At 66.4% G+C, this 57,151-nt stretch carries 53 protein-coding genes and 2 pseudogenes (1 of these 55 cut by a window edge); 22 read left to right on the forward strand and 33 right to left on the reverse strand.

What is annotated here, in order from left to right; all coding sequences use genetic code 11:
• Positions 1–115, reverse strand: partial view of a NifU family protein gene (locus K6T50_RS17595; protein ID WP_222609535.1) — the start only. It extends 212 nt beyond the left edge of the window; 115 of the gene's 327 nt are visible here — the first part of the coding sequence; the start codon lies at positions 113–115; its stop codon lies off the left edge, out of view.
• Positions 116–414: 299 nt separating this feature from the next.
• Here K6T50_RS17595 and K6T50_RS17600 point away from each other — a divergent pair, with 299 nt between their 5' ends.
• The 3 genes from K6T50_RS17600 (at position 415) to K6T50_RS17610 (ending at position 3,061) form a co-directional block, all read left to right on the forward strand.
• Positions 415–882 (forward strand): metal-dependent transcriptional regulator, encoded by a 468-nt coding sequence (locus tag K6T50_RS17600; protein ID WP_222609536.1) that lies wholly within the window; start codon positions 415–417, stop codon positions 880–882.
• Between the two features lie 114 nt (positions 883–996).
• Positions 997–2,154: an ABC transporter substrate-binding protein gene (locus tag K6T50_RS17605; RefSeq protein ID WP_222609537.1), complete on the forward strand. Its 1,158-nt coding sequence runs from the start codon at positions 997–999 to the stop codon at positions 2,152–2,154.
• Positions 2,147–3,061 (forward strand): NAD(P)/FAD-dependent oxidoreductase, encoded by a 915-nt coding sequence (locus K6T50_RS17610; RefSeq protein WP_222609538.1) that lies wholly within the window; start codon positions 2,147–2,149, stop codon positions 3,059–3,061. The genes K6T50_RS17605 and K6T50_RS17610 overlap by 8 nt, the downstream gene beginning before the upstream one ends.
• A gap of 34 nt (positions 3,062–3,095) precedes the next feature.
• Here K6T50_RS17610 and K6T50_RS17615 read toward each other — a convergent pair whose 3' ends face one another.
• The 4 genes from K6T50_RS17615 to K6T50_RS17630 form a co-directional block, all read right to left on the reverse strand.
• Positions 3,096–3,818, reverse strand: a complete 723-nt coding sequence (locus K6T50_RS17615) for a G protein-coupled receptor family protein (protein WP_222609539.1) — start codon at positions 3,816–3,818, stop codon at positions 3,096–3,098.
• A complete protein-coding gene (locus tag K6T50_RS17620; protein ID WP_222609540.1) occupies positions 3,815–5,401 on the reverse strand; it encodes a methyl-accepting chemotaxis protein in 1,587 nt (528 codons plus the stop codon). Before K6T50_RS17620 ends, K6T50_RS17615 begins: the two co-directional genes overlap by 4 nt.
• Positions 5,402–5,662: 261 nt before the next feature.
• Positions 5,663–6,727, reverse strand: coding sequence for a phosphotransacetylase family protein (locus K6T50_RS17625; RefSeq protein WP_222609541.1), 1,065 nt, complete (start codon positions 6,725–6,727; stop codon positions 5,663–5,665).
• Entirely contained in the window at positions 6,724–8,910 is a 2,187-nt protein-coding gene (locus K6T50_RS17630; protein WP_222609542.1) for an acetate--CoA ligase family protein, read from the reverse strand. Before K6T50_RS17630 ends, K6T50_RS17625 begins: the two co-directional genes overlap by 4 nt.
• A 393-nt stretch (positions 8,911–9,303) precedes the next feature.
• Here K6T50_RS17630 and K6T50_RS17635 point away from each other — a divergent pair, with 393 nt between their 5' ends.
• Together K6T50_RS17635 and K6T50_RS17640 are read left to right on the forward strand one after the other, a co-directional pair.
• Positions 9,304–10,410, forward strand: coding sequence for a sulfite exporter TauE/SafE family protein (locus K6T50_RS17635; RefSeq protein ID WP_222609543.1), 1,107 nt, complete (start codon positions 9,304–9,306; stop codon positions 10,408–10,410).
• 91 nt (positions 10,411–10,501) lie between these two features.
• Entirely contained in the window at positions 10,502–10,960 is a 459-nt protein-coding gene (locus K6T50_RS17640) for a universal stress protein (RefSeq protein ID WP_222609544.1), read from the forward strand.
• A gap of 30 nt (positions 10,961–10,990) precedes the next feature.
• On the opposite strand, the gene K6T50_RS17645 is transcribed toward K6T50_RS17640, so the two are convergent.
• The 4 genes from K6T50_RS17645 to K6T50_RS17660 form a co-directional block, all read right to left on the reverse strand.
• The gene (locus tag K6T50_RS17645; RefSeq protein WP_222609545.1) at positions 10,991–11,695 is read right to left on the reverse strand and encodes an endonuclease III domain-containing protein; all 705 of its coding nucleotides are present in this window, start codon (positions 11,693–11,695) and stop codon (positions 10,991–10,993) included.
• 156 nt (positions 11,696–11,851) lie between these two features.
• A complete protein-coding gene (locus K6T50_RS17650; protein WP_222609546.1) occupies positions 11,852–12,442 on the reverse strand; it encodes a COG1361 family protein in 591 nt (196 codons plus the stop codon).
• A gap of 64 nt (positions 12,443–12,506) precedes the next feature.
• Complete coding sequence (locus K6T50_RS17655; protein ID WP_222609547.1) at positions 12,507–13,511, reverse strand: CARDB domain-containing protein; 1,005 nt, start codon at positions 13,509–13,511, stop codon at positions 12,507–12,509.
• A gap of 3 nt (positions 13,512–13,514) precedes the next feature.
• Positions 13,515–16,331, reverse strand: coding sequence for a PKD domain-containing protein (locus K6T50_RS17660; protein ID WP_222609548.1), 2,817 nt, complete (start codon positions 16,329–16,331; stop codon positions 13,515–13,517).
• A gap of 193 nt (positions 16,332–16,524) precedes the next feature.
• On the opposite strand from K6T50_RS17660, the gene K6T50_RS17665 reads away from it, so the two are divergent.
• The gene (locus tag K6T50_RS17665; RefSeq protein ID WP_222609164.1) at positions 16,525–17,559 is read left to right on the forward strand and encodes a two-component system sensor histidine kinase NtrB; all 1,035 of its coding nucleotides are present in this window, start codon (positions 16,525–16,527) and stop codon (positions 17,557–17,559) included.
• A 56-nt stretch (positions 17,560–17,615) separates the two neighbouring features.
• Here the strand turns inward: K6T50_RS17665 and K6T50_RS17670 are convergent, their stop codons facing one another.
• The 5 genes and pseudogenes from K6T50_RS17670 to K6T50_RS17690 form a co-directional block, all read right to left on the reverse strand.
• Complete coding sequence (locus K6T50_RS17670) at positions 17,616–19,967, reverse strand: receiver/sensor box histidine kinase (protein ID WP_222609165.1); 2,352 nt, start codon at positions 19,965–19,967, stop codon at positions 17,616–17,618.
• 454 nt (positions 19,968–20,421) lie between these two features.
• Complete coding sequence (locus K6T50_RS17675; protein WP_222609166.1) at positions 20,422–20,922, reverse strand: hypothetical protein; 501 nt, start codon at positions 20,920–20,922, stop codon at positions 20,422–20,424.
• Between the two features lie 115 nt (positions 20,923–21,037).
• Positions 21,038–21,868: pseudogene (locus K6T50_RS17680) on the reverse strand (sensor histidine kinase).
• Entirely contained in the window at positions 21,858–22,100 is a 243-nt protein-coding gene (locus K6T50_RS17685; protein ID WP_222609168.1) for a HalOD1 output domain-containing protein, read from the reverse strand. The pseudogene K6T50_RS17680 and the gene K6T50_RS17685 overlap by 11 nt, the downstream one beginning before the upstream one ends.
• Before the next feature lie 73 nt (positions 22,101–22,173).
• A complete protein-coding gene (locus tag K6T50_RS17690) occupies positions 22,174–23,628 on the reverse strand; it encodes a bacterio-opsin activator domain-containing protein (protein WP_222609169.1) in 1,455 nt (484 codons plus the stop codon).
• A gap of 388 nt (positions 23,629–24,016) precedes the next feature.
• Between K6T50_RS17690 and K6T50_RS17695 the strand changes: the two genes are divergently transcribed.
• Together K6T50_RS17695 and K6T50_RS17700 are read left to right on the forward strand one after the other, a co-directional pair.
• Complete coding sequence (locus K6T50_RS17695) at positions 24,017–24,448, forward strand: hypothetical protein (RefSeq protein WP_222609170.1); 432 nt, start codon at positions 24,017–24,019, stop codon at positions 24,446–24,448.
• A 98-nt stretch (positions 24,449–24,546) separates the two neighbouring features.
• Positions 24,547–24,819: a MoaD/ThiS family protein gene (locus K6T50_RS17700; RefSeq protein ID WP_222609171.1), complete on the forward strand. Its 273-nt coding sequence runs from the start codon at positions 24,547–24,549 to the stop codon at positions 24,817–24,819.
• Position 24,820: 1 nt separating this feature from the next.
• Here K6T50_RS17700 and K6T50_RS17705 read toward each other — a convergent pair whose 3' ends face one another.
• Both K6T50_RS17705 and K6T50_RS17710 read right to left on the reverse strand, forming a co-directional pair.
• Complete coding sequence (locus tag K6T50_RS17705; RefSeq protein WP_222609172.1) at positions 24,821–26,125, reverse strand: acetamidase/formamidase family protein; 1,305 nt, start codon at positions 26,123–26,125, stop codon at positions 24,821–24,823.
• Between the two features lie 61 nt (positions 26,126–26,186).
• The gene (locus K6T50_RS17710) at positions 26,187–27,059 is read right to left on the reverse strand and encodes a DUF2270 domain-containing protein (RefSeq protein ID WP_225935456.1); all 873 of its coding nucleotides are present in this window, start codon (positions 27,057–27,059) and stop codon (positions 26,187–26,189) included.
• Between the two features lie 297 nt (positions 27,060–27,356).
• Here K6T50_RS17710 and K6T50_RS17715 point away from each other — a divergent pair, with 297 nt between their 5' ends.
• The 3 genes from K6T50_RS17715 (at position 27,357) to katG (ending at position 31,767) form a co-directional block, all read left to right on the forward strand.
• The gene (locus K6T50_RS17715) at positions 27,357–27,755 is read left to right on the forward strand and encodes a helix-turn-helix domain-containing protein (protein WP_222609173.1); all 399 of its coding nucleotides are present in this window, start codon (positions 27,357–27,359) and stop codon (positions 27,753–27,755) included.
• Between the two features lie 223 nt (positions 27,756–27,978).
• Positions 27,979–29,424 (forward strand): dihydrolipoyl dehydrogenase, encoded by a 1,446-nt coding sequence (locus K6T50_RS17720; RefSeq protein WP_222609174.1) that lies wholly within the window; start codon positions 27,979–27,981, stop codon positions 29,422–29,424.
• A 195-nt stretch (positions 29,425–29,619) separates the two neighbouring features.
• Complete coding sequence (katG, locus tag K6T50_RS17725) at positions 29,620–31,767, forward strand: catalase/peroxidase HPI (RefSeq protein WP_222609175.1); 2,148 nt, start codon at positions 29,620–29,622, stop codon at positions 31,765–31,767.
• Positions 31,768–31,891: 124 nt separating this feature from the next.
• Here katG and K6T50_RS17730 read toward each other — a convergent pair whose 3' ends face one another.
• Positions 31,892–32,179: a DUF7526 family protein gene (locus tag K6T50_RS17730; protein WP_222609176.1), complete on the reverse strand. Its 288-nt coding sequence runs from the start codon at positions 32,177–32,179 to the stop codon at positions 31,892–31,894.
• A 140-nt stretch (positions 32,180–32,319) separates the two neighbouring features.
• Between K6T50_RS17730 and K6T50_RS17735 the strand changes: the two genes are divergently transcribed.
• Positions 32,320–33,066 carry a hypothetical protein gene (locus K6T50_RS17735; protein WP_222609177.1) on the forward strand — a complete coding sequence of 249 codons (747 nt, stop codon included), beginning with the start codon at positions 32,320–32,322 and terminating at the stop codon, positions 33,064–33,066.
• A 25-nt stretch (positions 33,067–33,091) separates the two neighbouring features.
• Here the strand turns inward: K6T50_RS17735 and K6T50_RS17740 are convergent, their stop codons facing one another.
• Positions 33,092–34,891 (reverse strand): acyl-CoA dehydrogenase family protein, encoded by a 1,800-nt coding sequence (locus tag K6T50_RS17740; RefSeq protein WP_222609178.1) that lies wholly within the window; start codon positions 34,889–34,891, stop codon positions 33,092–33,094.
• 83 nt (positions 34,892–34,974) lie between these two features.
• Positions 34,975–35,844 (reverse strand): universal stress protein, encoded by an 870-nt coding sequence (locus K6T50_RS17745; RefSeq protein WP_222609179.1) that lies wholly within the window; start codon positions 35,842–35,844, stop codon positions 34,975–34,977.
• Between the two features lie 139 nt (positions 35,845–35,983).
• Between K6T50_RS17745 and K6T50_RS17750 the strand changes: the two genes are divergently transcribed.
• On the forward strand, positions 35,984–36,286 hold the full coding sequence (locus K6T50_RS17750) for a hypothetical protein (RefSeq protein WP_222609180.1): 303 nt from the start codon (positions 35,984–35,986) through the stop codon (positions 36,284–36,286).
• Positions 36,287–36,455: 169 nt separating this feature from the next.
• Positions 36,456–37,892, forward strand: coding sequence for a glycerate kinase type-2 family protein (locus K6T50_RS17755; RefSeq protein ID WP_222609181.1), 1,437 nt, complete (start codon positions 36,456–36,458; stop codon positions 37,890–37,892).
• A 33-nt stretch (positions 37,893–37,925) separates the two neighbouring features.
• Here K6T50_RS17755 and K6T50_RS17760 read toward each other — a convergent pair whose 3' ends face one another.
• The 4 genes from K6T50_RS17760 to K6T50_RS17775 form a co-directional block, all read right to left on the reverse strand.
• Entirely contained in the window at positions 37,926–39,359 is a 1,434-nt protein-coding gene (locus K6T50_RS17760; protein ID WP_222609182.1) for an FAD-dependent oxidoreductase, read from the reverse strand.
• A 106-nt stretch (positions 39,360–39,465) separates the two neighbouring features.
• Complete coding sequence (locus tag K6T50_RS17765) at positions 39,466–40,620, reverse strand: cobalamin-independent methionine synthase II family protein (protein WP_222609183.1); 1,155 nt, start codon at positions 40,618–40,620, stop codon at positions 39,466–39,468.
• A 197-nt stretch (positions 40,621–40,817) separates the two neighbouring features.
• Positions 40,818–41,129 carry a HalOD1 output domain-containing protein gene (locus tag K6T50_RS17770; protein ID WP_222609184.1) on the reverse strand — a complete coding sequence of 104 codons (312 nt, stop codon included), beginning with the start codon at positions 41,127–41,129 and terminating at the stop codon, positions 40,818–40,820.
• A gap of 56 nt (positions 41,130–41,185) precedes the next feature.
• Positions 41,186–41,986, reverse strand: coding sequence for a TrmB family transcriptional regulator (locus K6T50_RS17775; RefSeq protein WP_222609185.1), 801 nt, complete (start codon positions 41,984–41,986; stop codon positions 41,186–41,188).
• 386 nt (positions 41,987–42,372) lie between these two features.
• Between K6T50_RS17775 and K6T50_RS17780 the strand changes: the two are divergent.
• Positions 42,373–43,178, forward strand: a pseudogene (locus tag K6T50_RS17780) (TrmB family transcriptional regulator).
• Between the two features lie 108 nt (positions 43,179–43,286).
• Here K6T50_RS17780 and K6T50_RS19350 read toward each other — a convergent pair.
• Entirely contained in the window at positions 43,287–43,619 is a 333-nt protein-coding gene (locus K6T50_RS19350) for a DUF7344 domain-containing protein (protein WP_425601416.1), read from the reverse strand.
• Positions 43,620–43,845: 226 nt separating this feature from the next.
• Between K6T50_RS19350 and K6T50_RS17790 the strand changes: the two genes are divergently transcribed.
• Both K6T50_RS17790 and K6T50_RS17795 read left to right on the forward strand, forming a co-directional pair.
• Entirely contained in the window at positions 43,846–44,538 is a 693-nt protein-coding gene (locus K6T50_RS17790) for a metal-dependent hydrolase (RefSeq protein WP_225935457.1), read from the forward strand.
• A gap of 2 nt (positions 44,539–44,540) precedes the next feature.
• A complete protein-coding gene (locus K6T50_RS17795; RefSeq protein ID WP_225935458.1) occupies positions 44,541–45,248 on the forward strand; it encodes a DUF2238 domain-containing protein in 708 nt (235 codons plus the stop codon).
• Positions 45,249–45,262: 14 nt separating this feature from the next.
• Here the strand turns inward: K6T50_RS17795 and K6T50_RS17800 are convergent, their stop codons facing one another.
• The 4 genes from K6T50_RS17800 to K6T50_RS17815 form a co-directional block, all read right to left on the reverse strand.
• Positions 45,263–45,712 carry a toxin-antitoxin system TumE family protein gene (locus K6T50_RS17800; protein WP_225935459.1) on the reverse strand — a complete coding sequence of 150 codons (450 nt, stop codon included), beginning with the start codon at positions 45,710–45,712 and terminating at the stop codon, positions 45,263–45,265.
• Positions 45,696–46,232 carry a DUF7342 family protein gene (locus K6T50_RS17805; protein WP_222609187.1) on the reverse strand — a complete coding sequence of 179 codons (537 nt, stop codon included), beginning with the start codon at positions 46,230–46,232 and terminating at the stop codon, positions 45,696–45,698. The genes K6T50_RS17800 and K6T50_RS17805 overlap by 17 nt, the downstream gene beginning before the upstream one ends.
• A gap of 125 nt (positions 46,233–46,357) precedes the next feature.
• Positions 46,358–47,134: a sugar phosphate isomerase/epimerase family protein gene (locus tag K6T50_RS17810; RefSeq protein WP_222609188.1), complete on the reverse strand. Its 777-nt coding sequence runs from the start codon at positions 47,132–47,134 to the stop codon at positions 46,358–46,360.
• Entirely contained in the window at positions 47,131–48,192 is a 1,062-nt protein-coding gene (locus K6T50_RS17815) for an acetamidase/formamidase family protein (protein WP_222609189.1), read from the reverse strand. The genes K6T50_RS17810 and K6T50_RS17815 overlap by 4 nt, the downstream gene beginning before the upstream one ends.
• A 136-nt stretch (positions 48,193–48,328) precedes the next feature.
• On the opposite strand from K6T50_RS17815, the gene K6T50_RS17820 reads away from it, so the two are divergent.
• The 5 genes from K6T50_RS17820 to K6T50_RS17840 all read left to right on the forward strand — a co-directional run bounded on the left by K6T50_RS17820 (position 48,329) and on the right by K6T50_RS17840 (position 51,868).
• Positions 48,329–49,264 carry a DMT family transporter gene (locus K6T50_RS17820; protein WP_222609190.1) on the forward strand — a complete coding sequence of 312 codons (936 nt, stop codon included), beginning with the start codon at positions 48,329–48,331 and terminating at the stop codon, positions 49,262–49,264.
• A 63-nt stretch (positions 49,265–49,327) separates the two neighbouring features.
• A complete protein-coding gene (gene gfo6, locus K6T50_RS17825; protein ID WP_222609191.1) occupies positions 49,328–50,419 on the forward strand; it encodes a D-xylose 1-dehydrogenase Gfo6 in 1,092 nt (363 codons plus the stop codon).
• Positions 50,420–50,561: 142 nt separating this feature from the next.
• On the forward strand, positions 50,562–50,765 hold the full coding sequence (locus K6T50_RS17830) for a type II toxin-antitoxin system HicB family antitoxin (protein WP_222609192.1): 204 nt from the start codon (positions 50,562–50,564) through the stop codon (positions 50,763–50,765).
• 191 nt (positions 50,766–50,956) lie between these two features.
• Positions 50,957–51,214 (forward strand): DUF7386 family protein, encoded by a 258-nt coding sequence (locus tag K6T50_RS17835; protein WP_222609193.1) that lies wholly within the window; start codon positions 50,957–50,959, stop codon positions 51,212–51,214.
• A 42-nt stretch (positions 51,215–51,256) separates the two neighbouring features.
• On the forward strand, positions 51,257–51,868 hold the full coding sequence (locus K6T50_RS17840; RefSeq protein WP_222609194.1) for a hypothetical protein: 612 nt from the start codon (positions 51,257–51,259) through the stop codon (positions 51,866–51,868).
• 7 nt (positions 51,869–51,875) lie between these two features.
• Here the strand turns inward: K6T50_RS17840 and K6T50_RS17845 are convergent, their stop codons facing one another.
• From K6T50_RS17845 to K6T50_RS17865, 5 genes are all read right to left on the reverse strand, one after another.
• Positions 51,876–52,157: a DUF8053 family protein gene (locus K6T50_RS17845; protein ID WP_222609195.1), complete on the reverse strand. Its 282-nt coding sequence runs from the start codon at positions 52,155–52,157 to the stop codon at positions 51,876–51,878.
• A gap of 24 nt (positions 52,158–52,181) precedes the next feature.
• Positions 52,182–52,613, reverse strand: coding sequence for a CBS domain-containing protein (locus K6T50_RS17850; protein WP_222609196.1), 432 nt, complete (start codon positions 52,611–52,613; stop codon positions 52,182–52,184).
• Between the two features lie 69 nt (positions 52,614–52,682).
• Positions 52,683–53,438, reverse strand: a complete 756-nt coding sequence (locus tag K6T50_RS17855) for a glucose 1-dehydrogenase (RefSeq protein WP_222609197.1) — start codon at positions 53,436–53,438, stop codon at positions 52,683–52,685.
• Positions 53,439–53,651: 213 nt separating this feature from the next.
• The gene (locus K6T50_RS17860) at positions 53,652–55,772 is read right to left on the reverse strand and encodes a TRAP transporter permease (RefSeq protein ID WP_222609198.1); all 2,121 of its coding nucleotides are present in this window, start codon (positions 55,770–55,772) and stop codon (positions 53,652–53,654) included.
• Positions 55,773–55,897: 125 nt separating this feature from the next.
• Positions 55,898–56,998 (reverse strand): TAXI family TRAP transporter solute-binding subunit, encoded by a 1,101-nt coding sequence (locus tag K6T50_RS17865; RefSeq protein WP_222609568.1) that lies wholly within the window; start codon positions 56,996–56,998, stop codon positions 55,898–55,900.
• Positions 56,999–57,151 lie beyond the last annotated feature (153 nt).

Raw genomic sequence — 57,151 nt, forward strand, 5'->3', positions numbered from 1 at the left:
CTCCGGTCTCGTCGTCGACGTCCTCGATCTCGAAGTGGCCGCCGTGCTGCTGGATCTGCGGGACGTTGTTGCTCAGGTAGTTCGCTGTTCGCCGTTCGAGGCCGTTCGCGCTCATACACCCACCAGTTGGACCGGCGGGAGTATAGTTGTATCCAGTTTGGAGTCCCTAAAACGAACATGAATGTATTTGGAACGCCGAAAACTCCGAGAATATTCAATTATTTCTCACACCGTTACCCGATCGCTCTCCTCGGTACGGTCAGGTCGTCGAGGGGTGAGGGACCGGTACACCGACAGAATTTTTATTTTTTAGGTAGACCGAAAAAGCATGCGCAACGGATTCGGGTCGGGGCCCGCGGACGGAGGGCTCGCGACTCCGGAGGGGAGCCGCGAACTGCCGGAGGGAAGGGGCTGATGAGCAGTTCGGCGCAGTACCTACTCGCGCTGTTCATCTGTGAACACCGACAGGACCCGCCGATACGGACCGGAACGGTCGCCGAGCGGCTCGACCGGACGCCGGCGTCGGCGACGGAGATGATGAAGGACCTCGCAGAGGAGGGATACGTGGAGTACGAGCCGTACGAGGGGGCGACCCTGACCGAGGCGGGTCGCGGGCGCGCCGAGGAGCTACACGAGACGTACGCCGCGCTGTCGTGGTTCTTCCGGGGCGTCCTCGAGTTGGACGACCACGAGCGACAGGCCCTCGAGATCGCCGGAACGCTCGGTCCCGATGTGGCCGAGCGACTCGCCGACTCGTTGCTCTCCTCGGATCCGGACGAGCTGCCGGATAGATTCCCCGAACCGGCCGCCGGCGATGAGCCATCCGCCGCCGACTCGGAATCTGAATCGGAGAACGGTCACTCACGGCCTGACGGCGGATGAATCGGACCGAGGGTCGCGACCGGTTCGCTTGGTACCACTCGTCGATCTAATTGACCGATCCCTCCCCGTGTCGAAAATGGGAACGTTTAGTATGTTTTAGGCAAGCCTAAAAATATGGCTGGAGAGATCCCACGTACGCGCCGGGACGTGCTCGGCGGAGCTGTGATCGGCGCAGGACTGCTCGCGGGCTGTGCGGGTCGGTCGAGCGATGGTTCGGAAACCGCCGCGGACACCGAGACGACGACGGACGAGCCGACCGCGACGCCCGAGCCCGGCTACTCAGTGACGATGGAGCCGGCAGGGACCGTCGAGTTCGATGCCGTCCCCGAACGGTGGGTGCCGTTCACCGGCGTTTACGCCGACATGGGCGTCGCGCTGGGGCAGGCCGACGGGCTGGCCGGGATCGGGGTCCCGGGCCGGTACGGCGCGCACCTGTACGAGGAGCTGCCGGGCGTTTCCGTCGACACCGACGAGCTCACCGCCCTGTACCAGGACGGCACGGGCAAGGAGATCTTCTACGAGATCGACGCCGACGTGCACGTCATCGACCCGAACTTCATGACCAACCGGCTCGGCTGGAGCCGGAGCGACGTGGACGAGGTCGCCGAGAACGTCGCGCCGTTCGTCGGCAACACGACGTTCACACGGGTGTACGACTGGCACGACTACCCGCACTACTCGATGTACGAGGCGTTCGGGAAGCTCGCGGAGGTGTTCCACGAGCGGGAGCGCTACGAGGCGTTCCGCGACTACCACGACGAGATTCTCGCGGACGTGCGGGACCGGTTGCCCGCGGACACGCCGGACGTCGCGCTGCTGTACCCGGCCGAGATCCCGCCGGAGGGGTTCTACCCGTACCTCGAGGGGGAGGGAACGACCTCGAAGCACTGGCGCGACCTCCAGGTGGGCGACGCGCTCGCGGCCGCGGGTGTGGACGACGCGCAGGCCGGCGGCGGCGTCCTCGACTTCGAGACGCTATTGGAGATCGACCCCGACGCGCTCGCGATCCGGATCCAGGGCGAGATCACCGAGGAGTACTTCGACGAGAACGTTCGGTCGTACCTGGAGAACCACGAGGTCGCGAGCGAGCTGACGGCCGTCGAAAACGATCGAGTGATCTACGGCGGGCTCACCTACCAGGGGCCGATCATCAACCTCTTCCAACTCGAACAGGCCGCTCAGGGACTGTACCCCGACGAGTTCGGCGGCGAGGAGCTGTTCGACCGCGAGCGCGTCGCGAACATCGTCACCGGCGAGTTCGGCGATGCCTGAGCCGGACCACGAGGTCGTCGTCGTCGGGGGCGGCCCGACCGGAACCGGCGTGGGCGTGTTCACCGCCCGCTACGGCCTCGACACGGTCGTGTACGACCGCGGGAACGCGGCGCTCGCGCGGGCCGCGTTCATCGAGAACTACCCGGGCTTTCCCGGCGGGATCGACGTCGAAACGCTCACCGCGCTGTTTCGCGATCACCTCGCGGAGGCCGGAGGCGACCGCAGGGAGGACCTCGTCGAGTCGGTCGAGCGCGACGATACCGGGTTCCGAGTGACGCCCGCGGACGGGGAGCCGGTCACCGCCCGGTACGTCGTCGCGGCCGCGTGGTACGACGCGTCGTACCTCCGGGCGCTCGACGACGGCGACGAGTTCTTCGAGACGCACGAGCACCACGGCGAGGAGCGCGAACAGCTCGACCGCGACCTCCCGAACGACGACGGAAGCACGCCCGTCGACGGCCTGTACGTCGCTGCGCCGACCGACGGACGCAACGATCAGGTCGCAATCGCGGTCGGCCACGGCGCACACGTCGCCCGCACGGTGCTCGCCGATCTCCGACGGTCGGAGGGGTTCTCGGGCGGCGTCGTCCCCCACTACGACTGGCTCCGCCCGGACAGCGAGTTCACCGGCGAGTGGGCCGACCGCGACCGATGGCGCGAGTGGTTCGACAGCGAACTTCACGGGGACGACGAAGTCCCGGCCGAGCGCATCGACGACCTTCGCGAGCGGTACATCGACCGGGCGTTCGCCACGCGCCTGTCGGAGGAGGAGATCGCGGCGCGCCGCGAGCGGGGCCACCGACGCCTCGCTGAACACCTGGATTCGGACGTCGTGCTCGATGCGATCGACGACGAAGAGATCGCCGCGTACCTCGCCGACGGCGACGCGATCGGATCGAACACCTGATCGATCCTACCGATTTCGTCGCCCGAACGTCAACTCAGTCGGCAGCAGCGGACCGGGCTCCGACTGGCGGGCTGTCCCGGTCAGTGTCCTCGTGGGCCCCGATCTTCCCAGCATTCGCGAACAGGAACGCCGCGACGCCGATGCGCATCAGGAAGTCGATGTAGATGTTCAGCGACGTGAGCAGGAACTCGGTGAGCATGCCCGACAAGGCGATCAGTGCGTACACGATGAGCATCGCGAACAGGAACACCACGAGATTGCGGCACTTCCAGTGGACGAGTCGCCGTTCCGGGGACTGATCCAGCGCGGCCCGCCAGACCGGCTTCGCGAAGATAGCGACGACCACGAACCACCCTGCAACCACGATCCCGGCCGCCACGAGCATCCCCGTTCCGTCCACGATGCCACCGTTCGGGAGCGCGAACGACAGACGTTGGATCGCAACGATTCCGGTTACGGTGAGGAGCCATCGCATCGATGCGCCCGCGAGGACGACGGTGATCGCATACAGGCCGGAGTACGTGATCATGTCGTCGACCAGGTTCGGTACGTCGACGACCCCGCCGGCAACCGGGACCGTTCCGAGCCCTAGGCCCATTGCCGCGTACGCGACCGCGGAGAGTCCGACGAACCCGGCGGCGGCCGCACACAGGCGCGTTCCGGCGCCGTCGAGGCGTCGATACCACCCCGCGAGCAGGAGAAAGGCGACGGCGTACACCGCGGCCGCACCGAGATACATCGTCGTCGACGGGATCATCGGTCCCCTCCGTCGGTGGCGACGGTCGCGCTCGGGCCGGATGCGACATGCCCGTTGTCGGCGACGTGATCGGTATCGGCCGCGACCGTGAACCGCTCCAGCCGCTCCCGAAGCGTGGCGGTCGCGTCGGTCAGTTCCTCGGCGCGGTCGTGCATCGTCCCGACCGTCTCGGCGGTCTCCTCGGCGGCGGCCGCGATCTCGCGACCTCGATCGGCGAGGCGGCGGGCGTGGTCTGAGACGTCGTTGACCGTCGCCGTGACTTCCTCCGTCCGCGCGGCCGCATCCTCCGTCGCGCGGGCGACCTCGGTGACGGACCCTTCGACGTCCGTCGCCGAGGCGTCGAGCTTCTCGAAGGTGTCGCCGCTGGCCGTCGCCGTCGAAACGCCGGCGTCGATCTTCGATTCGGCCTCCCGCATCTCCTCGATCACGTCGTCGACATCGTCCTGTGTCCGCCCGATGACTGCGGCGATGTCGTCGGACTGGCGGCGAGTCTCCTCCGCGAGCGACTTCACTTCCTCGGCGACGACGGCGAAGCCGTCCCCGTCGGCGCCCGAACGGGCAGCCTCGATGTTCGCGTTGAGCGCGAGGAGGTTGGTTTGCTCCGATATTTCCTCGATCAGTGCCGTCGAGTCGGCGACATCGGTCATACTTTCCTCCAGCGCCTCCACCAGCTCGGCGAGTTCCGTGATGGTCTCATCGAGGTCCCGCATCGACGAGACGGTCTCGGCTGCTTGGGCACTCCCCTCGTCGCTCAGCCCGGCCGCTCGACCCGCTTGCTCTTCCACGCTGTCGGCCGTCGAGGCGATCTCTTCGATGGCGGCCGACAGCTGTGCGGCTTCGTCGCTGACCGACTCCAACTCGTCGGCTTGATCGACGATCGATTCGGCGTGATCGCGGAGGTCGGTCGCGAACCGGCGTTGGTCGCTCTCGACGGTCGCGGCGTCGTCGCGAACCGACGTGGCGACGTCGTCGACGCGATCCGCGAACGCGCGTATCTGGACGACCGTCTCCGAGAGGTCGTTCGTCATCTCGGTGTAGGCGCTCCCGATCGAGTCGATCGCTTCGATGCCGGTCTCCGTCGGCGCCGTGTCGTCGAGGTGACCGTCCGACACCGCCGCTATCGACTCGGCGACCGTGTCCGCGTGATCGAGTAGTTCCTCGTTGAACGCCTCGGCGTCCGCCTGTGCGTTCTCGGCCCGCGTGCGTGCCCGTTCGGAGTCGGCCATCGCCTCCCGCAACGAGTCACGCATGTCACCGAAGGCCGTCGCGAGTTCGCCGAACTCGTCCCGTCGATCCGAGCGAACGGTCACGTCGTCGAGGTTTCCGGCTCGCATATCGTTCGTGGCCGCTATCAGCCGCTTCAGTTCCAACCCGACGTTCCCGCCGACGACGATCGTCACTAACCCGAGGTTGAGCGTGAAGACGAACGCGAGCGCGACGACAGCGCCGACGCCGGACCCGGGTGTTTGTCGGACCGACGCGACACAGACGGCCGCAAACGCGAGCGTCGCGAGCGTCGCACCGATAAGCGTGGTCCCGATCCGTCTGGTATACTTTTCTGTCAGTGTGGCTGCAAGCGTCATTTGTCGACCGCGTCCACGATCGCATATATAAGTGGATCTCCCCGGAAATCAGATTCAATACGGAGGCCGTACCGAGCTCCGTTCCGGGCGTCTATTTCAGCAACTTGGATTCGAATTCTATCTCGAAGCGATCTAGTCGCTATTGATTCAATATCGAAGGAATCGGACGGAACCTGGACCAGGGATGGTCGACAGCACCGATGCCTGAGTCAAGTGGACAACTCGGGAGGGACCGACGACAGCGCCGACCGCAGTTCGGCGCTACGTCTCGGCTCCGACCAGCGCCTCAACGTCAGCGTGGGTCTCCAACAGTTCGCGCATCACTTCGACGGTTCGCGCGTCCCGAGTGCGGCCGCTGCGGATCACGTCCTCCGCGCGGTCGACGGTGGTGAGCGTGTCCGAGGGCACGGACAGCACCGGAAGGCCGGCCTCCTTCGCCTTCCCGAGCACCGAGCCGGAGGGCCGATGCCCGCCGGTAAGCACGAGACAGCGAACGCTGTTGGCCTCGACGGCCGCCGTGGCGATGTCGGAGCGGTCGCCGCCGGTGATGACCGCGGCGTCGCGTGCGCGCCTGAAGTGCCGCAGCGCCTCCTCGGCGCCCATCGCCCCGACCGTGAACCGCTGGACGAGCGCGTCGCCGTCGCCCTCGACGAGCACGTCCGCGCCGAGTTCGTCCGCCAGCGCCGACACGGTCACGCCGGCGAGCTCCGGACTGCGCGGGAGCGCCCCGAGCGTGTCGACGCCGCGGCTCGTGAGGAACGGGATCACGTCCTGGTCCACGTCGTCGTAGACGGCGTCGTCGACGCGGTTGAAGAGGACGCCCGCCAGGCGGTCGCCCACGTCGTCGACGGCCGCGAGCAGGTCGTCCACGTCGCCGGACTCCCCGTACTCGGCCACCAGCAGTACGTCGGCGTCGAGGAGCTCGGCCACCTCCGGGTCGGTGAGGTCGACGACGCCGCCGGTGCGAACGTCGCCGCCGCCCTCGACGAACATCGCGTCGGTGTCCTCGGCGAGCCCGTCGTACGCCTCCGCGATTCGCTCGCGGAGCTCGTCGGGGTCCTCGCGGCCGCGGATGGCCCCCTCGATGAACGTCGGCGAGTAGACGATCGGCTCCATTTCGTGCATCTCGGCGTCGGTGTCCAGCAGCTCTCGCGCGAGCATTGGGTCCTCGTCGAGCGTCTTGCCGACGACGCTCTGGAGGCGCGTGCCCTTCGGTTTCATGTAGCCGACCTCGCGGCCGCGCTCGGCGGCGATGCGCGCGAGCGCGAGCGTGACGGCCGTCTTGCCGGTGCTCTCGGCGGTCGATGTGACGAGTAACGGGTTCATGACTGTGACTCCAGCTCTTCGGGGTCGACGGTGAGTCGCAGGTCGACGGCCCGGACCCCGTCGGGCGTCGCGACCAGTGGGTTCACGTCCAGTTCCACGATGCTCGGGAAGTCGGCGACGAGCTGTGACACCCGCCTGACGGCGTCGACCACCGAATCGATGTCGACCGCTTCGCGCCCGCGGGCGCCGCGCAACAGGGGCGCGGCGTCGATCTCCTCGGTCATCTCGGCGGCCTCGTCGCAGCCGACCGGCGCCAGGCGGAAGGTGGTGTCCTCCATGATCTCGACGAACACGCCGCCCAGCCCGAACATGACCAGCGGGCCGAACTGCGGGTCGGTGTGGCTGCCGACGATCGTCTCGACGCCGTCGTCGAGGTCGATCAGCTCCTGGACCTGCACGCCGAGGATCGTCGCGTCGGGCTGGTAGTTGCGCGCCCGAGACACCAGGTCCTCGTATGCGTCCGCGACCTCCGCGACCGGGACGCCGACCTTCACGCCGCCGATGTCGGACTTGTGGAGGATGTCCGGCGAGACGATCTTCATCACGACCTCCTCGCCGATCCCCTCGGCGATCTGCTCGGCCTCGGCGGGGTCGTCGACGACCGCGCCCTCGGGTGTCGGGATCCCGTAGGCGTCGAATATCTCCATCGCCTCGACGCCGAGACGGTTGTCCGAGCGCTCCTCGACCGACGAGAGGATCTCGCGGACCCTGTCGCGGTCGGCGTCGATCGGCTCCGGCGCGGGGTACGAGCGCCCCCGAACCTCGCGGTACTCCGCGAGCGACTCCAGTCCCCCGACCGCGCGCGCCGGGTCGAAGTACGACGGAACCCCGCGTTCGCGCAACACGTCGCGGGCGTCGGCGAGGCGACCGCCGCCCATCAGGCAGGCGGCCATCGGGACGCCGTGCTCGTCGGCGGCGTCGGCGATCATCTCGCCCAACTCGCCGAAGTCCAGCGTTGCCGTCGGCGCGGTGATCACGACGACCGTTCCGACGTCCGGATCCCGCAGCGCGATGTCGAGCGCCTCGCGGAACCGGTCGACGCTCGCGTCGCCGATCACGTCGACCGGGTTGTACACGTTCGCCTCGTCGGGCAGCGCCTCGCCGAGGCGCTCGACCGTCCCGTCGTCGAAGCTGGCGAGCCGGAGGCGCTCGGCGTCGCCGACGGCGTCGGTCGCCATCACGCCCGGCCCGCCGGCGTTCGTCACGACGGCGACGCCGTCGGATTCGGGAACGTCGCCGCCGGCGAGCGCCCGGGCCGAATCGAACAGCTCCTGAACCGATTCCGCCCGGAGGACGCCGGCAGCATCGAGGCCGGCCTCGTACGCCCGGTCCGATCCGGCGATCGCGCCGGTGTGGCTGGAGGCCGCCTGCGCGCCGGCGTCCGTTCGCCCGGACTTGACGACCGTCACGGGCGTGTCGTCGGTCGTCTCGCGGGCGGCATCGACGAACGCGCGGCCGTCGTCGATACTCTCGAGGTAGCCGACGACCACGTCCGTGTCGGGGTCGTCGCCCCACGCGCGCACGAAGTCCGTCTCGTCGAGGACGGCCTTGTTGCCCAGCGAGACGACGTCCTTGAAGCCGACCCCCTGTTCTTTCGCCCAGTCGACGACGGCCGTGACGAACGCCCCCGACTGGCTCATGAACGAGACGGCGCCCGCCGGCGGCGCGTCGGGGCCGAACGTGGCGTTGAGCCCGCGCGGGCTCGACATCACGCCGAGGCTGTTCGGGCCGACGAGGTTCAGGTCGTACTCCTCGGCGACGGATCTGAGCTGCTGTTCGCGGTCGGCGCCCTCGGCCCCGGTCTCGCCGAAGCCGGCCGTGAGCACGACGACGTTGTCGACCCCGGACTCGCCGCACTCGCGGACCACGTCGATGACGGCGCCCGGCGGGACCGCGACGACGGCCATGTCGGCGTCGGCATCGGCGACCGATCCCACGCACGACAGGCCCAGCACCTCGTCGCGGCTCGGGTTCACCGGGACGACTTCGCCGTCGAACTCGGCGATGAGGTTCTCCGTCACCGCCCGGCCGACCGATCCCTCGCGGTCGGTCGCGCCGACGACGGCGACGCGCTCCGGGGCGAACAACCCCGTGAGCGCCGCGCCGCCGTCTGTCGTCGCGTCGTCGGCGAGTGGATCATCGCTGTCGAGCAACGCGTCGGCCGGGTCTCGGTCACCGCTCATCGCTCACCCCGCGTTGTCGTCGACCGGATCCGCCGCCGGTCCCGTTCGCGAGTCGACGGCGTCCGTGGACCGAACCTGTCGGGACTCGTCTCGTACACATCGTCACCGTCCGGGGGTTCGCGGTCGCCGCACAAGAATCTGCCCGCCGTTGTCACGCACTGACCCCCGGCGATGGACGGATAGGGCGCTCCTCGGGCCGTATTCCTCATAGACGATCACCCGTGATCCGGAGTTCGAACGTCCGTACGAGTGCGTCGTGGGATGTGGTCACGTACGGCGATGACGACGGAGATCTCAGAAATTAAATGCCAGCCCCCACGGAGCAGGTGTACGGTCGATCGCGTTACATAGGCGACCCATCCGAGCGACGCCGTCGATTTCCTCACACCCACAATGACTTCGTCCACGACCGACGAGCTCGTCGAGACGTTTCTCAGATACCAACACCTGTTCGTACTGACCGCGCCCGTGCTGTTCGTCATCGGGGTCTACACCGTGGCGCCGACGCCCGCGGACGCAGGCGCGAGCTACTGGTTCGAGTACTGGTGGCTCCTCCCGGTGTTCATGCTCGGGGCGACCATCGTGAACACGGTCGGGATCAGCGGCTCCGCGCTGTTCGTGCCGTTCCTCATCTTCCTGTTCCCGCTGGTCGCACAGCCGCTTTCTCCCTCGGAGATCGTCCTCGTGGGGCTCGTCAGCGAGTCGTTCGGCCTCTCCAGTTCCGCGTTCGCGTTCGTCCGCTACGGGCTCGTCGACCGCCGCCTCGCGGTCTCCCTCGTGGTCGGCGGGCTCCCGTTCGTCGTCGGCGGCGCGCTGGCGTCGTTCGTTATCCCGGAGACCGTGTTCTACGCCCTGCTCGGTCTCGCACTGCTCGCAGCGTCGTACCTGCTGTTCAACGCCGATCTCGGTCACGGCGACCACGCGGACGACGCCGATGCCGAGTTCGACGACGGAGCCGACGCTGAAGCGGTCGCCGACGGCGGCGGTCACGACCTCCCCGATGACGACGACAAACCCGGCCCCGCGGGCGTTGAGACGGACGCCGACGGGGTCGTTACACGCGTCGACAACGACGGCAACGAGTACACCTACGACCGGGCCGGCTATCTCGAACGGTTCGGCAACTACAGTATCGGCGGCGCGTTTCAAGGGCTGGCCGGGTTCGGCATCGGCGAATTGGGCATCATCTCGATGTTGCGCACGAACGTCCCGGTCCGGATCGCTATCGGAACGAACCACATCGTCGTCGCCGTGACCGCGGTCATCGCGTCGCTCGTTCACGTCTTCGGCGGCGCGTTCGTCGACTTCGGCCACGCCTTGGACCTCGCGAACGTCCCGTGGAACATGGTCGTGTTCACTGCCCCCGCGGCGGCGATCGGGGGACAGATCGCCCCCTACGTCTCGACCGCCGTCGACACCGAGACGATCAAGACCGGCGTCGGCGTGCTCTTCGCGGTTATCTCGGTGGCGCTGTTCGGAATGGCGACCGGGATCGCCTGACCGCCGCGGATCTCCCCGTGGCCGGGACGGTCTCCCGGTCGGGATCCCGAGTCACCGGCGCTTTTGCGCCCGGCCGAGGAACACGCGAGCGATGTACGACGACCTGCTCGTGCCGACCGACGGCAGCGACGGCACCGACGCCGCGATCGAGCACGCCAACGCCCTCGCTCGGGCGTTCGACGCGACCGTGCACGTGCTTTCGGTTGTCGACACGCGCAACCGGTTCGAGAGCCCATCGGCGGGGATCGCCGCGGAGGCGTGGGTCGACGCCGAGCGCGAACGCGCGGAGGAGGCCGTCTCACGAACCACGTCCGCGATCCCGGATGACATCGTCGTCGAGCGGTCGATCCGCGAAGGGACGCCGGTTTCGGAGATCACCGCATACGCAGCGGAGGCGGGGGTGGACGCTATCGTCATGGCGACACACGGTCGCAGCGGACTCGACAGATACCTTGTGGGAAGCGTGACCGAGAAGGTCGTCCGCTCCTCGCACGTCCCGGTGCTCACGGTGTCACGACGCCAGGAACCCGACGATCCTTCTCACTCCTGACTTACCGTGTGGCCTGACTGACGGCAGCCCTCAGCACCACTCGCAATCGCAGTACTGCTCGCACACCGGGTTGTCACAGTCGGCGTCGCGCGCCGAACAGTGGGTGCGCCCGTGTTCGGTGAGCAGCACGTGTATCGGATAGGTGAGTTCGTCCGGGATCGTCGCGTCGAGCACGTCGTGAGCACGGGCGTTCGACGCCGACTCGGGGACGAGCCCGAACCGCTTGGAGACGCGTTCGACGTGGGTGTCGACGGCCATCGTCGGCTTGCCGAAGTGGAAGTTGAGGACGACGCCCGCCGTCTTCGGGCCGACGCCCTTGATGTCGGTGAGCCACGCCTTCGCCTCCTCGGTCCCCATCGCGTCGAGGAACGCCAGCGAGTAGGCCCCGCCCGTCTCCTCGCGGATCGCCGCGAGCGCACGCTGGATCCGGGTCGCCTTCGTGTCCGCCAGGCCGGCGACGCGGATCGTTTCCGCGAGCTCGTCGGTTGGGGCTGACTCGATGGCCGCGAAGTCGTCGTACGTCGAAAAGAGGCTCTCGGCGGCGCGGTCGGTGTTCGCGTCGGCGACGTTCTGTGAGAGGATCGTCGTCAGCAACTGTCGGACGCCCTCGCCCGGTTCGGCGTCGCTGTCGGCGCCATGCGCGTCGCTGGCGCCGATGGCGCCGTGCAGTTCGACCAGATCGGCGTGCTGGTCGCGGACGGCCGCCTCGTCCCAGTCCGCCGCTCGTGTCGACATATCAGCAAGAGTTACCTACTTCGGCTCTCGACTATGAGTGGGCCGATATGTTCCGAACCGTCGGATCAAGGCCCTGTTGACACCACCGCTGGACGGGGCGATCGGCCGTCGCCCCGGTCCGGTTTACCGCGTATCGTTAACCGCACGACGCCGGCTTCACTTCCGTCGACGAGTCGCCAGTGCCGCGGCGGTCAACAGGAGACCCAGCAGCGCGGGTACCGGACCGAACCCGGGCGTCTCCACCGAGGTGCGCAGTCGCTCAAGTCGCGACTGGGGGTCCGATCCCGCCGGCGCGCCACTCCCCGAATCGGCGTCGTTCGGCGTGGTCGTGGCGTCCGCCTCACTCACTCGGATCGTGGCGCTCGCCGAAGTCTCCCGGTCCGTCCCGTCGCTCAGCGTGCCCGCCACCGTTCCCTCGCCCGCGGCGTCGGACGGCACCGCGACCACCACGGTGAACTTCAGCGTCTCGCCGGGATCGACCGCCGTCCAGAGCCACTCGTTCGTCGAGTCGCGGAACGCGGCGTCGGTTCCCGACCACGAATCGAGCGTCCAGCCGTCGGGCAGCGATCCCAACCGCAACACCGTGGCGGGCGCGACCGCGTCGCCGGCGTTCTCGACGGTCACGCCGATCTGAACCGTCTCACCCGGCTCGACGGTGTCGCGAACCGGATCGAGCGAGAGACCGATCCCGTTGTCGGACTGGGCGGCGACTCCCGCCGTCGCAGCGGCGGCGACCACCAGGACCACGGCGAGGGCGGCACAGGTGGACCGGAATCGTCGGGATGGGGCGTCCGTGTCCGTGTGTGACCGGTCACGCATCCGTCTCATCCCCGTTCGCCTCGACCCACTCGGTGACGAGCCCCTGGAGCGTCTCGGTGTCGACGGTCTCGCCGCCGGTTCCGGGCACCTGCGTGTCGTTCGTCCAGTGCGTGATCGCCGTTCTGATGTCGGTTGCGTCCAGCTCGCCGGACTCACCCGCGATGGCCTCACTGACGGACTGAGCCGTCTCGCGCACGTCGAACGAGTGTGTCACCGACTCTACGACCGAACCGTCCGCCTCCAGCCTGATCGTCACTGAGTGGGAGCCCGCCCGACGCCCCGAGACCTCGATCGTCACGTCCGTTCGGTCGCCGCCCATGAGGCGTCCCACCTCGTAGGACGATCGGGCCGGCTCGAGACCCTCGTCGGACTCGACCGTCACCGAGAGGTCGACGGATTCCGCGTCGCCGACGTTGCCGACGGTCGCGACCAACTCGACGGTGGTTCCACGCGTCAGCTCCTCGGGCGCCGAGTTTCCCAGGATACTCGGGGTCGCGGTCAGCGACGCTTCGGAGGCGACCGACGAGGCCGTATCCGACGCCTCGCCGATGTCGCGTTCCGTGTTGCGCACGCGGTTCGTCGTCTCGACCAGCTCCGACCCGTCCCGGGTTCCCTCGAAGAAGTTCACCGCCTCGACGAGAAAGCCCGTTCTGGTCAGGTCGGTCTGTGCGGCGTTCCTCGTGAACGCGAGCAGCTCCTCCCGCTCGGATTCGGTGAGAGTGCCCTCCTCGACTGCCGCCATCGCCCGCTGGGTGCGGGCCTGGAACTCCCGTCCGTTCCGTTCGTACGCGTCGGCGATCTGCCCGAGGATGGTTCGAGCGAGTACCCGACGGTCGTTGTCGACGGCCGTCGAGAAGTCGCCCAACAGCGAATCGATGCTCGACTCCGTGTCGTCGATCTGTACGGCGTATCCGACCGCCGCCGGGAGGTCTCCCTCCGCCAGCGCGCTGCGGTACTCGTCGAACAGCTCCGGTATCTGAGTAGATGTGTCCTGCATCGGTCACCCCCTGATGGCGTTGAACAGTCCGAGATGATGCGTCACGTTGATCTTCACGAGCGCACCGATCCCCCCGCCGGTCGCGAACGCGTCCACGACGCCGCCGGCGACGAACAGGACGACTGAGCCGATCGTCTTCGCGACCTCCCAGAGGCTGGGATCGTTCCAGAGGCGATGCACCGACTCCGTAAGCGAGAACGACTCGCCGAACTCCTTCGCGTCCCGGATGAGCCCCTGTGTGTCCTCGGCCTCGTTCGCGATCGAGTGTGAGGCGTCTGTCGCCGCTGACATGGCCGCGTTCGTGTCGCCCCTGAGCCCGTCTTCGGCCACGCGCTCGGGCGTGAGGAACGCATAGAGGAAGTCGATGCCGGCCGCCAACGACGCCGGCGTCGACCCGACGAACGACCCGACGAGCGGGGAAACCCCGGCCGCCATCCGGGTCTCGGCGTAGTACTGGATCGACGTCGACACAGTGTCGATGATCCGTTGGACCGCGGCCTCGACGGCGTCGTTGACGGCACCGACCGTGTTCAGCCCGCCGGCGATTATCTCGCCGACGATCGTGTTGGCCTCGTAGTTGATCTTCGACATCGCGTCGATCTTCCGGCCCAACATCCCCTTCAGTATCGTCTTTACGGCGTCCTTGGCCTTCGACTTCGCCGTCGACAGGATCGCTTTCGTTCCGAGCCCGACCCCCTGTGAAACCTTCTTCGCGATCGAGACGACGGTCAATACCAGCTCCATCGCCGTGTTGATCGTCGGAAGCGCCATCTCCTGGGCCAGGTCGACCCGATTGCTGCTCAGTTCGTCGGCGGGGCCGATGTGTTCGAGCGTGTGTTCCGTGACGCTCAGTCCCGAGTCGAGCCGGCGGATAGCGTTGATCGCGGTGGCGTGATCGATGTCCCCCCGTTCGACGGCGTCGGTGAACGCCCGGTTCGCCCGTCGCGCCTTGGCGGTCGCGTCGAGGTTCGCGACGGAGATCGCGTCGACCCGTTCGGCCGTCTTCAGGTGGGCCGACGCGAGCGAGTCGAGCGGGCTCTCCGTGACGGTCAGCGTTCCCCTGGTCGTTCCTTTCGCGCCCGCGTCGTCGACGACGGTGAGCGTGACCGTGTACTCGCCAGGCGACTCGTACGCGTACTCGACGGTCCGTCCGGTCGCGTCGCGGCTCCCGTCACCGGTCAGATCCCACCGATACTCCCGGATCTCCCCGTCCGGATCGGTGCTCGCCGACGCGTCGAACCGAACCTGCTCGCCGGCCATCGGCTCGGTCGTCGAGCTGTCGAACACCGCCGACGGAGGCTCGTTTTCCGGTTCGGCGACCGACACCGTCCGCTCGACCGCGTCGCCGGCGCCGTCGTCGTCGGTGACACGGAGCACGACCGTCGCGTCGCGGGCCTCCTCGAAGGTGTGTTCTACCGACGGACCCTCCGCATCGACGCCCCCGTCGCCGCCGAAGTCCCACTCGTAGCGCGCGATCGAGCCGTCCGGATCGGTGCTCGCCGACGCGTCGAAGGTGGCCGTCGAGCCCGCCACCGGCGGCGACGGGGAGACCTCGAACTCCGCCGTCGGGGGTCGGTTCTCGGCTTCGCCGACCGTTATCGACCTGCTCGCGCGGTCGGTCGCCCCGTCGTCGTCGGTGACTCTGAGGACGACCTCGTACGTCCCCGCGCGCTCGACCGTTCGCTCGACGGTCCGCCCGGTAGCGTCGGTGTCGCCGTCGCCGTCGAGGTCCCACTCGTACCGCCGGATCGAGCCGTCGGCATCGCTCGCGCCGCTCGCATCGAACGTGAGCGTGTCCCCGACCGTCGGCGACTGTGGCTCGATCCGAAACGCCGCCGACGGCGCGGAGTTTCCGCTGCCGACCGCGACGGTCCTCGTCGTCACCGCCGTGGCCCCGTCGTCGTCGGTCACCCGGAGCGACACCGGGTACTCACCGCTGCTGTCGTACGAGCGGACGACCGTCTCGCCCGTCGCGTCGTAGTCCCCGTCGCCGTCGATGTCCCACGCGTAGCCGACGATCGAGCCGTCGGCGTCGCTCGCGTCGCTCGCGTCGAACACGACATCGTCCTCGACCGTCGGCGACGAGGGCGCATATTGGAACGCCGCGTTCGGGACCTGGTTCCCGCCGCCGACTGTCTTCGCGACGACGGAGTCCCAGTACGCCGTAAAGTCCCCACTGTTGAGCGTGAGATACGAGATGTCCGTCTCCCAACTCGCCGCGTCGACAGTCGTCGTTCCCCTGCTCGACCCGCCGTCGATCTCGTACTCGAGCGTGATCTCGTCGGCGCCGCCGTCGTACCGGTAGGTGATGTCATAGCCCACCCACTCCCCGGGCGAGAACGAGCCGACGGCGACGTTACCGGGTGCATACAGCGTCCCATCTCGGTGCATCGTGAGGATGGAACGGCTGGACCCGTCGGACCAGCCGCCGCCGGCGTCGGTCCGGAGCTTGAGCCGCGCGTAGTACTTGTCGTGACAGCCGAAGGACCCGGCGGCGCCCGGGAGGATCGCCCCCGAGAATCGCACCGCGGTTTCGCCGGGATGCCCGCCGATCGGCGCGTTCGCGATCGCCTCCCAGCAGCCGCCGTGGCCGCCTTTGATACGGAGCGACCTGCTCCCGCCGTGTGATCGTTCGCTGACGACCGACTGATCCGTGGCTCCGTCCTTCCTCCATCCGTCGGGGTACCCGCCGACGGAGACGGACTCGAAGTCCTGGTCGAGCCCCGAAAACGTCGCCCGCCCTACCGTCGTTCCGCCGACGGCTATCGACGCGGCGGCGCCGAGCCCGAGGAAGGTCCGTCTCCCGAACTGCCGATTCATACCGATTTAGATACATATTTGTGATTTATATCTATCTCATTATACGATCATGGTGTCTCCGGAATGATTCATTCGACGACGAACGTGGACGACGGCGACGATCGAACGACTCGGTGGGGGTGACGGCTTCGCCGCGGGATCGTGACTACGCGTGATTTTTCCGTCTTCGAACCCTCGAGACGGTAGTCTAGCAATGGAGCCCGACATCCCGGCCGCCCCCGACAACTTCTACCGCGCCCTCGTAGAGAACACCGCGGAGGGGATGTTGACCATCGACGAGGAGAGCACGATCCGGTACGCGAACCCGGCGATCGAGGACCTCCTCGGCTACTCGCCCGAGGAACTCGTCGGCGAGTCGAAGATGGTAATCATCCCCGAGCGGCTCCGTCCGATCCACGAGGAGGCGCTCGCTCGGTACGTGGAGTCGGGCGAGCGGAGCATCGACTGGGACGGCATGGAACTCCCCGCGCTCCACAAGGACGGGACGGAAGTGCCGACGCTGATCAGCCTCCGCGAGCACACCCACGACGGTGAGCGATACTTCACCGGCATCGTCAGGGACATCTCCCGACAGCGCGAGCGTGAGGCGGAGCTTCACGACCAGAAGGAGCGCCTCGACGACTTCGCGGACATCCTTGCACACGACATTCGCAACCCGCTGTCGGTCGCGCAGGGGTATACGGACCTCGCGCGCCGGGAACACGACGCGCCCGAGCTCGACACCGTGGCGGAGTCGCTCGATCGCATCGAGAAGCTCGTCGATGACATCCTCGCGTTGTCGAAGGAGGGGCGCTACGTCGGGGAAACCGAGTCGGTTCCGATCGCCGCGTGTGTCCGCGACGCGTGGGGAACCGTCCACGCCGACACGGCGACGCTCGTGGTGGAGCTGGGGGAGGGGGCGGTCGACGCCGACAGGAGTCGGCTCCAACAGCTCTTCGAGAACCTGTTTCGGAACGCGGTCGACCACGTCGGCGAGACCGTCACCGTGCGTGTCGGACGGCTCGCCGACGGCGACGGGATCTACGTCGCCGACGACGGCCCCGGCGTTCCCGCCGACGTTCGCGAGGAGGTCTTCGATCACGGGTTTTCGACGCGCGACCGCGGGACCGGATACGGGCTGCCGATCGTCCGGCAGATCGCGACGGGACACGGCTGGACCGTCGACGTGACCGATGCCGAGACCGGCGGTGCCCGCTTCGAGCTTCGCGGGCTCGACCTCCGGTCTTGAGTTCGGGAACGGCCGCGATCGGCTCCGACCCGTAGTCGACATCGTCGACCGAGGTCCTAGCTATCGACGGTGTCGACGCCGGTCACCTCGAACCGCGCCCCGCCGTCCGCGCCCTCGGCGACGGCGACCTCCCAGCCGTGTGCGTTCGCGATCTCCTGAACGATATACAGTCCGTACCCCGTGCTCCCGTCGTCGGTGGTGTACCCGGCCTCGAAGGCGGTATCGCGTTCGTCGGCGGGGATCCCCGGGCCGTCGTCGGCGACGTAGAACCCGCGGGGAATGTCGCCGACGGTGATGCGGCAGTCCTCGCCGGCGTGTTTCACCGCGTTCCCGATCAGGTTCTCGAAGAGTTGTTTGAGTCGGCTCGGGTCCGCACGGACGGTCCGCTCCGTCTCGACGATCAGCTCCGCTTCAGCCGTGTCGGTGTGCATCCAGCACTCGGAGATCGCAGATGCGAGCTCGACGGGTTCGAGATCCCCCTCGTCGTGCCCCCGTCGCGCGACCGCGAGCGACTCTTCGAGCAGCGAGAGGGCTCGGTCGACCGCGCTCGCCGCCGGATCGAGGTGGTCCGTCTCCGTCTCCTCGCGGGCCAACGAGATCCGTCCCTGCGCGACGTTGAGCGGGTTCCGGAGGTCGTGTGAGATCAGTCCGGCGAACTCGTCGAGCTGCTCGTTGCGCCGTCGCAACTCCCGCTCGTGTTCGACACGATTGAGCGCGGCGGTCGCCGCCGTCGCGAGGATCTCGATGAACGTTTTGTCCGGCTCGTCGAACGCGTTCGGCTCCGTCGACGAGACGATGAACACCCCGTGGTCGTCGAGCGGGTGAACGATCACGCTCCGGCTCGGCGTCTCCGCGGCGAGGCTCTCGTGCGTGCGGATGTCGTCGATGTGTCGCGGCTCGCCGCTGTCGAACGCGCCCCAGACGACCGCACTGGCCGGATCGTCCTCGGCTCCCCGTTCGTACATCGGGGGCTCGTCGAAGGACGACTCGACGGACTCGGCGTGGGCCGCCAGTTCGAGTCGGCAGCCACTGTCGTCGACGAGGTGGACCCCGCTCAGTTGCCCTCCGAGGATCCCGCCGGCCGTGTCCACGGCGATCTCGGCGATCTCCTCGGTTGTGGACGCCCGCATCAACTGCTGGGTGCGGTCCTGAAGCTCCTCGAGCACGCGCTCGCGCTCGATGCGGTGTAACACCGCAGTCGCGTGCTCGGCCAGTGTCCGCGCCATCGACACGTCGAGGTCGTCGAACGCGTCGCGTTCGCGCGAGGCGACGAGCATCACCCCGTGATCCGACAGCGGGAGCGCCATCTCGCTGCGTATCGGCGTGTCCGGATTGAACAGCTCCGGAGCCTCGGTGATGTCCTGGTAGACGCGTGGTTCCCTACGCTGGTAGGCCCGGCCGGCGATCCCCTCCCCGGGGGTGAACGTCGGCGGCGCCCCGACGATCTCCTCGGCCTCGCTCGTCCACGCGACCGGGACGAGTCCGTCCTCGCTCTCGTCGTAGAAATGGACGCCGTTGAACGGGAGATCGAGCACGTCGCGGAGGGCGTCGGCGGCGATCTGTGCCACTTCCTCGGCCGTCGCCGCCTCGACGAGCGCCCCCGTCGCGGTGTGGAGCTCCTCGATCGCGTTCGCCCGGCGTTTTCGCTCGGTGATGTCGGTGTGCCACACGTACCAGCCGTCCGCGTGGTCCCCGTCGGTGCCCCACGGGATTCCGCTCACCAGGAACTCCCGTTCGCCGTCGGCCGTCTCGCAGACGGCCTCGCCGAGTATCGGCTCCCCATCGGCGATCCGGGACCTGACGGTCCGGTGCTCGGCCATACGATCGGCGGGAACGATCACGTCGGCGATGTCCGATCCGACGACCTCCGACGACTCGTACCCGAACGTATCCTCGAAGGCGCCGTTGACCGCCCGGATGCGATGGGTGTCGCCGCCGTCCACGATCTCCCCCTCGATGACCGAGTTGGGAGCGTTTTCGAACAGCGCCCGGAGTCGATCGTCCGCGGCAGTTCGCTCCACCGAACAGGTTCGGTCAACCGCCGTCCGGATCCGTTCGACGAGCCGGTCGTGTCGGTCCGTCCCCGCGTCCTTCGGGAGGTAGTCGGTCGCGCCCGCCGCGAACGCGTCGCTGGCTATCGCCTCGCTCCCCTCGCCGGTGTAGATGACGAACGGAATACGTGGACGGTCCTCGCGCACTCGTTCGACCATCTCGATCCCGGTTCGTTCCGGCAGCGCGTACTCGGACACCACACAGTCGAACGTCGCCGACGCGATCCGGTCGAGTCCCTCCTCGGCGTCGGAGACGACTTCGACGACGATGTCGTCCGCGCGCTCGAACCGCCCCGCGATCGGTGCCGCCGACTCCGGCTCGGGGTCGATGTGGAGCACGCGGATCCGATCGACCATGCTAACGGATCATCATTCAGTTGCCACGATATATACGTTCGGTTACAATATCGATCATGATATAGATGCGAGCGCATACCCCGTCTTCAGGCGGGGGTCAAGCGGACAACAGGCACGCTTGTTCGGTAGATTCAAATCCGTGGTCTCTGTTCACAGGATGCTACGGATTCGGTGAGATGCCGTCCTCGAACCATACGGGGTGGCGAACTGTCGGTGGTTCGCACGGCGATGACATGGAATCCGACGGGGCCTCATTGGCCGGGCCACAGCCCTCCGAGGGAGGTAAACGATAGTTCCCCCGGTGTGTCGCCGGTTCCCTCCGAGTGCGGGTTGGAACCGAAGGGCATCGACCGCCCGAATCCGATGGTCGGATTCCTCCGTCTTCACGCGGAGGAGGAGGTCAATTTCAACACGTCCCCACGCGTGATGCTGCACCACGACGGATCCGGCTCGGTCAACAGTCGTGCGTCCGGCGATCGGCGGATCCCTCGCCGGTAAGCAGTGACAACGTCGCGATGAACGTGACCGTCCCGTCGGCAACCGCCCGGGCGACCGGCGTGTCCGGGACCGCGACGGCGTAGGGGTCCACGGCGTGGCCGGCAGCATCCGTCAGATCCTCATAGAGGGCGCCGTGTGCCTCCGAGAGGGTGATGAACGCTGTCGGCGTATCGCCATCGCGGACCAGCGACGGGGTGTCGTCGTCTGCGCCGGGGACGACCACCGGGCCCGGGAGGCGGTCGGCGTCATAGCGCAGGCGCACCTCGATGTGTTCGTCCCGGACGACGAACGCGACGCGGCAGCCGGAGAGGGCGGGCCACTCGTCGGTTTCGAGGCCGTCGGACCCGTACGCGACCGCGCGGTCGACCGTCCGGGTGATGTCCCGCTTTTCGGCGTCTGATAGGGGCGACCGATTGCGAGCCGTGATCGACGACCCGTCCTCCGCTGGCGACTCCATGCTCGGGGGTTCCGACCACGACAGAAAACGGTTCGTCTCCGAGTATCACCCGCGAAATCGGCGTGCCGGGCTCGGATAGACGTTCGTATTGGTCCGATGTCGAACCGAACGGATGTCAATGAGTGGCGAACTCCACGCCGGTGATTTCGAATCGAGCACCGCCGGCCGAGCTTTCTGTGACCGAAACCTCCCACCCGTGCGCCTCAGCGATCTGTGAAACACTCTTGAGGCCGATTCCCGAGCCACCGTCCTTTGTGCTGAACTTCTAATCGAACACCTTTTCCCGTTGATCAGGAGGGATTCCCGGCCCGTCGTCCGAAACGAAAAAGCCGTTCTCCACCGGGCTGACGGCGACGTTGACAGCCGTATCCCCGTGTTCAACGGTATTGCGGAACAAGTTCATCAGCAAGCGTTCGAGGAGGCTGGAATCGGCCATGACTGGGTCGATCTCCCCGACATCGATATCCGCGTTGGTCGCTCCTTTCTCCATTTTACCCCAGACCCGTCGGGCGACCACTCCGATCTCCGTGGCAGCCAATTCGGTTTCGGTCGACCCGGTTCGGGTGATATGGAGCACGTCCTCGATGATGCCCTCGATTCGATTCAGCGGTCGGTCGATCGCCTCGCTTGCGATCTCCTCGCTGCCCTTGCCGGTAAACAGAATGAATGGAATGTCGGGGTCAATATCCCGGACAGTCTCCAGAAAATCCAAGCCGTCCGTGCCCGGCATCTCGTAATCGCTCACGACACAGTCGCAGTCGTTCTCTCGCAGATGATCGATCCCTTCGCTTGCCGTTGGTTTCGTCACGACTTCGAATGCGGCGCTTTCCCGTTCGAGAAACGTCCGAACGAGGTCGCTAGCATCCGGGTCGTCATCGACGTGAAGAACCGCTATCGGGTACTCGACCGCCCCGGTGTGGGACGCGACGCCAGAATCAGTGGTCATCAGTCGCGGTCACTGAGTGGACTGTGACCCTGTCTTGGCTATCTATCACGACCGTATTCTCTTTGACGCGAAAGTGGAGTCGCCATTCGATGTCGTCCCTGGCGGCCAAGGTTTCGATGGCATCGATGTCGATATACTCGTACAACGTACAGGTCGGATCCGATGTATCGATGCCCTCACACTCACTGATCGCTTCGACGATCGACGTGGTGATATCGCGGTTGAGACTCATAGGTTCCACTTACCGTCCAAACTGGACATAGTTTTCATGGCACTGGCCGAACCTAATGATGGGCGCTGACTAGTCAGTCCGGGAACTCAAGTTGTTCTTCGAACAGTTCCTGAAAGAGTTCCAGCTGTGCCTTTCGGAGATGAGTGTTGAACGTCTGTCTCGTGATATTCAGCCGGGAGGCGAGTTCCTCACCCGTCACGTTCCGCGGCTGTTCGAAGTAACCTGCGTGATAGGCCATCCCGAGGACGGTTTGCTGGCGTTCCGTGAGCTGTTCCTCGATGATAGTTCGAAGATACGTCGGAGAGGCGATTCGGTTCTGTGACGCGAGTTCGACGTCGGGGAACGTCTCACGGACGGTTTCGACGACGGTCACAGGGTCGACTGTCTCCGGGAACTCCCCGACGAGCCTGCACGTTCCACCCTCGACGATGATCGAACGGAGGTTCCCGTCGAACTGACGGAAGCGTGCAGCAACCGAGTTCGGCCCGACGACGACCTCGTATCGAGACTGCTCGTCCCGTGTGCTCAACAGACGAGCGTCCTCGGCGGTCGGTATTGTATCGAGTGTCGCTCGGACCTCAGTCGGCGTGATACCCTCCACTGTGACGTAGAGCAGCCACGACTGGTCGGGGCCGGGGACGATGCCATCGAACGAGAGATACATGCCGCCACTGAATTCCTCTCGTAGCAGATCGGCGATCTCCTCCGAGTGTAGTTCCAGTTCGATCGACGGGTCGATGATCTCCCGCCGGGCGAGTGCCAGTTCGTTCTCCTTGCGATCGGTGATATCCGTGGTCGTTCCGATCAACCGCCGAGGGCCGTCCCGGGTATACAGTTCACCGCGACCGAGGACCCATATCGTGTCTCCGTCGGTTCGAACCATTCGGAACTCGACCTCGAACGGTCCACTCCCCTCTATGACCTCCGTTATCGCTCGCTCGACCTTCTGGATATCCTCGGGATGAAGGTACTCGGTAAACGCGTCGTAGGTCCCCTCGAAGGTGCCGGGCTCGATGCCCACCAACCGCTCCAGCGCGTCGTTCCATAACACTTCGTCCGTCTCCACGTTCCATTCCCAGACACCTGTATTGGTTGCCTCGAGAGCGACATGGAGCTGTTCCCTCGCCCTTCGGAGTGCTTCGATTCGTTCCTTCTGTCCCGTGATATCCCGTGCGATCCCGATGATCTGTATGACATCTCCGTCCCTGATCACCGGGGTAAGCTTCGTTCGCCAGGTACGCTTCCCCGAAGGCAACTCGAGAACCTCCTCGTAGGAAATCGTCTCCTCGCGGTCGGCGCATCGACATAGGTTTGCCGTCACCTCACTCCCCTGTGGCTCGTCCAAGATCTCACGGGGAGTGGCACCACGGCATTCGTCCGCCGAAAGTCCGGTTTTCGCTTCGTGCGCCGGATTCAACTGACGAAGCTTGAACTCGTAGTCTGAGTCTGTCTCGATAACGTTATACAGGAAGATTGCATCTTTCGCAGAATTGAATATTTCTTCATATATTTGCCTACCACCTTCCATATTTTTCTTTTTAAGACTGCATCCTATAATATATCTGTTTTTTTACTTCCTTCAAAAACGGTCGCTTACGCCGGCATCGGGTTCTCCCTGTGACGGAATCACCGTCCGTATCGTCCAAGTAGCCGACAGTAACCATCTCCGCGTCTGCCATGTGCAACTCTTCGAGCCGGTCCCGGCATTCGGCTGAAGTGGCATCCAGAGGAGGTAGTCCTCGTGGTGCTTGATCAAGAGATCCCATTCGATACCCTTCGAGTTCCAACGATTACTGACCCACGTTCGGATGCATCACGCCTCGTCGGACGGATTCGTTCAAATTTGTCGCCACTGACAACACGCTGATGGAGATCACCAGTACCAATGTCCCACCCGGCGCACACCCGGCCAACGGATGTCCCCCGACCTCGTTCTCATGGCCGGCGTTCTCGCCAGTGGAGCGTTCACCCTCGTACTGGGCATCGTTCACTTCGCGATGCCGTGGCTGCTGGATTTCGACGGCGCGATACCGACCGACGGGGACCCGCTGCGTCCCCTTGAGCTGCTCGTCATCACATACCAGACGAAGCGATCGGATCTCCGTGGAATCGCCCAGATCATGAACCATGCCGTCAGCTACACGTTGGTATCGATCGGACTGGTGGAGTTGCTCGCGTCGCGATGGCTCTCGACGTGGTTCGCGCCGTACCTGTTGGCGTGGATCGCCGGATGGTGGTTTCTCCGCGCGACGACCCAGCGTCACATGGGGTCTCGCACGGGCGATCGACTGGTCGCGGCGGGGTTCGCGCTCATCGGAGTATTCCACTTCGCCGTCGCTGTGATGTAGCGAACTGGGCGGGAACAACTTCGTCGGAGATCGACAGTCGGTGCGTGGCTGTCCGCCGTGACCCCGGAGTCTTTGTCCGGCGCCGCCGAGTAAGAGGTGTGAACGTTCAGGTGTACGGCCCGCTCCGCTCGGCGACGGGATCGAAAGTCGTCGAGATCGATTCCGGGGAGCTACCGGGTCGGCCGACCGTCCGCGACGTGCTCGACGCGCTGTGTGCGGCCCACCCACGTTCGGAGTCTCACCTCAGAGACGAGGACGGAGCGTTGCGCCCGAGCGTCCGGGTGACCGTCGGCGACGACCGGGCAGACCTCGATGACCACTGCCCACCCGACGCCGACGTTCGGGTGTTCCCCGCGATGCGCGGGGGGTAGTTCACAGTCCGTACTGTGCGCGAACGGTCTCCGCGAGCCCGACCTCCTCCAGCGTCTCCATCGGGACGAGCATGGAGAGTTGGACGACGCCCGGCAGGCGGGCGATCTCGACGCCGCCGGTGAAGGTGCAGCGGCCGCGCACCTCGCCCTCGCTCATGTCGAGGAGGTCGCCGGCGCGGTCGAAGGCGTTCTCGGTCGCGTCGTTGATCGTCGCACCCGAGCCGACCACCTGGATCGGCGCGGCGTCGTGAAGTTCGTCCACGTCGTACTCGTTGGCGACGGCCTGCCCCGACTCCCGTTCGGCCTCCGTGTACGGCTTCGCGATGTGTGGCAGGTCCTCCTCGTTGGGAAGCAGGATCGGTCCGCCGAGATCCAGGTCCTTGATCACCTCGACCTCCAACTCGGTCCGGCCGCTCACGTCGGTCGTGTGCAGGGAGAGCTCGCCGTCGCCTTGGTTCGCGTGGAGGTCGCCGACGTAGAGGCCGGCACCGTCGACACGGACGGGGCAGATCAGCGTCGCGCCCGGACGAACGTCGTTGGAGTCGAGATGGCCGTCGGTGCGCGCCTCCAGTTCCGACTCGTCGTCGAGCCCCCAGTCGTGGCTCGCGCCGATGAGGAACTGCCCGAAGTCGCCGGCGTTGTGCGAGTCGGGGAACTCGCGGGCCGGCGTCGTCCCGATGTTCCCGATGAACGGCTGAAGCCGGCCGAGCGCGCCCGGCATCTCGTCGGGCCCGTACAACAGGATCGGGTGCTGACGGGAGTTCTCTGGGAGCGCCATCGCCTCGTCGGCGTTCTCCGCGAGCCGCCGGGCGCCGTCCTCGTCGACGGTGACGCCGACGGTTTTCTCGTCGTCGAAGGCGACGGTGTAGCCGTACTCGAAGCCGAACGAGGACGCGTTCGCGCCGCACTCGGCACAGCGGATCGACTCCTCGCCGGTTCCCTCGACGACGCTCTCGGGCCAGGGGGTGCCGCACTCGGGACACTTGTGGTCGACGAACGGATCGTCGCCGAAGGCGCCCTCGCGTTCGGCCATGCTCCCCGTGCTCGTGGCCGCGCTCGTCACCTCGACGTCCGTGATACGCACGACGAGCGCGTCGCCGGGTTCGGCGTTCTCGACGCGGATCGGCCGCGTCACCTCGTGGCCGCCCCTGAACTTGGGGGTGATCATCGGACCCCAGCACGCCGGCGGCGTGTGCGTGTGAACGGTTCCACCGTCGGCGACGGTCCCCGCCCACTCCTGGTCGGGACCGACGAGGCCGAGGGTGAACGCGTCCACCTCCAGCTCCTCCTGTATCTGTTGGGACATGCGATCGTGACTATGTGTCCCAGTCGCATAATTATCGGCGCCGAGGAACCGATCGCCGGTGTCAGCGCCGTTTCCGGAGGTCCTCCGACCGGAGTTCGCCCTTCGCGTGCCAGGTTCGAGGCCGGCACGCGATCCCGATCGCGGCGACGTAGAAGGCGCCAACGGTGAGGAGAACGACTGTCCCCGGGACCATTCCGATCGCCGCGGCGGCCGGCCATGGGTCCGATGAGAAGGCCGTCGTTCGGATCAACCAGGCAGCCAGGAGGATGGCGAACAGCGGAAGATACACCCGGCGGAGCCGGTGAGCGATCGCCTCCTCGGCCGTTATCTTCAGCGTCGGCGACCGGTAGTCGTCGCCGAGGCGTTCGCGCCACTCCTCGTCGGCGAGGCCGCCCTCCGGGTCGAGCCCGTAGGCCCAGACGTTCTCCTGAATGGTGCGAACGCGCGTGCGCCAGATGTCGTACCCGCGGTAGCGACGCGACTCGATCACCAGGAAGACCGACAGCGTCGCGACGCCGACGAGGATGATGTAGTGGGGGTTGTTCGGGCTGGTGAACGCCCACGTGAGCAGCGCGGCGATAACGACGACCCCCCAGTTCGTCGTCCGATCGAGGCGTTCGCGCCACAGCTTCATCCGGTGAAGCTCCCCCCGGTAGAGGTGCGCCATCGCCGAGCTCGGTCCCATGTCCTCGTCGAGGAGTCCCGCACCGACGTGTGGAGGCGACGCTTCGAGTGGGGTTTCCCCCGACTGTGATTCGTCGGGCTGCGATTCGGACCTTCTCCCGTCACGACCGGAGCCGACCGCGTTTCCGCCGAGGTCGCCCTCCGGAGAGCACTCGGTCTCGTCGCTGTCGGGATCGCCGTCGGGTTCTGCCGTCATCCTCGATCGTTCCGCCAGGAAATCGTCGGTGCCGCCGTCGTCATCGACCGACATCGCCCCGGGAACTCACCCGATCCGAAGCCGCCGACATCGGCAATAGTATGTACCATACTGCCCAATACTGCTTCGAGCGGTTTATCGGTTTTGTCCGGCCCCGACGGGTTCGACGGTCCCGTTCATTCCTGACCGCGTTGGGATGCATCGGACGCAATTTTGTCCAGATACCGCCAGGGGCGAACCGCAACCTTGTGCGTGTTTCGGGGGTCATCTCCGCCGACTACTGGCGGAACGAGATTGTAAATGGCACACACAACCCTTATATCGCCGGAGATCGTTCGTATTACCAGACAAATGCCCGATTCGATGTCCGAACAACTCCGACGGGACATGGAGTGCGAGGGGCTGCTCGAGTGCTTTCACGGCCTGAAGGAACTCGACAAGGACTGCTTCCAGGCGCTGGTTTCGGCCGACTCGCAGCTCACGATCGACGAGATCGCCGAGCGCGTCGACAGGGAGCGGTCGACCGCCTACCGCTCGGTTCAGCGACTCCTGAACGCGGGTTTCATCCAGAAGGATCAGATCAACTACGATCAGGGCGGGTACTACCACGTGTACAGCCCGAGGGACCCGTCGCAGATCGCCGACGACATGCAGCGCATGCTCAACGACTGGTACGCCAAGATGGGCCAGCTCATCGGCGAGTTCGAGACGAAATACGAGCAGTCCGAGCAGGTCCCCGCCGAGAACTGACGGGTCACACGTCCGACTAGCACTCCAGCCAGCCTCGTTGCGCTGGTCGAATCATCGCTCTCGTAGTTCTGTTTAGTATCCCCATGACAATACATTACTGCAAGGAGAGTAACTGAATGGAGTCCGAGTTAGGATATTCCGTGGGTTCCCGGCCGTGGGCGGATTGGCATCGATCGGACACAGCGACCGTTGACTATTGTACTTGGTCGCCGACTGCGAGGTCATGGACGAAGTCGATTTCCTCGTCATCGGATCCGGTTCCGGGCTCGACGTCGCGAACGCGGCCGCGAACCGGGGACAGTCCGTCGCGATCGTGGAGAAGGGTCCGCTCGGTGGTACCTGTCTCAACCGCGGCTGTATCCCGTCGAAGATGCTGCTGTACCACGCGGAGATCCTTGAGACGATCGAGCGGGCCGACGAGTTCCACATCGACGCGACCGTCGAGGGCGTGGACTTCTCGACGATCGTCCGGGAGGTCAACGAGGAGGTCGAGGGCGACTCGGCGTCGATCCGGGAGGGACTTCGGTCGTCGCCGAGACACGATCTGTACGAAGGAGAGGGTCGATTCGTCGACGACAACACCGTCGAGATCGTCGGCGGCGACGACGACGGAACGCGGATCGCTGCCGATACGATCCTCATCGCGGCGGGGACGCGACCGGCGATCCCGCCGATCGACGGGATCGACGACGTGGACTATCTGACCAGCACCGAGGCCCTGCAACTGGAGACGCCGCCCGACCACCTCGTCATCGTCGGCGGCGGCTACATCGCCGCCGAGCTCGGCCACTTCTTCGAGACGTTCGGGAGCGAGGTGACGATCGTTGGTCGCCGGCCGAACCTCCTCCCGGAGGCGGACCCGGAGGTCGCCGAGGCGTTCACCGACCGCTACGGGGAGCGGATGACCGTCCACACGGGCCACGCCGCGACGGCGGTCTCGCAGTCAGACGGGGAGGTCACCGTCGAGGCGAAGCCGTACGAGTACGGGGATGACGGCGATGACGGCGACGATGGCGGGATCGTGGACGACGATCCGGTGTCGGTGACGGGGGACGAACTCCTCGTCGCCGCCGGTCGGACGCCGAACACGGACACGTTGAACCTCGGGGAGACCGGCATCGAGACCGACGAACGGGGGTTCGTCGAGACCGACGAGTACCTCCGGACGACCGTCGACGGCGTGTGGGCCCTCGGCGACATCGTCGGGGAATATCTGCTGAAACACAGCGCCAACCACGAGGCACAGGCGGTGGTACGGAACCTCTTCGGCGACGAGCTCGAAGCGGTCGACTACTCCGCGATGCCGTTCGCCGTGTTCGCGTCGCCCGAAGTCGCGGGCGTCGGCGCGACCGAGGACGAACTCCGGGCGGCCGGCCGCGAGTACGCGACTCGAACGTACGCCTACGACCAGACTGCACGGGGAAGCGCGATGAAGGCGGACGGGTTCCTGAAGGCGATCATAACACTCGAGGGCGAGATCCTCGGGTGTCACATCGTCGGCCCGGAGGCGTCGAATCTCATCGAGGAGGTCGTCGTCGCGATGAAGTCGGGATCGGGGACCGTCCGGGACATCCGTGAGTCGGTGCACGTTCACCCCGCGCTCTCGGAGGTCGTCCAGCGAGGGTTCTCCGGCCAGTTCACACGAGGCGGCGACGGTCACTCACACTGAAGCGAGGTCGGCGTATCGCTGCGACCGACTGTTCGAACGGGTGTCTCGGAGGCTGCCCGGATCACGGCGGTGAGGCCGGTCGCTTGCTCCGATGACAAACTATTATTTGCTGATTCGATATCGAGGTTCGATAGAGCGAAGACTTCCTTACCCCAGAAGACAATATTAACATACGAGGGCGGCAACGATCGAGTGATGACGAGGTCCAACAAGGACTGGTGGCCAGACCAGCTGAACCTAGAGATCCTCGACCACAACGCCCAGAACGCGGGGCCGGTGGACGAGGAATTCGACTACGCGGAGGCCTTCCAGTCGCTCGACTACGAGCAGGTGAAGGCGGACATCGAGGACGTGATGACGACGTCCCAGGAGTGGTGGCCGGCCGACTACGGCCACTACGGCCCGCTGTTCATCCGGATGGCGTGGCACAGCGCCGGGACGTACCGGACGTACGACGGGCGCGGCGGCGCCTCCGGCGGCCGACAGCGGCTCCCCCCGCTCGACAGCTGGCCGGACAACGCGAACCTCGACAAGGCGCGCCGGCTGCTGTGGCCGGTCAAACAGAAGTACGGGCGCAAGCTCTCGTGGGGCGACCTGATCGTCCTCGCCGGCAACGTCGCGCTCGAATCGATGGGGTTCGAGACGTTCGGCTTCGCCGGGGGACGTGAGGACGACTACAAGCCCGACGAGGCCGTCGACTGGGGCCCGGAGGAGGAGTTCGAGCTGTCCTCCGAGGACCGGTTCGATGAGGACGGGAGCCTCAAGTGGCCGCTCGGCAACACGGTCATGGGGCTCATCTACGTGAATCCCGAGGGACCGAACGGCGAGCCCGACCTCGACGGCTCCGCACAGAACATCCGCGAGTCGTTCAGCCAGATGGCGATGAACGACGAGGAGACGGTCGCGCTCATCGCCGGCGGACACACGTTCGGGAAGGTCCACGGCGCCGACGACCCCGACGAACACGTCGGCCCCGAGCCCGCGGCCGCACCCATGGAGGACCAGGGCTTCGGCTGGGAGAGCGACTTCGGCGAGGGCAAGGGCCCCGACGCGATCACGAGCGGGATCGAGGGCCCGTGGAACACCACGCCGACCCAGTGGGACACGAGCTACGTCGACAACCTGCTGAACCACGAGTGGGAGCCCGAGAAGGGTCCCGGCGGTGCCTGGCAGTGGACGACCAAAGACGGCGAGCTCGACGACGCCGCACCCGGCGTGCAGGACCCCTCGGACACGGAGGACGTGATGATGCTCACGACCGACGTGGCCCTGAAGCACGACCCGGACTTCCGTGCGGTCCTCGAACGGTTCCAGGAGAACCCGATGGAGTTCGGGATCAGCTTCGCGAAGGCGTGGTACAAGCTCATCCACCGCGACATGGGCCCGCCCGAGCGGTTCCTCGGCCCTGAGGTTCCTGACGAGGAGATGCTGTGGCAGGATCCCCTCCCCGACGCCGACTACGACCTGATCGACGACGAGGACGCCGCCGAGCTGAAGTCGGAGATCCTCGCCACCGACCTGTCGGTCTCGCAGCTGGTCAAGACCGCCTGGGCGTCGGCCTCGACGTACCGCGACAGCGACAAGCGCGGCGGCGCCAACGGCGCCCGCATCCGGCTGGAACCCCAGCGCAGCTGGGAGGTGAACGAGCCGGCCGAACTCGAGACCGTTCTCGAAACGCTCGAGGACGTCCAGGCGGAGTTCAACGCCGCGCAGTCCGACGACACGAAGGTCTCGCTCGCGGACGTGATCGTGCTCGGCGGCAACGCGGCCGTCGAGCAGGCCGCCGCGGACGCCGGCTACGACGTGGAGATCGCCTTCGACCCCGGTCGGACGGACGCTTCGCAGGAGCAGACCGACGAGGAGTCGTTCGAGGCGCTCAAGCCGCACGCCGACGGCTTCCGCAACTACATTAGCGACGACGCCCCGCGCCGCGCCGAGGACCTGCTGGTCGACAACTCGGACCTGCTGAACCTGTCGGTCAGCGAGATGACGGCGCTGCTGGGCGGCATGCGCGCGCTCGGCGCGACGTATCAGGACACCGATCGCGGCGTCCTCACCGACGAGCCCGAGACGCTGACCAACGACTTCTTCGTGAACATGCTGACCATGGACACGGAGTGGGAACCGGTCTCGGAGTCGCGGCAGGTCTTCGAGGGCATCGACCGCGAGACTGGCGAGGTCGAGTGGGAGGCCACCCGCTTCGATCTCGTGTTCGGCTCGAACTCCCGCCTTCGTACCATCTCTGAGGTGTACGCCGCCGAGGACGGCGAGGAGCAGTTCGTCGAGGACTTCGTCGACACCTGGGAGAAGGTCATGCGGCTCGACCGCTTCGACCTCGAGTAGCGACGCACGCGACCGACGCGCCGACTCCGTTTTCTTTCCGTTTGCTTCCTGAGCGACTAGGTAGCTCTGCGAATTCAGAAACCCCGGTTCGCCGCCGGACCCACTGTCGGTCCCGTCCGACCGGCTACGTCGCCGTCGCGACGTACACGCCCGCGATGTCCGTCTCCTCGACGCGGAGGGTCACCTCCGCCCCCTCGCTGGCGGGCTCGTCGGTCACAACGGTCACCGCCTCAACCGGTTCGCGTGCGAGAAACGCCCGGATCCGATCGAGCCACGACTGTCGGCCGCCCCGGCGACCGACGAGGACGTGGTGAGCGTCGGCGATCTCACGGAGCGCGGGCTGCAGATCGGCCTCGTCGAGTTCCTCGGGCCCGACGGCGTGTACCACCTCGATCGTGATCGTCTCGGTCACGGTCGTGTGTTCGGCCGCTGGCGCATCCCCTTGTTGGTCCTCGATGGAGATTCGCGCCTAGTCGTGTCGACGCCGACGATGAGTCAAAGGGGGGTTTGACCGTACGGCGGGCTTATCGTCGCCCTCGATAACTACCGATCGTGCAACACAGACGAGCCCTCCTCCGTGCGGCCGGCGTCATCGGCCTCGCGGGACTCGCCGGCTGTACCGGCCTCGCGAACGGAACGACCGAACGACCGCTCACCGACGGCGGAACCGGGACCGACGACGCCGACGGCGGACCCGATGACGGCGGCGACGGGGACGGAACCCGTCCCTCCGACCGCGAGTACCCGCCGGGCGCGACCCACGAGGCGGCGATCGCCTCGCAGGACGCCGCGCCGGAGCTTCCGATCAGCCCGCGCGTCTCGCTCGCGAACCCGTACGTGACGGACGGCTCCCCCGTGGTACTCCGCGTCGACGTCGAGAACGACACCGACGAGCCGGTCATGATCGGCGAGTACCGCCCCGTCGTCTTCCACTACGTCCGAGACGCCGACGGAACGTTCGTCTGGTACCCCCACTCCGACCGATCGACGAGCGGCGAACCGGACCGGGCGCTCCCGGATCTCGACCTCGCGGACGAGGGGTGCTGGCGGCTCGCCTCCGGGATCGCACAGACGATGGAGTACGGGACCGTCGAGATCCCCGGCAGCGGGACACTCACGACGTTCGTCGGGTTGTACGTAACACACGATGCCTCGGGCATCGATGGCTGTTTCCCGACCGGAACAGCCCGGTTCGAGACGACCTACACGGACCACACCGGCGGGATCGCGGGCGACGAGGAATCGCCGAGCGCGAAGTGGGGCTTCGATCTGTCGATCGAGGCGATCGACTCGGCCTGAGCGGGATCGCCGTCACGACCGACGTTTAATCGCGCGCGTCGAGGATCGATCCGGTCAACGTCCCGGGATCGACGCTCGCGTACTGCGCCAGCGCGTCGAAGTGCTCGTCGCAGATCGTCGACCCCGACGTGATAGCCCGGGACGGGTCGGCTCGGAGGTGCTCGTCGACGAACGCCTCGGCGACGAGCGCGAGCCGCGCGTCGGGATCGCTCCCGTCGTCGGCGGCGAGTGCGTCGTCGGCGCGCGAGAGCAGCAGCGCGGCCGTCGTCACGTCGTAGATCAGGTTCGCCAGCTCCTTGGCGTGGTACTGGGCGTACTCGGCGTCCTCGGTCGCGAGCGTTCCCAGCGACGCCTGGAGCGCCTCGAACGACTCCCGGATCTCCGCCGAGAGGGCCGTGAGTCGGTCGTCGTCGACGGCGAGCAGTTCCGAGACGAACGGGACCAACGCCTCGTGGGCGCGCTCGCGTTCGAGCACGCGAAGCACGTCAAGCGAGATGACGTTCGAGGCGCCCTCCCAGATCGGGAGCACCTGCGTGTCACGGAGCAGTCGCGGCGTCGTGTGCTCGCGGACGTACCCGTTACCGCCGAGCACCTCCATGCAGTAGGAGGCGACACCGACGGAGTCGCGAGCGGTCCGGTACTTCGCCACCGGAACCAGGAGGCGCATGAGCTTGAACGCCCGATCCTCGTCCGACTCGGTGTCGTTCCCTGACTCCGTCCTCCGCTTGTACTCGTTGTACCACCGCGCGGCCTCGAACGAGAACGTCGCGGCCCCCTCGTACTCGACGGTCAACTCCGCGAGGTCGCGTCGCATGAGCGGGTGTTCCTCGAGGCGCTTGCCGAACGTCTCCCGGTCGGCCGCGTGCACCTTCGCCTCCAACAACGCGCGGCCAATCACCCCGACGGCGCCGGTCGCGTTCGTCAGCCGCTCGTAGTTCATCATCTCCGCCATCAGCCGGAAGCCGTCGCCCTCCTCGCCGATCAGATACCCCGTGGCGCCCCGGAACTCGATCTCCCCCGTCGGCACCGACAGCGTTCCAAGCTTGTCCTTCAGGCGGCGAAACAGCGAGTCGTTCACCTCGCCGTCGATCTCACGGGGGACGAGAAACAGCGACAGGCCCGCGGTTCCGTCGGGGGCGTCGGGCGTCCGAGCGAGCGCGAGCGCCCCCTGCGCGTCGATGTTCGAACAGAACCACTTCTCGCCGAACAGGCGGTAGGTGCCGTCGTCGGCCGGCTCGGCGCGGACCTCGTTGGCGCCTACGTCGCTGCCGCCCTGCTTCTCGGTGAGGAACATCGCCCCCTCGATGTGCTCGTCGATATCGGCGCTGGTCAGTCGGTCGAGGTACTCCTCACAGTCGTGGTCGGCCGCGTCGAGCACGATCGCCGCGCCGGTCGTCATCGACGCCGGGCAGGTGAACCCGATGTCGCAGTACGACAACAGCGCCTGCATCGCGAGCGCGTGCGTGAAGCTCGCCGGTTCGTCGCGTCCCGGCGGCGCGTGAAACGGGTCGTGCGTGAGCCGGAACTCGTCGTAGACGACCCGCTCGTTCTCCCGCTGGTCTGGGTGGTACTCGACCTCGTTGGCGACCTCGCCGTCGGCGTCGTAGGTGTGCAGCTCCGGCGGGTGTCGGTCGATCCGGTCGGACCGGTCGGCGATGCCGTGGCCGCACGCGTGTCCGAACCGCTCCAGGATCTGGTTCGCCCACTCGAACTCCCCGTTGGGGTACGCACGTTCGGCGGCGGCCCGCAACGTCGGGTCCATCCGCCAGTAGTTGCACTCGCGGCCCGCCGAGAGGGTGCCGTAGTCGATGGGGCCAGTTGACATGCACCACGCTCTCGGTTCCTGTCGTATCAACGTTGCCGTCGGATACCCGAACCGGATTTCCGCGGGAGGAGTCGGCCCGCTCCCTACTCGTTCGTTCTGACCGTTATCACCGGGACCGGGGCCGACCGAACGGTCTTCTCGGCGACGCTTCCCAACGTGATCCGGTCGGTTCCGGTGCGGCCGACCGTCCCCATGACGACGGCGTCGATGTCGTCCTCGTCGATGGTGTCGAGGATGCCTTCCACCGGGCTCCCCCGTTCGCGGTGGCGAACCACCTCGTCGATGTCGTACGCGTCGGCCCTGGAGACGACGTCGTCGAGGGCCTCGTCGGCCGCTTCGGTCCCTGATTCGGCCGCCTCGGCCGACCGCACGTCGAGTCCGAGCGATCGGTCGTCGACGACCGACAGCGCGTGGACGGTCGCACCCAGCGCGGACGCGAGCCCCAGGCCGTGCTCGACGGCGGCGGTCGCCCCCGGGCTCCCGTCGGTCGGAAGCAGGACGTTCTCGTAGGGGAACGCGAGCCGCTCGTCCGGGTGCATGCGCGCCGTCAATACCGGCACCGACGACAGCCGGACGACTTTCTCGGTCACGCTGCCGAGAAGGAACCGGGAGATCCCCTGGCGGCCGTGCGTGGACATCACGATCAGGTCGTGTCCGTAGCGCTCGGCGTACTCGGGGATCTCCGACGGCGGGTTCCCCTGTATCACGTCCGTCTCGTAGTCGACGTCGTTCGAGACGAGCACCCGCTCGGCCTCCTCGACGACGGTTTCTCCCTGCTCGACGAGCGCGTCCACCGTTTCGCCCCCGACAACGGTCACCGAATCGCGCGTCGTATCGGCGACGAAGAGGACGTGAACCGTGGCGTCCGCCGTGTTCGCGATCTCGGAGACGTGGTCGAGAACGGCCGTCGCGCCGTCGCTCCCGTCGAACGGAACGAGGATGTCATCGTACATGGTCGATCGGCGTACCGTACTCTCCGCAGTCCGTAATGGTTTGTCCCCGCCGCGCTCGGAACAGTCCGTCGCGATCGAACCTCCGCCGGCAGATATATCATTGTCGTTCGTGATATATCAACCACGGAGCGTGATGGTTGTGAACACACCACCTGCAGGCGGGACAGATCGGGCGCCCCGAAAGCGGTCCCCCGGCAGTTCCCCTTCAAATCCGCGAGCGGCTGTCGGACACGCCCTCTGTGCGGCGATCGGGTTCGTCGCGACGGTCGCGTTCGCCGTCCTCTTCTACTCGGAGTTGGTGGCCGCGATCGAGGGACTCCAGCCGGAACTATTGACGACGACCGCGTTGGTGTTCGTCCTCGTTTGGGTGTGGGCGGGGATCTGGACGGCGGCCGAGGCGGCGTGGGAGTGGCGATCCAGGCGGACCCGACTCGAACGGTAGCGATCGAGTCGGATTCCTCCCACGGCTAAAGCCGTGGGCTTCCTCCTTGCATCTCTGTGACCGTAGTGGGGACGCCAGCCGTCGATAGTCCCGAGTTCGAACGCATGGTCGCCCCCGAGCCACCGGGACACGCCGGTGCAATTAAATCCCGAACGCGGACAGGTCGGGTATGGCGAACGACGAGCGGCCGACGATCTCGGTCGGCAGCGGCTCCACTGACTCGACTCCGAGCGACGCCGAGGGGGTCGCGATCGCGTGTCTCCGCGCCGGCATCGAGGCCGCCCTTCCCGAGACGGTCGTCGCCGATGCCGTCTCGCTGGACGGTGACGCACTCCGCGTCGGCGACGCTACCTACGACCTCGGTGCGTACGACCGGGTCGTCGTGGTCGGGGGCGGCAAGGCGGCCGACGGCGCGGCGGCCGCGCTGGAGTCGCTCCTGGGCGATCGGATCGACGCGGGCACGGTCGTCGTCGACGACACGGGGAGCTCCGCCCCCGGGGGCAATGTGGACAGCGCACGGAGCGAACAGGTAGAACAGGTCGAACGGATCGAACGAGTCGTCGGCGGACATCCTGTCCCGACGAGCGACGGCGTCGAGGGGACCGAACGGGCGGTCGAGTTGGCTCGGTCGGCAGGCGAGGAAACGCTCGTGCTCGCGGTGATCACCGGCGGCGCGAGCGCCCTGTTCGCGTCGCCGGTCGACTCGGTCGGCCTGTCCGCGTTGTGCGAGACCACGGACGCGATGTTGAGCGCCGGCGCCGACATCGACGAGATCAACGCCGTCCGCAAGCATCTTTCCCGGGTGAAAGGTGGCCGGTTCGCGGCGGCGGCCGCCCCCGCGATGGTCGTCGGGGTCGTCCTCAGCGACGTGGTCGGCGACGACCTCGGCGTGATCGGGAGCGGTCCGATCGCGCCCGACGACTCGACGTACGCCGAGGCGCTCGACGTGCTCGACCGCTACGGGATCGACGCGCCGACCGTCGTCCGCGACCACTTGGAGCGCGGCGCACGCGGCGCCGAGCCCGAGACGCCGACCGCCGACGCGACGGCGTTCGACCGGGTCGACACGCACGTGATCGCCTCCGCGGCGACCGCGCTGGATGCGGCCGCGACGGCTGCGAAAAAGCGCGGGTACGACCCGTTGATCCTGTCGAGTCGCATCCGGGGGGAGGCCCGCGAGGCGGGCGTGACGCACGCCGCGATCGCCGAGGAGATCGTCGACTCGGGGAACCCGCTCGACCCGCCGGCGCTCGTCCTCTCGGGGGGCGAGACGACGGTGACCGTCGAGGGCGACGGGACCGGCGGGCCGAACCTCGAATGTGTCCTCGCCGCCGGCATCGAGTTCGCGAGCCCCGACTCGCCGGTTCAGGGTCGGTCCGTCGCGTTCCTCGCGGCCGACACGGACGGTCGCGACGGCAGCACGGACGCCGCAGGGGCAGTAGTGACGCCGCAAACGATCGCGGACGCCGCCGACGCTGCGGACGCACGCGCCGCCCTCGACGATAACGACGCGCTCCCGGCGCTTTCCGAGCGCAACGCGGTCGTCACGACCGGCGCGACGGGGACGAACGTCAACGACCTCCGAGTGATCGTGGTCGGAGAATGAGCGGGGACGGACCGCGGCTGCCGTGCGTCGGAATTACTCCTCGAGCGCGCCGTTCAACACCTTCGCCGCGACCAACACCGGGTCCCAGACGGGACTGAACGGCGGGGCGTACGCGAGATCCAGCCGTTCCACCTCGTCGACGGTGAGCCCGCCCTCCAGAGCGGTCGCGACCGTGTCGATGCGGACCGCTGCCCGATCCTTGCCGACGATGGAGCCGCCGATGAGTCGACCGCTGGCGCGGTCGGCGACGAGCGTCACCGTCGTCTCCTCGTTGCCGGGATAGTAGCCGGAGCGCGAGCCCGCGGTGATCGTCCGAGAGACGGGGTCGAACCCGGCGTCTCGGGCCTCGTCGGCGTCGATAATTCCGGTTCGCCCGCACTCCTGTTCGAACGCCTTCACGACGGCGGTGCCCGCGATCCCGCCGGTTTCGGTCGGCGTTCCGGCGAGGGTTCGGCCGATCGCCCGCCCGGCGCGATTCGCCGTCAGCCCCAGCGGGACCCACGCCGTCTCGCCGGTAACGACGTGGTGGTCTTCGGCGCAGTCGCCGGCGGCGTACACGTCCTCGACGGCGGTCTCGCCGTACTCGTCGACCGCGATCGCGCCTCCCTCGCCCAACTCGACTGGCGTGTTTTCGACGATCTCGACGTTCGGCGTGACGCCGACGCCGACGACCGCCAGTTCCGCATCCAGCGTCGAACCGTCCTCGCACCGAACGCCCGTAACACGGCCGTCCTCGCCGAGCACTCGGTCGACCTCGGCACCGAGGTGGAGGTCGACGCCACGTTCGCGGAGGTGGTCGGCGACCGTCTCCCCCACCGCCTCGCCGAACATCGGGACCGGCAGCGCCGAGCGTTGGAACAGGTGTACGTCCACGTCCCAGGCGTCGAGCGCCTCGGCCATCTCGACGCCGACGTACCCGCCGCCGACGATCGCGGCGGTCTCGGGCGGCGCCATCGCGCCGTAGCGGGCGACCAGCTCGTGATCGAGGGAGTCCCCGCCCCCGAGGTCGTCGACGTCGAACTCGTCGGGCGGCGTGAGCATCGCGCGCACGGCCGCCGCCGAGTCGAGCCCGTGGATCGTGAACGCGCCGGTCAGCTCGCTGCCGGCGATCGGGTCGGTCCGAGCTGTCGCGCCCGTCGCGACGACGAGGTCGCCGTACGGCTGCTCGAAGGAGTCCTCGGGTCCCGCGACCGAGACCGTCCGGGCGTCGGTGTCGATGGCGACGACCTCGTGTTCGCGCCGGAGGTCGATCCCCCGTTCGTCGATCTCCGCGGGCGACAACGACAGCAGGTCGTCGAGTTCGTCGACCTCGCCCTTGACGAAGTACGGCTCGCCGCAGTGGGCGTACGACACCCACCGGCCGCGCTCGAACACGATCACCTCGCGGTCGGGGTCCTCGCGGGAGAGCTTGCTCGCCGCGCTCAACCCCGCCGCGTCGCCGCCGACGATAACGACCGGATCTGTCACACGGGAAGTCCGCCGGGAATCGACTTACAGCTATCGCCGACGGTTCGAACGGGCGCACATCCGTCGATCCGCCCGGGTCGGTGATCGACTCGACCGGTCGCCGGCGTCAGGACAGCCGCTCGCTCGCGATCGCGGCCCCTTCGTCGAGCGCTTCCAGCTTCGCCCACGCGATCTCGGGGTCGACCATTCCGAGGCCCGCTTGCGTGCCGAACCCACAGTCGGGCGCGGCGACCAGCGGCGTCGAGTCGTCGACCGCGTCGGCGACACGCTCGATCCGGTCGGCGATCGTCTCCGGATGGTCGATGACGTTCGTCTTCACGTCGACGACGCCGGGGATCAGCGTCCAGCCGTCAGGCACCGGCTGCTCGGCGAACGCGCGGTATTCGTGTTGGTGACGGGGGTTCGCCTGTTCGACGCTGAGTCCGGTGATGTCGGCCTCGTAGATCTCCGGGAGCATGTCGGCCAGATCCGTGTCGAGGTGGTGGGGCCCCTCGTAGCTCCCCCAGCAGGTGTGGAGGCGGACCTGGTCTGCGGGGACGTTCGACAGCGCCTCGTTGAGCGCCTGCACGTGCAGGCCGGTCGCCTCCCTGATCTCTTCAAGCGGGGCGTCGGCGTAGGCGGCGGTGTGTCCGATCGTGAGCAGTTCGGGCGCATCGATCTGGAGGGTCAACCCGGCGTCGGCGACGAGTTCGTACTCCTCGGCCATTGCGTCCGCGACGGCGAAGAGGTACTCGTCGTAGGAGTCGTAGTGCTCGTTGACGTGCGTGGCCGTGACGACGCTCGGCGACGCCGCGGTCATGAACGTGTCCGCGAAGTCCGCGTCGGCGGCCTCGACCGTCTCCTGAAACTGCGCGATCTCCGCTTCGGCCTCCGCTCGTCCGGTGTACTCGACCGGGCCCGTGACGACCGGATGCTTCGAGAGGTCGATCACGTCGGTCTTGAACGTTTCCTCGGCGTAGTCGGGGAACTCCTGGAGGTCCGCCCACAGTTCCTGCTCTCGCTTGCCCTCGATCCCGCTAAGACGGTCCGCGACGTACCAGTTGAACGAGACCCGGGACTGCTCGCCGTTGTTGGCGATGTCGATGCCGGCATCCGCCTGCCGTTGGACCACGTCGCGGGTGGCGTCGGCGACGGTCGAGTCCCACTCTTCGGCGTCGACGTTTTCGCCGTCCTGTCGGTCGGTGAGGAGATCGAGCAGCTCCGGCGGTCGCGGGAGGCTTCCGATGTGCGTCGTCCGGATCCGGTCGTCGTTGTCCGTCATGAGAACGTAGGATAGTAATATATTCGAAGTATTTTATAACTCATGGTAGTCGCAATCGGGACCCGCTATGTCGCCCTTTTCGATTCGAGGCTCGACGGGTCACTCTCGAACGCTCCTGTCCGTGTACGAATATCGGAGACCTCGAAATAGCGAACGGCAGTATCCGGGAGGAATCGGGGCACTCACTGCGACGTGACCTACTCGTCGTCCGAGTTCGAGCGGACGAGGACACCGCCACCGCCGCGAACGGTTACCCGTCGACCGGCGACGGTGAACGTCACGACCACCTCGGTCGCGCTCTCGGTGACAGATTCCGACTGGAAGAACGCGTCCAACGCGTCGGGGTCGACGGCGTCGAACAGTGGTTCGAGGGTGGCAGCCTCCCGACCGAAAGCCAGCGCGAGCGTCTCGACGACCGCTATCGACGGAGCCGTCGAAGACCAGTCGTACTGCGCGTGAGCGATCTCGTCGTCTCCACAGGATCCGTCCTCGTCGGACCCATCAGCCATATGCGATTCCTCCGGACTTCGGTGGTGAATTGGTGTTGGTTGTGGTGATCATCTACTTACTCGGCTTCGTCAGCGCCCTCCAACCGCCACGTGAAGATCGCTTTCAACACGACGACGAGACTGTTCTTCTCTCCGGATCCCCAGATCGCCGTCTCGGAACGCGGATCCGTCGGGGCCGCATCCGCGCCGTTGACGAGCACGCTCACGAGCGTCCGCGAGCCATCGACCATCAGGAGCCGCCCCGCCGGCGTGTCCGACCAGATCCACAGCGATTCGAACAACTCAGCGTCGGGGATCTCCTCGTGGATCCGGGTTTGGACGTCCGCCGAGACGCCGCCGAGTCTGATCGTTACCCCCCGCGATGCGGCCGCACCCAGTTCGTCGACGATGTCATCGGTGAGCAGGTCCTCGACGGTCATGTAGACGATCTCGTCGTCGGCCCCACGTATGAACTCGAACACGCGATCTTCGACCGCCTCCTCTCCATCGACCGTCCAGACGCCGCGCTGTTCCTCGCTCCGTTCAACAGGTTCGAGTTCGTCCAATGCCGTGCGCAGGATCGAAAGACGGTGATCCGTCTTCAGTTCGAATTTCCGGCTGGTGGTGTCGGCCGAAATCGCCCGGAACTCCTTGGGCGAGGACTGTTTCACGTCGACCAGCCCGAGATCGTGGAGTTCGTCGATCGCGTCGTACACCCGGGTTCGAGGCACGTCCGAGACGCCGCTCACGTCCTTCGCCGTTCCCGTCCCTAAGTTCACGAGGGCGACGAACGTCCGCGCGGCGTACGCGCTGAGTCCGAACTGTTCGAGCTGTTCGATCGCGACCGAACGGGGGTCATCGGACGGATCAGTACTCATTGTAGTGCCGCTGTTATGTGGAAACCCAGCCACGGAAGATGGCCGGGTCCGGCACGGATCGGGTTGTGGTTGGGACACAAATCCGGGTAGCGTGCCGGTTAATGGGAAAGGGCGATAGCCACATATGTCTTTTGTGATTAACTGAGTAAAATCGTAGGGAAGCAAGTATCCCGAATCGTTTCCGTCGAATTCGCGCGCCACTATTTGTAATCCTCCGAGTGACAACAGAGAATGGATGGAGAGGATACAGTACCAGCGAGGACAATATCGTCGGGTTCGCTCGGTGCCGCATCCGGATCTGCCACGCGGAGAGTGACAACGCCTATCGGTCCAGCGACGCAACTTTTCGAGAACTCCGGGCATTCCCGGGTTACGAGTTGGGACACATGAGCGCGAACGAAACAGTAGAAGAAGCAGTCGAAGTACTCCAGGAACTCGGCTTGAAAGAGTACGAGGCACAGTGTTTCGTCGGGTTGTCACGCCTCTCGACGGGCACGGCGAAACAGCTCAGTGAGATAACTGACGTTCCCCGAACACGAGTCTATGACGCCGTTCGATTGTTGGAAGCGCAGGGGCTCGTCGAAGTCCAGCATTCCAGTCCACAGCGGTTTCGTGCCGTTCCGCTCGAAGAGGCGACGAACACACTCCGGGACCAGTACGAGGCCCGCGTTGAGCGCCTCGAGAAGGCAATCGAACAAACAGACCCCGTAGAACCGACGGACGAAGACCCGGTCCAGCAGGTCTGGACGATGTCCGGGACGGACGCGATCGCGAATCGGTCGAACAAGCTCATCGGAAACGCGACCGAGGAGATCGTGTTGGTTCTCGGTGACGAGTCGCTGTTGACTGAAGATATGGTCGAGAGCCTGAACGAACTCGAACCCGGAGTTGACTTGCTGATCGGGGCGGTAACCGAGTCGCTCGAGGCGCAGGTTCACGACGCCGTCCCGAACGCCACGACGTTCCTCTCGGGGCTGGATTGGCTCCGTAGCGAGGAGGGATCCGACGAGACCTGTCGATCGGGCGGCTCCTGCTGGTCGATCGGTCGACGATCCTCGTCAGTACGATCGTACCCAGCACAAGCGAGGAACAGGCGATCTTCGGCGGCGGGTTCCGCAACGGGCTCGTCGTGATCTCGCGGCGATTGCTGGCGCAGGGGTTGCTTCCCCAACACGATCCGCACCCAGAATAGTCGCGAGCATAGTTCCGGGAATGGATCAGCGGCTCGGTCGCCACCCGTTCGAGCCACGGTCGGGTGGCCTGCGCAACCACGATGACCGATGTCCCGCCGTCGCAACTGTCACAGCCAATCGTCGGGCAACCGGTCCCGATTCTCATCGAGGAGTTCGAGGAGCGGTTCGATCTCGTCGAATCGAGGACCGATGGTCACGGAACCACGGTCCGGGTTCGCCTCGACGAAGCCGTGCTCGTCGAGCTTCGGGAGGTGAACGTGGTTCATCGACAGTTGGAGGGTGTTGCCAGCCGTGTCGTGCTCCAGTAGGTCGACCTCAAGGGGCAGGGCGTCGTCCTCCGTTTCCGCATGAAAGAGCGCAAGGAGCAGTCGTCGCCGATCAATGTGACTCAGTGCGGAAAGCTGAGTGTCGAACGAAGCCGAAGAAATTCCCTTGCTCATGTGAATCTATACGAAGGCTCAGTCGGTTAACCTCTCACATTTTCATTAACAAGGTGTTTTTGACTATCCGAGTGAATCTTCCCGGGCCCGGGCGCTAACTTCGTCTACCTAGCAGCTTGACCTTGAGGTGGATTTCTCACGGAATGTGTTGACAACGGCGCTCGTTCCGACGTGTGCGCAACTCGCACGATACGCTCAAACCCGTGGGGGCCGTGCGCTCGGTCACATGATGCTCCCCACCCATGCGCTCGCCGGCGCCGCCCTCGCGGTTCCGCTGGCGGTGCTGGTGCCCGAAGCGGCCCCCGTGGTGCTCGCTGCGGGGCTGTTGGGCGGGATCGTGCCGGATCTCGACCTGTATGTCGGCCACCGGCGGACCCTCCATTTCCCCGTGTACTACTCGCTTGGCGCTATCATCGCGGTCCCGTCGGCGCTCGTACTCGGCACCGTCGCGAGCGTCGCGCTCGCGGCCGCGATCGTCGGTGCGGCCGCCCACAGCGTCGCCGACGTGTTCGGCGGCGGGCTCGAACTCCGGCCGTGGCAAGCGACCGCCGACCGGGCGGTGTACGACCACTTCAACGGTCGCTGGATCGCGCCGCGTCGCTGGATCCGATACGACGGCGCCCCCGAGGACCTCCTGTTGTCGGCGACGCTCGCGGCCGGACTGTGGAGCTTCGTCGCCGCCGATATTCGGCTCGTCGTCGCCGGAACGCTCGCGGTGGCGGCCGTGTACACGGTTGTGAGACGCGTTCTCCCGAACATCGTCGAGGTGGTCGTCCCCGCGCTCCCGGCAGGGGTCGTCTCCTCGCTCCCCGCGCGCTATCGTGAGCCGGCACCGACCGGTTCGGCGACCGGCGCGGATGTGGCTCGCCGCGAGCGCGACGCGAGCCAGTCCGCCCGCGCAGCGCGGGACGGACGGTAACCGTGCACGACGCGGCCCACGTCGCTGCGACGCTTCTGCAGGCCGGGATCGTCGCCATGGGGGTCGTCGCGATACGGCGGGCGGACGCGGCCGCCGTGATCAACGCCGCGTTCGCGCTCACGGTCGCGTTGGTACCCGCTGGAGTGGCCGCAGTCGCACCGACGGCGGTCGCGGAGGCGATGTCCGCCACTCCCGAACTGTCGCTGTGGCTCGCGCTGGCGGGGTTCCTCCACGTCGTCGGGATGCTCGGCTGGTACGACACCGTCAGGTGGTGGGACCACCTCACGCACACGCTCTCGGCCGGGTTGCTCGCCTCGTTGGTCTACGGCAGTCTGGTCGCCGTCTCACGCTCGTCTGGTCCCGTCTTCTGGCCCGGTGGTCTCGCCGGCGCGACGATCGGCTTCGTGTTCGCGCTCGGCGTGTTCTGGGAGATCGGCGAGCTCCTCGCGCGGGACATCGCCGACTGGCTCGACATCGAACCGGTGCTGGTTCACTACGGGTGGCGCGATACGGCGCTCGATCTGGTGTTCGACGTCGTCGGCGCGCTGCTCGTCGTCGGTGTGGATCTCAGACTGTTCGTCGAAGTCGCCGCCGTGTCGCCGACGGCGACCCGAACAGCGCTGGTGTGGACCGGACAGGTAGTCGGCGCGGGATCGGTACTGACCGTGGCGGGAATGCTCCTCACGCGTTACGCGAGGGACGCGAGATAGGACGGTGCTACGAGCTATTCGTTGAGGTTCCTGAGTCCGGCGGGTTCGACGACCGCTTGGCGCCATCGAGTTAACACTGCACGGGTCACGACCTGTGGTTGCCTTACACCGTGGAGAAACGAGGGTTCGGCGGTGCCGGCGTCGGGCGGAGGATGAAAGTGTGTGTCCGGAGCGGCGGTCTTCGGGTGGTTGTCGAACCGGAAGTCGACCCCCTCGGGTTCGGTGTAGTGATACCTGTATGCACCTCGAACCCACCACGTGATCTCCATCCGACCTGGAGATTCGACTCCCCGAGAGAACGTGAGAACGAGCTCCGTCGGATCGATCGGGTCGTCGAAGCACGTCGCCTCCACGAGCGGTTCCTCGTTCAAACAGAGATCGCGGATCTGCGTGAGTATCGAGTAGGAGACCGGGCCGATGGGCCCGTCGATGGAGTCGCCCATCCCGTTATTGGGTTGCGGCACCGAGGTCTCGTGCTCGGCCGTAGTTGATCGCCGCCTGGGTGATGTGCAGGTTCCGCTCCGTCGTTTGCCACTCGGAGACCGCTTCCCACGCGCACTCGGTCGCACCAGGTTCGAGTGACGTTGCGAGATCCTCCGGCGAGGCCGCATCGTACGTCTCCTCGAACTCGCCGATACGGCGCTTCATGTCGTGAACGCTCTCGATGAGTTCCTGACGAGAACGCTCCGTCGCCAGCTCTCGAATCCGCCGATACAGAACCGTATCCTCGTTGCGACGATACCGTGTCGCACCCTCCTCCTCGGTCGCGGATGCGGTCCCGATCTCGACGAGCGACTTCAGATGTTTCCGGGCGGTCGGCTCGCTCACCAGCGCCTCGGCGGCGACTTCCGCCGCGGTTTTCGGCTCCGATGGCTGTTCGATCACCTGCTGAACGCGTTCCAGCGCCGTCGTCGAACGCTTCCAGTCCTCGCGGGCTCGCGAAACCGGATTCCCTCCATCGCCGGGCTCCGAGTCGTCGCTCATACACGATCTTCACGAGCGAGAGACAATATATGTTTCTCCGAAAAATATTGTTTTCATCGTGGGCGGACCACCGGTAGGTCCGAGTCGTCCGCCGTCCCCGACGGTGTGGCGTTCCGAGACTATACTTACGAACGACGACCGAAGGACGACGCGCCGACCTTAGCCGCCGCATCGAGGGTGTCGTAGGTGTCCGCTCCGCCCTCAGCCTCGTAGATCACCCAGTCGATGCCATGGCCGCTGGCCGCGTCGGCGACGGCCGACAGGTCGATGTCGCCGTCGCCGACCGGGACCGTCGTTCCCGCCTCTGCGTCGTAGTCCTTGAGGTGAAGAAGGTCGATCCGGTCGGCGTACCGCGAGAGCAGCGTCAGCGGCTCGGCGCCGGCGGCGCCGGCCCATCCGAGATCCGGTTCCAGACCGACGCCGTCGGCGAGCGCCAGCAGGCGATGTAACGCGTACTCGCCGTCGACCCGGACGAACTCCTGATCGTGGTTGTGGTAGTGGAGGTCCAGCCCGTGGTCCGACAGCTCGTCGGCGGCCGCGGAGAGCCGTTCGGCGGCCCGCCGAACCGACGCCGCCGACCGGAAGTGTTCGGGATCGAGCCACGGAACGACGACGCGGTCGCAGCCGAGGGTAGTACACGTCGCGGCGACAGCCGCAGGCTCCGACTCGATCGCTGCCAGGTCCACGTGAGCGCCGGCGGCCGACACGCTCGTCGCGTCCAGCGCCCCCCGGAGGTCGTCGGGGTCCTCGCCGGCGACGCCGGCGGCGTCGACGCCCGCGAACTCCACGCCCTCGACGCCGGCGTCGCCGACGTGCCGGATGACGGTGTCGAGTGGATCGTCGATGTCCCGGAGACTGTACAGCTGGAACCCGAATCGGGGGCCGCGTGGGGAGTCGCTCACGCGTTCCCCTCCGTGTCCTCGCCGGCGGCCGAACCCGACCGCGAACCACCGCCATCGGGCCCCGAGAGCACCGACTCGGGGAGGTACGCCGAAACCGTCCAGTTCGGTGCGTCGACGACCTGGTTGATCTTCAGGTCGACCGCCGCCGAACAGAGCACGTACGCGTCCGGACGGGAGAACCCTCGCCGGTCGTGGAGGTGGGTGATCATGTCGCTGACCGCCGCTTTCGCCGCGTCCATCAGGTCCGGCTCGATGCCGGTCGTCGCGTACATCCGCTCGTCGTGACCGGCGGAGGTGAACGGGCCGTCGGTCTCGAACTGCGGGCCGTCGACGCGGTGATCGTCGACGAGATCGAGGCGGAGGGTGACGGCCATCGGCGCCTCGATACCGGTGAGACACACCTCGCCGTCGCCCTGTGCGGCGTGACAGTCGCCGATAGAGAACAGCGCCCCCGCCGCCTCGACCGGGAGGTACAGGCGGGAGCCCGCGGTCAGGTGTTTCACGTCCACGTTTCCGCCGACGCGACGCGGCGGCATCGTCGAGTGTGGCCCCTCGTCGCCGGGAGCGACGCCGAGGTTCCCCGGGAACGGCGCCAGCGGCACCGCCACGTCGGGCGCGTCGGAGTCGACGAACGTCGCGACGGGCGTTCCCTCGCGGGAGGCGTCGAGATCCCACTCCCGGACGTGCAGGTCCCGGAACTCCTCGGGGAGCAGCCCGCCCTCACGCTCGCCGGGCGGGACGGCTGTGACACCCCAACCTCGGTGTTCGAACGCGAGCAGGTCGACCGCGAGCGTGTCGCCGGGCTCGGCACCCTCGACGGCGACGGGGCCGGTGAGCGGGTGGCCGTCGGCGTCGACGGCGAGCAGTTTCTCGACGGTCGCCGGCGGTTCGACCTGGCCGTCGTAGGCGTCGCGACAGTCGAAGCGGATCACGCTCCCCGGATCGACGGTGAGGGCGGGATCGATCGCCGCGTCCCATTCGTAGTGGACGGCCTCGTCGGCGGACAGTTCGTACTCCGGATCCGGCGCGTCGGGGACGGCGAAGCGGCGCTGAGACACGGGTGACAGTGCCGCGCCGAGGGGTATAAGTCATCCCGGCACCGGGCGACGACCGGATGGCGGCGACACCCTCGAACCACGGACGTCCGGAAGCGCGATTCGTAACGTTCAGACCCACCGGCGACCGACACCGACCGTGACACGGTATCGAAGCCTCGGGCTGTTTCTCGTGTTGGCGGCCGTCTGGGGATCGGCGTTCATGGCGATCAAGGCGGGGTTGGCGTACTTCCCGCCGGTGCTGTTCGCGGCGATCCGCTACGATATCGCCGGCGTCGTGATGCTGGCGTACGCCCTGTACGCGACGGACGTGCCGTTGCCCCGCGACCGTGCGGAGTGGACCGAGGTCGCCATCGGGGCGGTGCTGCTCATCGCGTTGTACCACGCGCTGTTGTTCATCGGGCAGACCGATCCGACGGTGACGAGCGCGGCCGCCGCGGTCGTCGTGAGCCTCAGCCCGGTGCTCACGACCGGCTTCGCCAGAGCGTTCCTCCCCAGCGAACGCCTGACTGCGGTCGGTATCATCGGCATGGTCCTGGGCCTCGTCGGCGTCGCGGTCCTCTCGGAACTCGACCCCTCGAACCTGCTGGCAGGCGGCACGGTTCCGAAGCTACTCATTCTCGGCGCCGCCGCCGCGTTCGCGCTCGGCAGCGTCCTCACGCGCCGTGTCGACTCGGATCTCCCGATCGCGACCATGGAGGCGTGGGCGATGATCGGCGGCGCGCTGATCATGCACGTCGTCTCGCTCGCGCTCGGGGAGACGGCCGGACGTATCGTTCTCAACGGGGAGTCGATCGCCGCGCTCGCGTATCTCTCGATCGCTGCGAGCGCGATCGGCTTTCTCATCTATTTCGAGCTGCTCGAACGCCTCGGAGCCATCGAGATCAACCTCGTGAGCTACGTCGCGCCGATATTCGCGGCCCTAGCGGGATGGGCGTTCCTCCAAGAGGTGCCGTCGGTCGCGACGGCGGGCGGGTTCCTCCTCATCTTCGCGGGGTTCGTCCTGCTGAAGCGAGGCGCGATCCGCGCCGAGATCACGGCGTGGACCGGCACCGACGCGAGGACCGCGGACTGACCGCCCTGCTCCGGTCGCCGCCTCCGGCGGACTTATCGGCGCCCCCGGCGACCTCCCGACACCATGGACACGCGACTCGGCGAGTACGTCGACGAGTTCACCCGACGCGACTGGCAGACGCTCGACCCCGACGCCGTCGACGAGCCGGTCCGCATTGCGCTGGTCGGGCTCGGCTGGTTCTCGCGCGAGTGGGCGCTCCCGGGGATCGAGCGCTCGGCGTTCACCGAGGCGACCGTCGTCACCGACATCGACGCCGACGCCGTCGACGAGGTCGCGTCCGAGACCGACCTGACCGGCGTCACGCCCGAGGCGTTCCGCGCGGGCGAGGTCGCCGGCGAGTACGACGCGGTGTACGTCGCGACGCCGAACGCGACGCACCTCGAGTACGTGGAGGCCGCGGCCGAGCAGGGGAAGGCGGTGTTGTGTGAGAAACCGATGGAGGCGTCCGCAGACCGCGCCGAGAGCCTCGTCGAGGTGTGTGCGGACGCCGGCGTCCCCCTGATGGTCGGCTACCGGATGCAGACCGACCCCGTCGTCAGACGACTGCGGGACCTCCTCGATGCGGGGTTCGTCGGCGACCCCGTCCACGTACACGCGACGATGTCGCAGACGATGCTCGGCGAGCTCACCGGCGATCCCGACCAGTGGCGCCTCGACCCCGACCTCTCGGGCGGCTGTGCGCTCATGGACATCGGGATCTACCCGCTCAACACGACGCGGTTCGTGCTCGATGCCGACCCGGTCGCCGTCTCGGGTACCACCCGCACGGAGCACGAGGCGTTCGCCGGCGTAGACGAACACGCGGACTTCCGGCTGGAGTTCCCCGACGGCGTCGCGGCGATGTGCACCGTCAGCCAGAACGCCGCCCACGCGAGCCGGCTGGAGATCACCGGGACCGAGGGGCGGCTGATCCTCGATCCGGCGTTCTACGAGCGCGAGGAGCGCGAGCTGGCGGTCGAACGCGGCGGCGTCCGGATGGACGTGGAGGTCGACCCGGTCCACCAGGTCGAGGAGGAGTTCGCCTACTTCGGCCACCACCTGCTGACCGACACGCCGATTTATCCCGACGGTCGCCACGCGTTGATCGACTCGCGTGTGTTGGAAGCGATCTACGAGTCGGCCGAGACGGGGGAGGTCGTTCAACTGACCGAGTAGCCGGGGGCGTCCTCGATGACGGCCACGTCGCGAAGCTGGCTTCAGTGCGAACGGGGCGCTCGACACGAACGCGTTGTCGCGTCCGACCACGACGACGGGGACCGACCGAACGCTTTTCTCGGCTTTTCTCGTGTTCTTTCGTATGAGTACGGGACGCAAGATCAGCCTCATCGAGGAGGAGGACGGCGGGTGGTCGGCGATCGACGAGGAGGTCGGCGTCGCCAGCCAAGGGGAGACGCGCGAGGAAGCGCTCGCGAACCTCGACGATGCGGTCGAACTCACGATCGAAGCACGCGAGGACGACACGGAGGCTCCCGATGCGGACGCTCCGTGGTTCGACGCGTGACAGGCCCCCCGCGGAGACCGAGTGAAGATCGGGACACTCCAGAGCATCGCCGACGACTTCGAGGAATGATGTTACTGGATCGACGAAAACAGCTGATCCGGCCGTAGCGACCGAACCGGTGACTCCAGATCGACGCGATCCGGACTCCGCTCTTACATACGATCATAAAGGGAGAAGGTCAGCCGCCGGATATGGGGACCGAACGAACGACCCTGCGGCTGTCGGACGAACGGAAACGACTACTGGACCAAGCGGCCGGGATCGTCGCGGCCGGCGATGTCGACGATCCGCCCCGGTCCGACGTGATCGACGCGGCGCTTACCCACCTCGTCCAGTCGGCGCGGAACGTCGAGGACGCGAGGGAGGACTACGACCCGCGGACGATTCAAGATATCGCGAACACCGACGTTCTTGGGTTGTATTATCGGACAAGTATTGAAAGCCGCTAGAGGTAATAACTATTTTACCATCTACCCACACACAGCCGGAATATGTCATTGTCTCCGGAGACAGTCGAATGGCTTCTTTCAAATCTGGAGTTTCTATTTAATATCACTATCCGTGGATTGACACTCGCCGCCCCAATCGCGATTTTATACAGATTCTGGTATGGTGGCAAATCAAGGCTCAAATTCAAACAGATCAAGGATCCCAGAGAACGGAACTGGAGCCGCCATAAGAACAATTCACCGATACTTTGGTCAAACTATGTTCACTATATCGCAGTTAACCGAGGTTGGTGGCCGGGTATCATTTGGGATGTATCGCTTCAGTGTGTTGAGTTCAATACAGGCGAACGGATTGCTGACGGTGAAGAAACACTACACGATGTCTATCTTGATATCTACAAAGGGGGAGAGTCCGAACGAATAGATACTGAGAATCCCCACACGCGAGAAGAGCGAACTCTTGAGGGGCGGGATATCACTCATATCAAACTTGGTCCAAAAGTCAACGAGAATGGGGATTTCGCTGAATTAGCCACAAACGCAGAAACAGCTACATTCTATTTTGAGGCTGAAGTCGAGGATAATAAGGGACGATCCAAGGTTCCGTTCTCCGCTAAAATGGATGTCTCAGATGTGGACACTGAGAGGAATTAGTCCGTGATCAATCCGCCCGCGAGACACCGCCCGCGGCGCCGTCGTTCTCAAGGAAAATCTGTCCGGCGACCCGCCAGATCGGCGCACACTCGTGCAACGCCGGAACTTGGTCGTTCTCGGGGACACGGACCAGGTACGTCCGTTCCCTCAGCCGCTCGGTGAACGCGGTAGTGTTCTCGGTGAGTTCTCCGTCCTCGTCGAGGAACCCGTCGGGCTCCAGAAAACCAGACCGCTCCAGCACGATCCCGACGAAGTCGGTCCCGATCGTCCGTAGCCGTCTGTGGGGCATATCCGGGCGCGACCGAAACCACCCTCAGCCTCGATCCGACTCCCACTCGCTCGCGCTCGCGTCGAGTTGCTGGGCCTCCCGGACGAAGTCGCTGTAGTGGGCGACGATGTCACCGTGGGTCACGATCCCCACGAGTTCGGCGTCCTCGACCACGGGGAGCTTCTTGACCCCGCGGTCGTTCATCCGCGTGACCGCCGCCCTGACAGTCGCGTCAGGGGCGACCGTTCGCAACGGGTGGCTCGCGGCTTTGTCGACGGGGATGTCGTCGAACCCTCGCCCGGTGACCGCGCCGGCATGGACGATATCCGTCTCCGTGAGGATCGCCATCGGCGTTCCGCCCTTGGTGATCAGTACGCTCCCGATATCGGCGTCGAGCATCACCTCCGCGGCGTCCTGAACGGTCACGCCGGCGTCGCAGGTGACGACCTCCCGCGTCATGAGATCGCGGACGAGCATGGTCGGCCGTCGCAGCGGGGGTACTCAGTTGTGTCGCTCGGTCTCGCAAAACTCCCCTGTGAGCCGTCTTCAGGCCATGTACCCACCGTCGATGACGAGCGGGTGCCCTGTCACGAACGACGACTCGTCCGAACAGAGCCAGACGACCGCGCTGGCGACCTCCTCAGGTTCGCCCATCCGACGCAGAGGCTTCGCCTGCACGATCTGGTCGATGGTCTCCTCGCCCATCTCGTCGCTCGCGCGGTCGATCATCTCCGTGTCGATGACGCCCGGACAGACCGCGTTCACGCGGACGCCGGCGGGGCCGTACTGGGCCGCCGCGGCACGGGTGAGCCCGACGACCCCGTGCTTGCTCGCGACGTACGGGGCGCCGCCTGCGGCGCTGAGCCCGGCGATGGAGGACATATTGACGACCGCGCCGCCGCCGTTGTCGGCCATCACGGCGAGCTCCTCGGTCAGACAGTTCCACACGCCGGTCTGATTCACGTCGATCACCCGCTTCCAGTCCTCGAGCGACTGGTCGGCAATCGGCGCGCTGCTCCCCTCGATCCCGGCGTTGTTGAGTGCGAAGTCCGGGACGCCGTAGGTGTCGATCGTCTTCTCGACAAGCGACGCCACGTCGTCGGCGTCGCTCACGTCCGTCTCGACCGCGGTCGCCTCGCCGCCGTCCGCTTCGATCAGGTCGACCGTCTCCGCGAGGTCGTCCGCGTCGATGTCCGCGACGACCACGCTCGCACCCTCCGCGGCGAACCGCTCGGCCGTTGCTCGTCCGATGCCCGCTGCTCCCCCGGTGACGATCGCGACACCGCCCTCGATTCCGTTCATGAGATATCAGAACGTGTCAACGTATTCAGACGACAAATAGTCACCGGCGAGGAATCTCCCGGGAGACGGCTTCACGCCTGTCTGAACCGTTACAGTCGTGTACCAATGGCGACCGTGCTGTGGCGAGCTGTCGGTCGCGCGCTTCCCGAGGGCGTCAGTTCCGTCAGCTGTCAAAGAAGAGCCAGGCCGGAAAACGGCGGCTGCCGAGCGACCCTACTCGCGCTCGGGCTGCTCGGTCCCCGGAACGCCGCCACCGCTGGATAGGCCGAGGGTACGCGTGAGGACGCCGACCGGGTCGGGACGACCGGCGAACGACTGCAGCACGTACATCGCGATCACCAACAGCACCGCGGCGGTCTGGACGACCCGCGAGGGGTACACCATCGCGAGCACGCCGGCGACGAAGAACGAGATGCGCGAGGTGATCGTCACCACGTCGCCGAAGACGAACCGGTAGTTGATCCCGTGGATCATCGCGATCGCGCCGAACAGCGCGAACCCGCCGGAGGTCAGCGACAGCTGGTTGAACTCCGCCGAGACGACCTCGGGGTGGTAGACGAACGTGAACGGGAGGATGAACAGCGGCGCCGAGAGCTTGATCGCCTCCCAGCAGCTCCGCCAGAAGTTCGCGCCCGCGATCCCGCAGGCGACCGCCACGCACGTCGCGATGGGCGGCGTCAGCCCCGCGAGGATGGCCGCGTAGAACACGAAGAAGTGTCCCGCGAACTCGGGGAGGAAGAACTGGCTGATGAGCGTCGGGGCCACCAGCAGCGCGACGATGGTGTACGACGCCGTCGTCGGCATCCCCAGCCCGAGGATGATGCAGATGATCATCGAGAGGATGGCCGCGATCAGCAGGACGCCGCCAGACAGGTCGAGCAGCGTCAGCGAGATGGCCGTCGGCACACCCGTCGCGGTGAGGATGTCGACGACGCCGTTGATGGCCGCGAGGATGATCGTCACCGGGGCGAGCACGACAACCCCCTCGCGGGCGCCGTCGAGCGTCTCCCAGCTCGTCCGCTTGAGCGACTCGACCACCGTCTCGTCGGCGTCGCCGACGGCCGAGTGGATCACCGGGAACAGCATGCCGGTGAGCAGCATCGCGCCGGTCGTCCACAGCGCCGCGGTGCCGACGGTCACCTGCTCGACGCCGAGCTTGTAGATGAGCACCGCCAGCGGGATGCCGTACTTCAGGCTCTCGGAGGCGAACTCCGAGCGCGGCATCTTGTCGTTCAGGAGCGTCGATGGGTCGGTGTCGTCGAGCTGTGGGGCCGCGACGTAGTGGACCGCCACGAAGATTGTCAGCGACAGGATAACCGCGGGGATGATCCCCGCGATGATCACGTCGACGTAGGTGACGCCGGTGATGAGCGACGCCATGATGAACGCACCCGCGCCCATGACCGGCGGGAGCACCTGCCCCGCCGTGGAGGCGACCGCCTCGATGGCGCCCGCGGTCTCGGGCTTGACGCCGTTGCGCTTCATCAGCGGAATGGTGAACGAGCCGGTCATGCCCGCGTTCGCGGTCTGACTCCCGTTCACCGAGCCGATCACCGCACTGGAGAGCACCGCCGTCTGGGCGATGCCCGAGTCGATGTACTTCGCCGAGCGAAACGCCAGCCGCATGATCAGGTCGAAGGCGCCGTACGCCTTCAGGAAGCCAGCATACAGTAGGAACAGCGCGATCCACGCGGCGACCAGCTGCGTCAGGAAGCCGAAGAAGCCGTCGATGCTGACGACGACCGTCCGGAGGATGCGCTCGACGCCGAGCCCGCCGTGCTGGAGCGGTCCCGGCGCGTACATCCCGAAGTAGCCGTAGCCGAACCCGAGCAGTACGACGGCGACGAACGTGCCGCCGAAGGACCGCCACGTCAGGTACACCATCACGACCGAGAAGACGGCCGCCATCACGTACTCGTGCGGCAGCGCGCGTCCGGCGCGTTCGACGTACAACGCCTGGAAGTTCACGGACATGTAGACCGTGGTCGCGATCACGTCGATCGCCGACAGCGACAGTAACGCCGCGTCGACCCTGTTACCGGGACCGTAGGCGCTCTTGAGGTCGGCGAGGAGGTGTCCGTTGCCGTCCCCGTCGGACAACGCCATCAGCTCGGTGACGATGTACAGGATCAGGATGCCGCCGAGGAAGGCGACGCCGAACTGCGCGCGTGGCATCGGGTAGAACCGGGTGTACAGCATCACACCCGCCCAGAACACCACGGACAGGGCGATGAGCACGTTCCGCAGCGAGACCAGCTCGGCGTCCCACGGCTGTGCACGGTCGAAGCTCACGTCGCCTGTTCCCGCCCTCGCGCCCGCTTCCGCGTCACTCATGAGTTATCACGCTCGATACCCGGAGTCCATCTGCCACCCGCTGTTGGATAGTTGCACACATTGAATCGTATGATCGTGATGATCGTACCTATAAATTGTCGCCCGATCGGGGGCGATAGTTGGTTCTATTCGTTCTCGCCGTCGGTCCAGCTGTCGTCCCAGACGTCGTTCGCCTGGAAGAAGTCAGCGACACCGGCGTGAACCGGGAGGTCCTCGAGGACGGCGGTCGTCATCGTCTCGGGGTCGGAGTGGTCGAGCGTGGTCGGGTCGGCCTCGCGGATGGCCTCCCAGTGTTCGCTGGCGAGACGCGCGACCTCCTCGGTCGCGCCCGCGGGCACGTCCGGACCGAACGCCCACTGGCCTGCGAGGACCCACGCCGTGGTGGTGTCGGCGATGCCGGTAACGTCCTGCTCCCACCCGTACGGCTCGAGGCCCTCCTTCTTGATCGCGCCGCCGACGTTGTCGATCGCCGACGTGAAGTTGTCGTCGACCTCGATGACGTTCAGCCCGCCGCCCGAGCGCACGTCGACCTCCTGCACCCAGCTGGAGAGGGCGACGCCGTTGGCGCCGTAGATACACATCGCGTCAACGCGACCCTCCTCGACGGCGCCGGCGATGTCGCTGGTGCCGACGTTGAGGATGTCGTTCGGCTCCCACAAGCCGGCCTCGCGGATGACTTCCTCGGTCAGCAGCCGCGTCCCGAAGCCGGGCTGGATCGGATAGATCGTGTACCCGCCCTCCGCGAGGTCGGCCGTCGAGGTGATCCCCGACTCCTCGGTCGCGACCCAGTAGATCTCCAGGTTCGTGAACACGTATCCCTGGTGCGGGAGGCTGTCGACGGGCGCGTCCGCGAACGGCCCCTCCTCGTTCAGCGCCTTCGAGAGGGAGTTGTTGTCGACACCCATCGAGTTGATGTTGTCGCTGTCGTACTCGTAGAGGTTCGCCGTCCAGCCGTCGGTCACCTGAACGGAGATGTCCAGGATGTCGCTGTGCTGGCTCGCCGCGCGTGCCAGCGCCTGTCCGGCCTGCTGGGTCGAACTCCCGGTGGAGGTCCCCGCGATCGTCAGCTGGTAGCTCTCGGACCCGCCGTCGCCGCCGGACCCACCGTCACCGCCGCCATCGCCGCCGCCGTTTCCGCCGTCGCCACCATCGCCGCCGTCACCGCCGTTTCCGCCGCCGGTACACCCGGCGAGCGTGATTACGCCCATTGTTCCTGCGCCTGCCAGCACGTCACGCCTGTTTATGTCGTCACCAGACATGGCTATCTCTTAACGTACAGCATTGTTAACCATGGTGGTTAGGGCAGGGTTGTCAAATATAGGCATACGATGATGATAGATATTGAAACACATGATCGGAACGGTACATACTAATCGATC

This window comes from Halobaculum magnesiiphilum, from assembly GCF_019823105.1.
Classification (GTDB): domain Archaea; phylum Halobacteriota; class Halobacteria; order Halobacteriales; family Haloferacaceae; genus Halobaculum; species Halobaculum magnesiiphilum.

Bases quoted from the DNA above. Each gene is read 5' to 3' on its own strand.
- K6T50_RS17640 (WP_222609544.1), top strand. From the start codon at position 10,502: ATGTACGACGACCTGCTCGTGCCGACCGACGGCAGCGACGGCACCGAC.
- K6T50_RS17670 (WP_222609165.1), bottom strand. From the start codon at position 19,967: ATGGTCGATCGGATCCGCGTGCTCCACATCGACCCCGAGCCGGAGTCG.
- K6T50_RS17860 (WP_222609198.1), bottom strand. From the start codon at position 55,772: ATGAGTGACGCGGAAGCGGGCGCGAGGGCGGGAACAGGCGACGTGAGC.
- K6T50_RS17630 (WP_222609542.1), bottom strand. From the start codon at position 8,910: ATGAGCGGTGACCGAGACCCGGCCGACGCGTTGCTCGACAGCGATGAT.
- K6T50_RS17830 (WP_222609192.1), top strand. From the start codon at position 50,562: ATGAGTACGGGACGCAAGATCAGCCTCATCGAGGAGGAGGACGGCGGG.
- K6T50_RS17755 (WP_222609181.1), top strand. From the start codon at position 36,456: ATGGCGAACGACGAGCGGCCGACGATCTCGGTCGGCAGCGGCTCCACT.
- K6T50_RS17855 (WP_222609197.1), bottom strand. From the start codon at position 53,438: ATGAACGGAATCGAGGGCGGTGTCGCGATCGTCACCGGGGGAGCAGCG.
- K6T50_RS17770 (WP_222609184.1), bottom strand. From the start codon at position 41,129: ATGGCTGATGGGTCCGACGAGGACGGATCCTGTGGAGACGACGAGATC.
- K6T50_RS17620 (WP_222609540.1), bottom strand. From the start codon at position 5,401: ATGACGCTTGCAGCCACACTGACAGAAAAGTATACCAGACGGATCGGG.
- K6T50_RS17600 (WP_222609536.1), top strand. From the start codon at position 415: ATGAGCAGTTCGGCGCAGTACCTACTCGCGCTGTTCATCTGTGAACAC.
- K6T50_RS17740 (WP_222609178.1), bottom strand. From the start codon at position 34,891: ATGTCAACTGGCCCCATCGACTACGGCACCCTCTCGGCGGGCCGCGAG.
- K6T50_RS17655 (WP_222609547.1), bottom strand. From the start codon at position 13,511: ATGCAGGACACATCTACTCAGATACCGGAGCTGTTCGACGAGTACCGC.
- gfo6 (WP_222609191.1), top strand. From the start codon at position 49,328: ATGGACACGCGACTCGGCGAGTACGTCGACGAGTTCACCCGACGCGAC.
- K6T50_RS17840 (WP_222609194.1), top strand. From the start codon at position 51,257: ATGTCATTGTCTCCGGAGACAGTCGAATGGCTTCTTTCAAATCTGGAG.
- K6T50_RS17605 (WP_222609537.1), top strand. From the start codon at position 997: ATGGCTGGAGAGATCCCACGTACGCGCCGGGACGTGCTCGGCGGAGCT.
- katG (WP_222609175.1), top strand. From the start codon at position 29,620: ATGACGAGGTCCAACAAGGACTGGTGGCCAGACCAGCTGAACCTAGAG.
- K6T50_RS17705 (WP_222609172.1), bottom strand. From the start codon at position 26,125: ATGTCCCAACAGATACAGGAGGAGCTGGAGGTGGACGCGTTCACCCTC.
- K6T50_RS17850 (WP_222609196.1), bottom strand. From the start codon at position 52,613: ATGCTCGTCCGCGATCTCATGACGCGGGAGGTCGTCACCTGCGACGCC.
- K6T50_RS17775 (WP_222609185.1), bottom strand. From the start codon at position 41,986: ATGAGTACTGATCCGTCCGATGACCCCCGTTCGGTCGCGATCGAACAG.
- K6T50_RS17625 (WP_222609541.1), bottom strand. From the start codon at position 6,727: ATGAACCCGTTACTCGTCACATCGACCGCCGAGAGCACCGGCAAGACG.
- K6T50_RS17675 (WP_222609166.1), bottom strand. From the start codon at position 20,922: ATGGAGTCGCCAGCGGAGGACGGGTCGTCGATCACGGCTCGCAATCGG.
- K6T50_RS17635 (WP_222609543.1), top strand. From the start codon at position 9,304: ATGACTTCGTCCACGACCGACGAGCTCGTCGAGACGTTTCTCAGATAC.
- K6T50_RS17715 (WP_222609173.1), top strand. From the start codon at position 27,357: ATGCCCGATTCGATGTCCGAACAACTCCGACGGGACATGGAGTGCGAG.
- K6T50_RS17720 (WP_222609174.1), top strand. From the start codon at position 27,979: ATGGACGAAGTCGATTTCCTCGTCATCGGATCCGGTTCCGGGCTCGAC.
- K6T50_RS19350 (WP_425601416.1), bottom strand. From the start codon at position 43,619: ATGAGCAAGGGAATTTCTTCGGCTTCGTTCGACACTCAGCTTTCCGCA.
- K6T50_RS17745 (WP_222609179.1), bottom strand. From the start codon at position 35,844: ATGTACGATGACATCCTCGTTCCGTTCGACGGGAGCGACGGCGCGACG.
- K6T50_RS17660 (WP_222609548.1), bottom strand. From the start codon at position 16,331: ATGAATCGGCAGTTCGGGAGACGGACCTTCCTCGGGCTCGGCGCCGCC.
- K6T50_RS17665 (WP_222609164.1), top strand. From the start codon at position 16,525: ATGGAGCCCGACATCCCGGCCGCCCCCGACAACTTCTACCGCGCCCTC.
- K6T50_RS17835 (WP_222609193.1), top strand. From the start codon at position 50,957: ATGGGGACCGAACGAACGACCCTGCGGCTGTCGGACGAACGGAAACGA.
- K6T50_RS17790 (WP_225935457.1), top strand. From the start codon at position 43,846: ATGATGCTCCCCACCCATGCGCTCGCCGGCGCCGCCCTCGCGGTTCCG.
- K6T50_RS17610 (WP_222609538.1), top strand. From the start codon at position 2,147: ATGCCTGAGCCGGACCACGAGGTCGTCGTCGTCGGGGGCGGCCCGACC.
- K6T50_RS17615 (WP_222609539.1), bottom strand. From the start codon at position 3,818: ATGATCCCGTCGACGACGATGTATCTCGGTGCGGCCGCGGTGTACGCC.
- K6T50_RS17685 (WP_222609168.1), bottom strand. From the start codon at position 22,100: ATGAGTCTCAACCGCGATATCACCACGTCGATCGTCGAAGCGATCAGT.
- K6T50_RS17695 (WP_222609170.1), top strand. From the start codon at position 24,017: ATGTCCCCCGACCTCGTTCTCATGGCCGGCGTTCTCGCCAGTGGAGCG.
- K6T50_RS17645 (WP_222609545.1), bottom strand. From the start codon at position 11,695: ATGTCGACACGAGCGGCGGACTGGGACGAGGCGGCCGTCCGCGACCAG.
- K6T50_RS17805 (WP_222609187.1), bottom strand. From the start codon at position 46,232: ATGAGCGACGACTCGGAGCCCGGCGATGGAGGGAATCCGGTTTCGCGA.
- K6T50_RS17845 (WP_222609195.1), bottom strand. From the start codon at position 52,157: ATGCCCCACAGACGGCTACGGACGATCGGGACCGACTTCGTCGGGATC.
- K6T50_RS17690 (WP_222609169.1), bottom strand. From the start codon at position 23,628: ATGGAAGGTGGTAGGCAAATATATGAAGAAATATTCAATTCTGCGAAA.
- K6T50_RS17710 (WP_225935456.1), bottom strand. From the start codon at position 27,059: ATGTCGGTCGATGACGACGGCGGCACCGACGATTTCCTGGCGGAACGA.
- K6T50_RS17765 (WP_222609183.1), bottom strand. From the start codon at position 40,620: ATGACGGACAACGACGACCGGATCCGGACGACGCACATCGGAAGCCTC.